Below are 55,726 nucleotides of genomic sequence, written 5' to 3'. Positions count from 1 at the left end.
TTCAATGGCCTGGAAATAGGCATTTGTCACGCCAGGAAAAGTTGGCGCTTCGTCCCATTCGCCATCGACGGCTCGAATGGTGTGGAAGGCATCATAGAGCACATACTGGTTGTTCGACATGTCCACCATGTACACCCTACCCTTTACAACGGCTTGCGGGTCGCTGGTAGGAATATAACCGGAGTAGCTTCTATGGGTGCCGAACATGCTCACATCGACGATCAGCAGATAATCATAAGTGTCAGCCCACGGCGAAAAATCCTTCTCGGCACCCTCTGGCAACGATGAAGGCTTGAGGTGCTTGACGCTGAAGCTGTCGGTGACGGCTGAAGCCTGAAGACCCTGCGCATTCAGAGTGTCGACCAGCTCTGCTTCGAGGCTCAACAAATCTTCGGCCGGAAGTGTAGGCATATGATCGATCAGTTCAGAATTGGCAATATTCGCGGCCGCCAGGCAAAGAAGACAATCGGCGCCGGAGAGATAGGCGGCCGGTTGTTGGGCCGACGTCATCGACACACCGACCCGGGGATTTTCTTTCTGCCAGAAGTTCTGGTCCAGAGCGACTGGAGGTTGCACTCGACCAGCACATCCAGTCAGCACGGCAACACAGGTAAGCACAACAAGTATGAATGAAGACTTCATGACAACACTCCTGACTAAAAAGTGAGCGCAAGATAAATGGTTGGCTTCTGCAGAGGAATAGCCAGGCAAGAATTTTGACAATTGTTTGCAGTTGAAGCATTTCGCCAGCAATCGACACAGTGCCGAAATCCGATTTCACTGATATCCTGTAGGCTCGTTATCAGTGTTCATTTCGGAGCTTTGCAAAATGCCTAGAGCAGGTGAGATTAAGAAGGGTGCGGCGGTTGAGTATGATGGCAGGGTCTACCTGATCAGGGACATCGAGCGCTCGGTGCCGCAGGGGCGCGCTGGTGGCAGTCTGTATCGCATGCGCATGTACGATGTGGTCACGAATGCCAAGCTTGACGAAACCTTCAAGGATTCGGACATGCTGAACTACGCCGATCTCACCAGACGGCCGGTCATGTTCTCCTACGCCGATGGCGATGAATTCGTATTCATGGATAACGAGGATTACACCCAGTACAGTCTCAATAGAGCACCGATTGCAGACGAGTTGATGTTCATCAGTGAAGAGACTCAGGGCCTGCAGGTGGTACTGGTCGGTGAAAAGCCTGTGACGGTGGATCTTCCGTCTACTGTCGAGCTCGAGATTACCGAAACCGACCCTTCCGTGAAGGGTGGTTCGGCCACTGCTAGAACCAAGCCCGCAACGCTCTCTACCGGCCTCGTTGTACAGGTGCCCGAACATATCTCTTCGGGCGACCGGATAGTCGTGAACGTTGAAGAGCGAAAGTTTCTTCGCCGCGCCTGATTCACTGTTCGATGAGGGCCGCTCGCAAAATAGCGTTTTCGGCCCTGCTTCGGTAGTATCAGATCATTCAGTCTTAATCTGTATCAATGTTCCTCAAACGGATTAACCTATATTCTTCATGCATTAATGTTAATGCATGGACAGGCGCTTCCGTTTGCCGGTTTCCCCAAGGGGGCTCTGACTTCCTGGCGCCCTTCATCCACGGTGTCCACGCGATCAGGCGCGGATCCTGCCTTCATGACTTGCCGGTTCTATCCGATTTTGAGGACGCCCATGAGTAAAGATTACAGCGCGCGGCTTGCGGACATCGTAAGCGATAACAAAGACCAACTTCTGGACGTCTGGCTGGCTGGCCTGTTCTCGAAACTCATGCGGCGTGACAAGGCGGGCGATGCAGAAGTGCGTCAGAAAGCTGCGCAGTTTCTGCCCCTGCTGGCCGATACACTGAAGAAATCCGAAACACTCAACATTCAGTCGCCCGAATGGGGCGATCTGCGTCAGCTGCTCGAAGAAATCTCGCAGTCGCGTGTGCGACAGGGTTTCACGCCGATTGAAACAGCCAGCTTTATCTTTTCTCTGAAAGAGCCCTTGTTCGACCACCTCAGGAAAGCGCTTGGCGATGATTCCAAGCAGCTGGCCGATTCAATAGCCGTTACCAGTACATTGTTCGACGACCTTGGTCTCTTCACAGTTGAGGTCTACCAGAAAGCTCGCGAGCAGGTGATTCTGCGGCAGCAACAGGAGCTACTTGAACTGTCCACGCCAGTCGTGCAGCTCTGGGATGGGATTCTGGCGCTGCCACTGATCGGTACGCTCGACAGCGCCCGTACTCAGGTGGTTATGGAGAGTCTGCTTGAAAAGATTGTTGAAACCGGATCTGAAATAGCGATCATTGATATCACGGGCGTACCGACGGTCGATACGCTCGTGGCCCAGCACCTCCTCAAGACGATAGCAGCGGCCCGTCTCATGGGCGCGGATTGCATAATCAGCGGAATTCGCCCTCAGATTGCACAGACCATCGTGCATCTCGGTGTCAATCTGGAGGATGTCATCACGAAGTCGACACTGGCTGATGCCTTCATTATCGCCATGAAGCGGACAGGCGCGAGTATCAACACGAGCGAATCCCGGCAGCAGAGGGCTTAGAGTCCATGGAGCGTATTCCTATTCTCAGAATGGGGCGACTGCTGTTGGTCACCATTCAGGTCGACATGCACGACCGGCTGGCGATGACGTTGCAGGACGACCTGACCGCGCGAATCGTGAAAGACCGTGCCAATGGCGTACTCATTGATATCTCGGCTTTGGATATCGTCGATTCGTTTATCGGTCGAATGATCAGCAACACGGCCGCCATGGCCAAGATTCTGGACGCCGATACCGTGCTGGTTGGCATGCAGCCTGCGGTGGCCATCACGCTGGTGGAACTCGGTCTGAATCTCACCGGCGTGAGAACAGCGCTGAACGTCGAGCGCGGCATGCAGATGCTCGACCGGAGCCACGAGTGAGGCTGGGCGGTCTGGACACTCCGCAATGACGGACATCATGCCAGTGACCGTGATGCCCGTGAAAACCGACGAGGATGTTGTCCGCCTGCGCAAGCATGTACGTGACACTATGGTCGCCATAGGCTTCAGTCTCATCGAGCAGACGAAGGTCATTACCGCTGCCAGTGAGCTGGCCAGGAACACGCTGCGCTATGGCGGTGGTGGCGAGGTCAGCATCCATCATATTGATGAGTTTGATCGCAAAGGCGTCATGCTCGTATTCAGTGACAAGGGCCCCGGTATCGAAGACATTGCACTTGCGCTGACTGATGGCTATACCAGCGGTGGTGGGCTCGGTCTGGGGCTGAGTGGCGCGAAACGTCTCGTCGATGAGTTCGAGCTTGATACCAGAGTGGGGGAGGGTACGAGCGTGAGCATTGCCAAGTGGAAGCGATATTGAATCGATTGGGTAGTCAGCGACAGCTCAGCATACAGGATTCTACCGAAGTCGGAGTGGCCAGAAGAGCGGGTGCATGTCTGGCCGCCGATCTCGATTTCAGCGAAGTTCGGGCCGGCCAACTTGCCCTCATCATCACCGAATCTGCCACCAACATTCTCAAGCACGCCGACGGCGGTGAGATTTTACTCAGAACTGTTTATAACGGCGATCGAGGCGGCGTTGAAGTCCTGGCCATCGATGCCGGGCCAGGTATTCCTGATCTCGAACGGCAAATGGTCGACGGACAGTCCAGCGCAGGCAGCTACGGTGTTGGGCTTGGTGCTATGCAAAGGTTGGCCCAGACCATCGACATCTATACGGCCCCCGGTTCCGGCTGCATTCTCTGGACGCTGATCTGGGACGATGGCATCGGGCCGGCAGAAGATGACTGGCAGCTCGGCGCCGTCTGCCTGCCAATGATTGGCGAGGAGAGCTGCGGTGACGACTGGTATGTTCGTGAGGACAGTGGTCTGCTGACAATGCTCGTAACTGACGGGCTTGGGCATGGTCCTCTGGCGGCCGACGCTTCGCGAGCTGCTTCACTGGCCATTAAGGAAGCACCACTTCGACCGCCCGGCGCCTTGATGGAAACCGTGCATACAGCATTGAAAGGCACCCGTGGTGCAGCTGCAGCCATTGCCCAGTTCGGATCGGAACAGGGTGAGATGGTGTTCGCCGGCATTGGCAATATCTCAGCTTCATTTTTCAATGACTCCAAACGCCGGCATCTGCTGTCGCACAACGGTATCGTCGGCAGCAATGTGAGGAAGATTCAGGAATTTCGCGAGCCCTGGCGTAATGGCAATCTCTGCATTGCCCACTCTGACGGTATTGGAACCCGCTGGAATCTCGATGATTACCCGGGGCTCGAACGCTGTCACCCTGCCCTGATCGCGGCAGTGATCTATCGCGACCACTCCCGTCGGCGAGATGATGTGAGTATTGTTGCCGTGCGCGAAGTGAGTGAGTTGTTATGACCCTTCGCATCATGACGATACATATTCAGCGTCAGCTCGACGTGGTCTCTGCGAGGCAGCGGGCTCGACAGATTGCAACCCTCTGTGGCTTCGGCCTGCAGGATCAAGTGCGCATTGCCACCTCCGTTTCCGAACTGGCGCGAACCGTCTATAACCAGGCCGGCAAAGGCAAGGTTCACTTCAGTATTGAAGGCTCCACGCCTCCTCAGGTCCTCACGGTAGAGATCCAGAATAGTGGACAGAGCATCGATGACGTCGATACCTATCTCGCTGGCGACGACATAAGCACTGAGGAAAAGGAGGCCGGTGTTCTCGCAGCAAAACGTCTCATGGACCGCTTCGAAGTCAATTCTGACCCGGAAAAGGGCACCGTGATCATGCTGCAGAAGTTGTTCTACCAGGATGCGCCTGTCGTCACGGCAGCCATGGTCAACGCCTTTTGTACCGAGATCTCGGCGACTCCGGCAGCCGAGGACACCATGGCTGAAGTCGTGCAGCAGAATCAGGAGCTTCTGAGCACATTGGCCGAATTGAAGGCGAGGCAGGAAGAGTTGCTGCAGTTGACCCGCGAACTGGAAGACACTAATCGTGGCGTAGTGGCTTTGTATGCCGAGCTGGACGAAAAAGCGGATCACCTCCGGCGTGCCGATGAGATGAAGTCCCGTTTTCTGTCCAATATGAGCCATGAGTTCCGTACACCGCTGAGCTCTATTCGTGCGCTGGCCAAGCTCTTGCTCGATCATGTCGATGGCGAACTTGGTGAAGAGCAGGAGAAACAGGTCAGTCTTATCCTGCAAAGTGCGCTCGGCTTGACGGAACTCGTCAATGATCTGCTGGATATTGCGAAGATAGAGGCGGGTAAGGTCGATATCAATCCGGCCGAATTCGATATCAGTGACTTGTTCAGCGCGCTCCGTGGCATGCTTCGACCACTCCTGGTGGGCGATGCTGTCAACCTGAACTTCATTGAGCCTGAGGAGCCTATCAGGATGTTCACGGATGAGGCGAAGTTATCCCAGATTCTGCGCAATTTCATATCGAACGCCCTCAAATTTACCGAGGTAGGGGATATCAATGTGCGGGCGCAGCAGCTGGATGATGGCGATGTCTCGTTCTCTGTGCAGGACTCCGGCGTGGGCATCGCCAACGAGCATCTCTCCCTCATCTTCGAAGAATTCGGTCAGATCGAGCATCGACTGCAGCGCCACCTGAAAGGCACCGGTCTCGGCCTGCCGCTCTGCCAGAACCTGGCGGTGCTGCTTGGTGGCAAGGTCAGTGTTGACAGTAAGCTCGGGCAGGGTTCGACGTTTTCGGTCACGCTGCCTCAGATGTTCAGTGACCGGCGGGGTCGACGAAGCGACACGACCTTAGAGGCATTGACACAGGATGGGAGACAGCCCGTATTGCTGGTTGAGGATAACCCAACCGTACGGCTGATCTACGACAAGTTTCTGGTAGATACGGATTATCGGCTGGTCGTCGCCAGAAGTGTGCAGGAAGCCAGAGATCTCTGGTCAGATGTCGATCCAGTGGCTGTGATACTGGACATTATGCTGCATGGTGAAACAGCCTGGCACTGGTTGGTCGAGCTGAAGAATGATCCTCGTTGCTCACAAGTGCCGGTTATCGTGGCGACTGAAGTTGATGATTACGGTAAGGGTATGGCACTGGGCGCTGGAGACTACTACGTCAAGCCGCTCTCAAAGCAACAATTGCTGTCGGCACTCCGGACGCTTGTGCATACCCAGCCGCCGGTCTCCGGTATTTCATCAGCCGATACTCACTGAAACAGGTCAGGCCTATGAACATGAGTCAGTATGCCGAGGCGCTCATTCTGAACGTCGATGACTCGGACGGGGCGCGCTACGCCAAAAGCCGTATACTCAAGCGAGCAGGCTTTTCCGTCATCGAAGCCCGTGATGGGGAAGAGGCCCTGGCGAAGGCTCGTTCAGAGAAACCAGTGCTGATTCTGCTAGACGTGAAGCTTCCCGATATCAACGGCATCGAAGTCTGTCGTCAGCTCAAGTCTGATAGCGAGACCCAGACCATACTCGTGCTGCAGACCTCAGCATCTTTCATCGGCAGTGCCGACCGGATTCGCGCCCTGGAGATCGGCGCCGACAGTTATCTTATCGAACCCATAGAACCAGAAGAACTGGTAGCCAATGTCAGGGCGCTTCTGCGCCTTGGCCACGTAGAACGTGAGCTGCGTGAAGTGGATCGGCGCAAGAACGAATTCCTTGCCACGCTGGCGCACGAGTTGCGAAACCCGCTAGGTCCGATACGTACTTCGGTGGAGCTTTTGCGCAAGCTGGATCCGGTTGTGCCCCCGATGCAGGCGAAAGCAAGAGACACCATTCAGCGGCATACAGATCATCTGGCCTTGCTGGTAGACGATCTGCTCGACGTTGCGAGAATCTCCCAAGGCAAGATCGCCTTGCGGGCAGAGCCAGTACCTGTGAAAGGCTTCGTCGTCAATGCGCTCGATACCAGTCGCGCGGCCATTACCGCAAAAGGGCACACTCTGACTGTGGATCAGCCCGAGCAGGACGTGTGGGTGCAGGGCGATCAGGTCCGTTTGTCGCAGATCCTCAGTAATCTGCTGCTGAATGCTGCCAAATATACGCCTCCCGCCGGCCATATCGAGCTCAGGGTCACCGCGACCGATAACGAGCTGATCATGATCGTCAGTGATGATGGCATTGGTATCGATGAGGCCAGCGTGGATTCGATTTTCAACCTGTTTTCGCAGAGTGATCATGTGCGTGACCAGGTGCAGGACGGCCTTGGTATCGGCTTGTCGCTGGTTCGGACCCTTGTGGATCTGCACGGTGGTTCAGTGTCGGTGCAGAGTGCAGGTAAGGGTCAAGGCAGCCGTTTCGAGGTTCGCCTGCCTCTGGCTGAAGCCGGCGCTGTGCCACTGGCAGAACCAGCTGAGAAGACGGTTGCCCAGGTCCAGCAGCGCGTGCTCATTGTCGATGACAATATCGATGCGGCAGAAGCCCTGGCTCAGCTGCTCGAACTCAGTGGCCACAAGGTGCAGACGGCCTTCAGTGGTCAGGCGGCGCTCGATGTCGTGGCACAGTTCTGTCCAGAGTTCGTATTTCTCGACATCGGGTTGCCAGACATAAGCGGTTATGACGTGGCGGCTATGCTCAATGAGCTCAGACCGGCCATGCAATTCATCATCATCGCGTTGACAGGCTATGGTCAGTCGCAGGATCGTGAGTCTGCGCTCGAGGCAGGCTGCGACCATCACCTTGTCAAACCTCTCGATTTCAGCATGCTCAGTGCCCTGGGGCTGAATCTGCAGCTCGCCAAGGCTTAGTCAGACAAGACCGGATCACTATGGACAGAGATTTCTGGCACGAGAAATGGAAGCAGAAAGAACTGGGCTTTCACAAGCGCGAGCCTAATCCGCTGCTCCTGCACCATTTCGGCAAGCTAGGGCTTGAACCGGGTAGCCGTGTGCTCCTGCCCTTATGTGGCAAGACGCGCGACATCAGCTGGCTGCTCGCGAACGGCTATAGCGTTGCAGGGTCCGAGCTGGTCCCCACTGCCATCGAGCAGCTGTTCGAAGAGCTCGAGGTGACGCCGAAAGTCACCGAAGTTGGCTCGCTCAGCCTTTACAGCGCGAAGGATATCGACATCTATGTTGGCGACATCTTCGATCTGCGCGCTGACACGCTCGGTCATGTCGACGCGATCTATGATCGTGCCGCGTTGGTGGCCTTACCGGAGGCATTGCGTGCACGGTATGCGGATCACCTGATGGCGATATGCCACAAGGCGCCGCAGTTATTGATTACTTTTGACTACGCCCAGCGCCTGATGGCAGGCCCCCCGTTTTCAGTAGATGAAGCGGAAGTCGAGCGTCATTATGGCCGGCACTACGATGTCAGGCTGGCATCGAATACGACAGTTGAAGGGGGCTTGAAGGGCTTGTACCCAGCGGATGAGCTGGTGTGGGTGCTTGCCGACCGCAGCGGCTCGTGAGCCGCTGCGGCTGGATTGGTTTTACCGCAGGTTGAGATCGAAGTTGCCCTGGATCTTCTCGCCATTATCCGCAATCATTTCGAAGCTGCCGCTCACGCGGTCCCTATCGAGCGAATCTATCGTCAGGCTGCCCTCGCTTGGATATGCCTGTGGGCCGACAGGTGGCGCTTCTTCGTCGAAGCGACTCGTGTAAATGTCGAAGAATGTACCGTCGACCAGCCCCCCGCCGATGTTATGTACGCCAGTTCTCAGTCCAGGAAATGAGCAGTGTGGCGAGGTGGGATTGTGTGCGGTGTTAGCCAAAGCTGTTCCATATGCCAGCGTTTTGCTAATCTTTATTCTTCGCAGTTCGTCCCATGCAGATTCAAACAATGGATTCCAGAACGAACGTCTGTCCGGCAGTAAACAATCAGCAATTTCCCAGCGGCGCCACAGCGCAGGCTGAACTCATTCGTAGCACTGACTGGTCCAGCCTGGCAGTCGGTCCTACAGAACAATGGCCCCAAAGCCTGCAGGCGCTCGTCAGTTACTCTCTGGCTTCGAACGACCCGGTCAATATTATCTGGGGTCCAGAGTGCACCCAGATCTATAACGATGCCTACGAAGCCATTTGTGGTGACAAGCATCCGGGTGCCCTGGGCATGGATTTTCGTGCCTGTTGGGCTTCCGGCTGGTCGGTCATTGGTCCGGCCTTCGAACAGGCTCTCGCTGGTGAGACTTCCGAGCTCGAAAACCAGAGGCTGTTTCTGCTCAGACAAGGCCGCCTGGAAGAAACATTTTTCAACCTGTCGTTCAGTCCGGTTCACGATGAGGGCGGCAAGGTCACCGGGGTGGTGCAACGAGCAACTGAAACCACCAGGGCGGTCATCGGCGAGCGGCGAACCCGGGCACTTGGCGACCTCACCAAAGCGCTGGCTCAAGCGGAATCGACAGACGACGTATTCCGGCTCAGCGTTGATACACTCGCCCGGTATGACGCCGATCTGCCATTCGTAGTGCTCTATCATCAGGACTCGGAGCAGACGGTATATCGTCTCGCCGGAAGTGCTGGTGTGGAACCGGGGCTCTGCGTCAGTCCCCCGCAACTCTCGACTGATGAACCTGGTATCTGGCCCATTGCGACACTGCTTGAACAGGCGCAGCGACAAGCGGTGAGCGATCTCAGAGCGTTGCTGGATGGCGTGGCTTGCGGCCCCTACGAAGAGGCGCCAGATCATGCTTTCGCTATACCCATCATGCGAGCCGGTGACAGCGCGCCCGCAGCGCTGCTCATGGCGGGTGCTTGTCCACGCCTGCCGCTGGACGATGCTTATGCAGAATTCTACGACCTCGTCGTCTCAGCATTGAGTGCAGCGCTCACGCGCATCTTCCAGATCGAGGTTATGCGTACGCAAGCATTGTTGCAGGCACAGATCGCTGCCGAGCGCGATCGCAATGCCCTGCTCCAGAGTCAGGCAGAATTCGCGGCCTTATTCGAGCAGGCCTCGGCCGGGATCGCTGAAACCGGATGTGATGGTCGCCTGCTGCGAGTAAACAACCAGTTCTGCAAGATACTTGGCCGCTCCAGGGAAGCGCTGATCGGCCAGCTGGCAATGGATTTTGTCCATCCTGAAGACCGTGAAGAAAACAGCCGTCGGCTGCAGGAGCTGATGAGTAGTGTGCAGGCCTTCGATATCTACAACAGATATCAAAGACCGGATGGCTCGGGCGTATGGGTCAGCAAGACCGTCACGCCGATCCGTGTGCGTGGGCGTAGCGGGGTCGAACGAATTCTGGCAGTGGTCATCGACGCCACTGAGCGCAACCAGGCTGAGGCGCAACTCGAAGCGGCGAGCCGGAACAAGGACGAGTTCCTGGCGATGCTGGCGCATGAATTGCGTTATCCACTGGCACCAATCAAGGCCGCTGCTCGCGCGATCGGGCTGGCCAATCTCGATGAGGCAACTCTGAACCGAACCAGCGCGGTCATCAGCCGCCAGGTGCGTCATATGACTGCGCTGGTGGATGATTTGCTCGATGTCTCGCGCGTCAGCCGCGGCATTGTCACCATCAGTCGTTCCCCGCAGGACATCGCCAACATTCTTGCCAATGCCATCGAACAGGTTCAGCCACTGTTCGATGCCCGTCAGCATCGTCTCATCACCGACATCGATCCGGATAGCGGCTGGGTGCTCGGTGATGAAAAGCGTCTCATACAGATTCATACCAACCTGCTGAGCAACGCGGCGAAATATACGCCAGAGCAGGGCACCATCGTGTTGCGCACCGGCGTTGATGAAGACGTGATTCGCATCAGTATCGAAGATAACGGCATTGGCATCGAGAAGGCCTTGCAGGCCGGAATGTTCGAGCTCTTCGCGCAAGCCAAGCGGACACCAGACCGGTCACAGGGCGGCCTCGGCCTCGGCCTTGCCCTCGTCAAGAACCTCGCTGAACTGCACGATGGTAGCGTAGCCTGCGTCAGCAAAGGTATCGGTCAGGGCAGCACGTTTACGGTGACCCTGCCGCGTCTGGCGCAGAGCACAGAAGAATCCGGACACTCGAAGCCTGACCCTGAAACCGCTGGCTCGAACCGTGCTCTGCGCATCCTACTTGTCGACGATAACGTCGATGCCATCGATATGCTCTCGCTACTGCTCAAGACCATTGGTCATGAGGTGACTATGCAATATACCTCGAAAGCAGCTTTGGAGGCGGCAAAGGAACAATTTCCAGACGTGGCCATACTCGATATCGGTCTTCCGGATATGGATGGCAATGCCTTGGCGCGCCGGCTGCGGGCGCAGCCTGAAACCAGGCACCTCATTTTAATAGCGCTGACGGGTTACGGGCAGGCAGAGGATCGGAAAAAGGCCATCGAAGCCGGCTTCGATCATTACCTGACGAAGCCGGTGGATTTCGACGAATTGCGAGGCTTGCTGAAAACGATAGCTTCAGCGCTGAGACTATAGCTCGCCGATGAAGCTCATCGGAATGGTCGGGCCCTGACCGATGAACATCAGAGTGCATCACTCCAATAATTCGAACAGAATATCCTGTGCACCCTCCCACAGTACCTTGGTACCAAGCGGACGCAGCTGCTCCTTGCCCTCGACGACAGTGAGAAAATGGTTACCGGCCAATTGGCCCATCTTGCTGGCGAAGCAGCAGCTGCCATAGGCGAATATGATCTCGGTCTCGCTATAGCCGCCGGGATAGAACAGCACGTCGCCGACCGAGGGGTGGCTGGTATGGTTTTCGAAATCCACGCCAAGCTTGAATTCACCTAGCGGAATCCAGCAGCCTTCACCGCTCCAGCGCACATGAATCACTTTCTGTCGGTATGGGAGCAGCTTGAGGAAGGCCTCAACGGTTTCAGGTGCATCGGGATGAGGCTCTGCAACGAAGCGATATTGGCCTGCAGTAATGGCAATTCTGGTCATGGAAGCATTCTCCAGTTTTAGATTGTGGACATTGTTGGCTGGTGGGTCACAGAACATCCAGCCATGGTGTAGGGCGACCGAATTGTGGCTTCGGCTTGGCCGGGGTCGGTCGATCGCAACGCTGATATTCACCGAAGCCCTTGCTGCCGGTAAATTCACCGTCTTGATAGACAGTGACGCCACGGCATACAGTTATCGCGGGCCATGCTCGAAGATGCCGCCCCTCATATGGGGTGTAGTCGACATTGTGATGAAGCCGATCATTACGGATCGTCATATCGATATCGGTGTTCCAGATGACGAGATCTGCATCGGCGCCGATGCAGATCGTGCCTTTCCGCGGATAGAGGCCGTAGATCTTCGCGGGTTCGGTCGAGGTCACCGATACGAACCTGTTGATGTCGATGCGACCAGTCATCACGCCCTCCGAAAACAGCAGGGGTAGGCGCGTTTCGATGCCGGGAATACCATTGGGGACATGCGTGAAGTTGCCATCGCTGCCGCCGATTTGCTTGCCCTTCGGGTCGTTGTAGCGAAACGGCGCATGATCCGACGAGAAGACCTGAAAAGTGCCATTGCTCAGGCCATCCCAGATAGCCTGCTGGCTGCTGGCATCACGCGGGGGTGGACTGCAGATACACTTTGCGCCCTCATGGCCGGGCTGATCCAGATCGGCTGCTGTCAGAAACAGATACTGTGGGCAGGTCTCGCCATAGACACTCAGGCCGCGGCTTTGTGCATCGCGAATCTGAGCCGTCGCCTCTTCGCTCGACACGTGGACGATCAGCACCGGCGTGTCGAGGAACTCGCCCAGGGAAATCGCCCGATGAGTTGCTTCGCGCTCCACCACGACTGGACGCGACAGGCCGTGAAATTTTGGCGCGCTCAGGCCCTTGGCGAGCATGCGTTCCGTCAGCCAGGCGATACAATCGGTGTTTTCGGCATGAATCATCGTCATGCCGCCCTCGCGCCGGGCTATGGACAGCACATCGAGAATCTGACGATCATCGAGTTTCAGGTCATCGTAGGTCATGTAGAGTTTCAGCGAGGTGTAACCACGCTCGATCAATTGCGGTAATTCCCGTTCCACCACATCTGGCGTCGGATCGGCCACAATCAGGTGAAAGGCATAGTCGATGCAGGCTTCGCCATCAGATACTGCGTGGTAATTGGCGACGGACTCCTCCAGCGTTGCCCCTTTCTTTTGCAGCGCGAAGGGCATCACCGTAGTCGTTCCACCGCAAGCCGCCGAGCGCGTCCCCGTAAAGAAATCATCGGCGAATACCGATCCGTCGTCAGTGGGTTGGGCCAGGTGACAATGCGCATCGACGCCACCTGGTAAGACCCATCGGCCGGCTGCATCGATCTCTTCCCTGCCGGGCGGCAGGCGCTGGGCCAGGGCCTCTATACGGCCATCGCGAATACCGATGTCCGCATCGAAAATGTCGGTGGCGGTGGCGATGTGAGCATTGCGAATGACCAGGTCGAAAGTAGCAGTGTCCATTAGAAAGTCTCCTGAAAGAGAGAGCCCCAGCCGGTGAGGCGAGCAGTGTCTGCGCCAGCCAGCCGTAGCGATTTCCACACGACGGTGGAGATGGTGTCGTAAATCGGGATACCCAGTTCTGCTTCCAGCTCGGCCAGCAGCAATGCGGCTTGCAGAATTGCCGTATCGTCAAATTGTTTGAGTGCACTGTCAGAGAGCGCGATTTCTGTTACTGGAAATCGGGCAAAGTGTGCGCTGGTTTCCGGCAAACCCGCCAATATCTCCGTAGTGACTGGCTCCAGGGTCGTGTTGGACGATGGGGTGAGCATGCCTAAGCGGATGGGATTGATCATTTTTGAGCGCCTGTGTTTTGCAAGATCGAAGACTGAAATTCGAGGCCGAGCAGCCGTTCGACTTCGGCGCCGAACTGCAGAACGCGCATATCGGTATACCGCTGACCGACGATCTGCAGCGCTATTGGCAGCCCGCGCCGACCGAATCCGCAGGGTACTGATAGCGCCGGTGTATCACAGAGATTGAACAGCGGCGTGAACGCTGCGTGGTCGCGTGGGCCTGCAGGCCGACCGCCAATCGTGGCGGGCGCCAGCTCGTCGCACGGCCACGGCTCGACAGGCACGGTAGGGCAAAGCAGCAGGTCGTAACGCTCGAAAAAAGCATTCAGCTGCGTGCGGGCGCGGTGACGACAAAAGTTCGCTTCGGCCAGTTCGCACGCTTTCACTCTTTGACCATTCTCGATCTGGGCGGCGATGACAGGATCGAACTGCGCAGGATCTTTCTGCCATTGCTCGCCGAAAAGCACCGCTAGTTCGGCGTGTTGTCGCATCAGATAAGGGAAATGAATGACGTCTTCACTCCATTGCGGAGTGGCATCGTCGATCTTCCAGCCAGCTTCGCGGAGTCGATTAATGGCAGATTGGATGGCCACGGCGACATCGTCATCGACGGCCAAACCACAGCCGAGGTTAGGCGACCAGGCCAGGCGCAGGGCCTCGTTCGGAGGCGAGCTGACCGCCCGGGAGAATGATGAGGGGACAGACATGTCCAATGGCAGCGGGTGCGACAAGGGATCACGGGGATCGTAGTCAGCAAGTGCATCCATCATCAGGGCGCAATCATGGACGTCTCGAGCGATCGTGCCGATCGAACTCATGTCGCGACAGGGCTCGTCGAAGCCCCACGGATTGGGGATCAGCCCGGATGTACATTTGAATCCGACCAAACCAGTATGGGCAGCCGGGCGCCGGGTCGAGCCGCCTGTATCAGTGCCGAGGGCTATCGGGCTGAAGCCTGCCGCAACCGAGGCCACCGCACCGCCGGATGATCCGCCCGGGGTCAGATCCGGTTGCCACGGATTGCGGGTGACGCCGTGCAGCGGATTGGACGTCACGCCCTTGCAGGCAAACTCCGAGCAATTCGTGATGCCGATGCAGATGGCGCCTGCCGCCTTCAGTCCTGCGACGCTCCAGGAGTCCTCAGGCGCGATGAAATCCTCGTAAAGCCTTGAGCCGTAGGTGGCTCGCCGCCCCTTGACCCATAAGTTGTCCTTGACGGTAAATGGCACGCCAAGCAAGGGCAAACGGCTGCCTGTCGCTGCAAGCTGATCGGCCTGCCTGGCCTGCGCCAGCGCATCGTCAGCTGCGACATCGACCATCGCCCCCAGAGATGGGTCAATAGTGGCCATCCGCTTCAACAGGCAGGCCACGAGGTCGACTGCGGACAGGGTGCCAGAGCTGATTTGGCCAGCGATATCACGAGCTCGCAAAGCATGGTAAGCACGGGGTGAGACTGGCGCGGATGAATTACTCACTTCGGCAGGTCGATGTTGATCCATTCACGCTACCTTGGCTGTAATAGAAAAAATACAAACGATTCCGCTCAATTTTGTATAAAATCTGAAGCAGAATTGCATACGATCTAACCAAACATCTATTCCTGAGGCAGCTTGAACACACCAGTCCACAAGAAAGCCCCTATAGCGAGCAGTCGCTTGAAGCCTGTCACACAGGACACGCTGGCCAATCGAGGCATGACCAGTGAGCAGTTCTATCAGAAGATTCTGCATGCGATTCTCGAACATCGACTTGCGCCTGGCACCCAGCTCGTGGAAGAGCGTCTGGTGGTGCTGTCCGGTTTGAGTCGTACGAAGATTCGACCGGTGCTCGCGCGGCTGGCTCATGAGCGACTGGTCGAGCTGATACCGAACCGAGGTGCGTTTATCGCACGACCCTCGGTAGAAGAAGCGCGGGAGGTCTTTTTCACGCGCAACCTGATCGAACCGGCGATCATCAGGCTGCTGTGCGACGATGCCGGGGGTCGCGACATCAGGGCACTGAAACGACATATCACGAAGGAGCGTAAAGCTCGCCGCGATGGCGATCGCCTCGCTATCATCCGTCTGTCCGGTGAGTTTCACGTTCTGCTCGCAGAACTGGCGGGGAATGCCATCCTGGTGCGTATGATGCGCGAACTGACGGCGCAAACCTGTCTCGTCATCACACTGTACGACGCCGCGAATACCCCCTCCTGCCCCGATCATCACCATGCCGACATCATCGAAGCCATTGAAGCCAGGGACGTGAAACTGGCGACGCAACGCCTGACCGCCCATCTTCGCGCGGTGGAAAACACGCTGCGGCTGGAGGTCGATGAGGAGGCAGCAGTCGACCTGACAGCCATTTTCGCCTGAAGCATCGATGTACCGCTGAATCATTGACGATCTGGCACCGAAAAGTTCTCGGCAAAATCAGCAAAGACTTGGGCGGCCATTGCAGCATCTTCCGCTGTCATCGTTTCGCGAGGATGATGACTGATGCCACCATTTCCACAGCGCACGAACAGCATGGCGACGGGGGCAATGTCGGCAATGATCATGGCATCATGGCCCGCCCCGGATGGCAGGCTGAGAGGGGGGCAGCCATGCCGCTGCATCGACTCCGCCAGTCGCGCCTGTAACCAGTCAGCGCAGGCCACGCTGGCTGCCTCGTAGGTTTTTATCAGGTGAGGACGAACGCCGCGGCGTGTGGTGATGCGTGTGATCTCGGTCTGAATGTCGTCTACGGCTTCAATGCGTAGCGCATCGTCACCTGCGCGAATGTCGATGGATATTACCGCCTTTCCTGGAATGACATTGCCGGCCCCATTGGGGACGTTGAACTGGCCTACGGTGCCCACCAGACCCGCTGCAGCCGTGCAGCGACGTTCGATGTAGAGGGCAATCTCGGCACCCGCCATGGCGGCGTCATGCCGTGAGCTCATCGGGACAGTGCCGGCGTGGCCGGCGAGGCCCTCCAACTCGAGGATGAAGCGGGTTGAACCGGAGATGGCGGTTACCACGCCAAGGGCCAGGTTTTCCTCAAGGAGCACCGGACCTTGCTCAATGTGAATTTCGAGATAGGCGGCAACACTGTCTGAGGGCATCGCAGCACTGGGCAGAGACTCCGGATCGAGGCCCTCGGCCGTCATCGCCTCGCGCATCGTCATGCCGTCAGAATCCTGGTTATCAAGCACGGCATAATCAAAGGTGCCGGTGATGGCACGACTACCGAGCAGTGGCGCCTTGAAGCGGACACCTTCTTCTTCGCAGAACGCCACCACTTCGACTGGAAAGGGAAAGCGCCTGCCCAGCTTGTTCCAGGCGTCGATGCAGGCGATTGGCAGCAGTATGCCGAGTGGTCCATCGTACTTCCCGCCATTACGAACCGTGTCGAAATGCGAGCCCGTCATGAGCATCGGAAGGTGTTGATCAGTGCCCTCGTAGCGTCCAATCACATTACCTGTCGCGTCGCGGCGAACCGTCATGCCGGCATCCTGCATCCAGGCCTCTATCTGGGCTGCAGCCGCGACATGGGCGGCCGTGAGATAGGTGCGAGTCATCATGCCTGCCTGCTCTGTATGCTGCGCAAGTACCTCGGCGCGCTGCATGATGTCATGCCCCAATAGGGTGTAATCGATGTCTTGATCCTGGGACCCAAGCGCATCGACATTGTCTTCAGTATTCATGGTCATGATCGCCTTCCGTTCTGAAACCAGGGTGAGTTCTATCCACGGCAGGACAAGCGAAGAGCGCGGCCAGTGCCGGGTCGATATTCTGCAATTGCGCAGGTGCTGGAGCGGCATAACTGCCTGCCCGCGGTTTCGGCAGCTTCAGGCGGACCAGCGACTCCAGCATACCGACGCCACAGGCAATACCATCGATCAGGGGCACGGGACAGTCTGCCTGAATTCTTCGATGTAGCCCGACGAGGGCTGCGCCAGCCAGGATCACAGCATCGCAACGGTCTTCGTCGACAAGCGCCTGAGCCGCGATGCGGATCGCCTCGAGCGCATTCTCTGGGTCGGCATAGAGTGCAGCCGCCGACGATCCGACCACACGCATGCCGGCGAAGCGCGGCTCGAAGCCGCAGGCAACGATGCGTTCGCGATAGACGGCAGCGTTTCGTTCACCAGGCAGAACGACACCGAAACGAGAGCCAACCATGGTCGCGACGTGACACGCCGCCTCCGTCATGCCGACTACCGGTACAGGCAGTAGCTCGCGCAACGCCTGTACCGCAGTGTCGAATGAAATTGCGACCAGTACGGCATCGAATGGCTCATCGACAGCGGCGACCGCTTCCAGCATGGCACTGGCCGCAACCACTTCTGCCGCACGACTGGCGACGACATTGGCGCCACGTTCGCACCGCGTCGCCACGATTTCGGTTTCCCCGCCAGCATGCCTTCTGGCTTCTGCGAACAGTGCCTCGGTGATGCTTTCACTGGTATTGCCATTGAGTAGAAGAATGCGCATTGGCTCTCCGCGTAGCTTCGCTAGGAAAGCTCTGTTCGCAAGGAATATGCCATCACATAATTTTGTACACAATACTGTCAGCAATTGCTGCGAGCCGTGGGCGAGCGCTTCGCAGGCGATTCGGTATAAATCATTGGCCAGATCAGAGATGAGTCCAGTTAATGCACCAATTCAGGATGTTGCCTGCCTGCTTTGCACGATTAAAGTGCAAAATAAAATTTCGTTATGCACACATAAAACTAGAGAATTGTGGACAATTTATTCGCATGAATATGCGGGTTAAGCCGTTACTGCACTGGGCTTGATGCGATTTGCGTCCAAGGCAGCGCTCCAGGCGTGTGAACTCATGGCATGACGCTTGCTCTGGCCAGAACAACGCAAGCACACAGCCACCTCGAGCACGTCAGAGGGCAAGAGCAGGGCTTGTGACAGATGCAACTCGCTCTCGTCGAGGCGCAATGTTTTCCCACTATTCATTTCTGATGATTGGAGTTCGCTATGTGTGATAGGCATGGAAACTATATGCAGAACGTCGAAGAGTTGCTGAAGTCTCGCCGCAATTTCTTGAAGGGCGCGTCCATGACTGGCGTTGCGGCATTGCTGCCCATGGGTTTCGCCGCTGCGCTAAACCCCACTGCCTCATGGGCTGCCAGCTCCACTATGATCAAGACGACGCACGGTACTGGTTTCTGTAACCTGGGGCTGTTCCTCGTTAAAGAGCGCAATCTGGCAAAGGATGATGGCGTCGAACTTGATTTCGTAGTCACACCGTCCAACGCTGATATCGCAACGCTGTTCGGCGCCGGCATCGTCGAAATGTCGATGATCCCCTATTCCAATTTCATAACGCTCTACGACGCCGGCGCGCCAGTGAAGATTGTCGCCGGAGGTGGTGTCGAAGGGTGCATGATCGTCGCTGCGGAAGGCATCAAGAGTGCCGCGGATCTGCGCGGCAAAACGCTCGGCACTTTCCAGGCCGATACACTGGAAGTGTTGCCGTTCGACTATCTGAAAAAGGCTGGCATGAGCTTCAAGGATGTCGATGTGCGTTACTTCAACACCTCGCCTGAGATGGCACAGGCCTTCATCAGCGGTGCCATCGATTCGATGTGCCACATCGAGCCATACGCCTCGCAGTCGCTCGCTTCGCGAAAGGGCGCAACGATCATTTCAGACGGAACAGATCTCTACGGATCGGAATATTCGGATTGCGTACTGGCGGTAAGAACTCCGCTGCTGGAAAAGAATCCGGGAGCTGTCAAAGCCGTCATCAAGGCCCTCTTAGTCGCACAAAGCCAGGTCGAAGCCGATCCGGAAGCAGCCCTGAAGGCCACCGTAGGCCGGTACTACAAGACGTCGATGGAAGCCGCACGGGATGCGAAGAACAAGCAGCCGGTCAAGATCGATCAGCGCGATCAGACATCTTTCATTTTAGCGCGCGGTGAGTCACTCAAGGAGCTGGGTTACGTCAAGAAGATTCCGGATGACAAGGCCATCGACTGGACGCTGCTGGAGCAGGTCATTGCGGAGAACCAGCCTTTGTACGACAGCCTCAAGCTGACATCAGCTGGCATTGCCTGATCACCAACACAGGACTGAATCCATGGCTGTTCCCGCTGTTTCCTGCCATCAGGTATCGAAAGTCTGGAACCCTGATAGCGCATCACCATTGCTGGCACTGGACGACCTGTCATTTGAAGTAGAGCGTGGCGAGTTCATCGTTCTGCTGGGGCCGTCCGGCTGTGGCAAGAGCACCTTGCTGTACATGATTGCCGGGCTCGAGTCGACGAGTTCCGGCACCATCGAGTGCGACAAGCTGCCGGTGACCGGGCCCGACTCCGATCGCGGCATGATTTTCCAGGAGGCCTCGCTCTATCCATGGCTGACCCTCTCAGACAACGTGACCTTCGGCCTCGGTCTGCGTGGCATGGGGCCGGGATTGCGGCGTGAAGCCGCCAGCAAGATCATGAAGAAGGTCGGCCTTGGCGACATGCTCGACAAGCGGCCGGATGAACTCTCCGGTGGCATGCGCCAGCGGGTCGCCGTCGCGCGGGCCCTCGCCATGCAGCCAAAGGTCCTGATGATGGACGAACCCTTTGCTGCGCTGGATGTGCAGACGCGTACCAAGATGCAGGACTTCCTGCTACAGATCTGGCGGGATAGCGGGGCGTCAATCATTCTCGTGACCCATTCCATCGATGAAGCCATTTCGCTGGCCGACCGCATCATCGTCTTCACCTCGCGTCCTGGCCGGGTGAAAAAAGATATTCGCGTCGATCTCGAACGCCCGCGCAGTCCGCGCGATCCAGCCTTCCATGCCTTGCAGGACGAACTATCCGAACTGCTGGCGGATGAAGTCGATCGGGCCTTCGCCGATCAACAGCGCAGCGAAACCGGTAGCCATACGGCGTGAGCCGTTCAACAACGGAAGCCCCCATGAAAAGCAGCGATGAAGGTTATGCCTCTCCGACGGCGACACATCCGGCCACCGGCCCCGATGTGACGCCCGTCACCAGCGCGCCAGCTCGTCCGAGAAAAATACTCGGTGGACTGTCAGGGAAAATGAAGTCGAGAGTCGAAACCGCCTGCTGGTGGCTGCTGTCAGTCGGCATTTTCGCCGGTCTCTGGGAGTTCTGCTGGTACGTCGGCTGGGCGGACCCACTGCTCATGCCACCGCCGCACATCTTTCTATCCAACCTTCCGGAGCAGTTCAAGTTCTTCGACCGCGGCAACATTGTCGGTTCCGATGACACGGGCGCCAGTGTGCTGGGTGTTCTGGCGGTCATTCTCTGGACCACTATGCGCGTGGTGGTTGGTCTGGGAATCGGTTTCGCACTCGCAGTCGCTACCGGCCTGCTGAACCGTTACAACCGCATCTTCGGCAACCTGACTCTGCCGACCATTACATTGCTGGCACCGATCTCTCCAGTGGCATGGTTGCCCATCGCCATCTTCCTGTTCGGCATCGGCAATACGCCGGCCATTTTCATGGTCTTCGTCTCGGTGTATTTCATCATCGTGCTGGCCACCCTGAATCAGATCGACAACGTGCCAGCCAACTACATACAGGTGGCCCGCATCATGGGCGCCACCAAGCGCCAGATGTATACCAGGGTGATCCTGCCGTCGATCCTGCCAGGATTGTTCATGACCTTGCGGCTGAACCTCTTTGCCGCCTGGATGGTCGTTCTCATCGCAGAGGCTGTGGGCGTTGGCAGCGGCCTGGGGCAGATCGTCATGATGGCGCGCAATACCTTCAACTCATCGCTGGTGTTCTTCAGCATGACCCTCATCGGTCTGCTCGGCTTCCTGCTGGATCAGCTACTGCGCATCGTACAGAAGCGTCTCCTGTGGTGGATCGATCAGGAAGGACGCAAGTAGGCGAGAGGCCCCTGTCATGGATTTCTCAATGTTTCTATCAAATCGAGCGAAGCTTCTATGAAAGAATCAATCTTCAAGGCGAAATGGATAGTCCGTGGCGCCATCGATCGCGACCGCGCCGATGTGCTCGAAAATGGCGCGCTGTTCCAGCGTGACGGCGTGATCGTCGATATCGGTCCGCTGGCAGAGATCGAAGCAAAATACCCTTCTGCCGAAGTGATCGGTTCTGACGATCACATCATTCTGCCAGGTTTCGTCAATGCGCATCACCACGTCGGTGTGACGCCCTTGCAATTGGGGTCACCGGATCATCCGCTCGAACTGTGGTTCGCCAGCCGTATGTCGGCACGGGATATCGACAAGTATCTCGATACGCTCTATTCAGCCTTCGAAATGATCGCCTCCGGTATCACCACGGTTCAGCATATTCATGGCTGGATGCCCGGGCCGCTCGAACAGATCAACAAAGCGGCCCTGCAGGTCGTCAATGCCTATCGTGATGTCGGTATGCGAGCCTCCTACTGTTATGCCGTTCGGGAGCAAAACCGGCTCGTCTATGAATCTGACGAAGCCTTCGTCGCCCGGCTGCCTGCCGACCTTCAGGCTTCGGTCGCAGAACACCTGAAGAAACAGGCGATTCCATTTGCTGATAATCTTGCCCTCTACGACAACCTCGTCGCGGAGAATGAAGGCCAGACTCGCACCCGCATCCAGCTTGCACCGGCCAACCTGCATTGGTGTTCCGACAATGCCCTCAGCGCACTGGAAGAGCGCTCGCTGCGGGATGATGCACCGATGCACATGCACCTGGTCGAAACCGCCTATCAGAAAGAATATGCGCGTCGCCGAACCGGCACGACTGCACTCAAGCATCTCGGCAAGCTGGGCATCCTCAGTCCCCGCCTGACCTTGGGCCATGGCGTTTGGCTCACAGAAGAAGACATCGAAATTGCCGCTCAGCATGGCGTTTGTATCTGTCACAACTGCAGTTCGAACTTCCGCTTGCGCAGCGGCGTTGCGCCGCTCAACGCCTTCGAAAAACACGGCATGACAGTCGGCATCGGTCTGGATGAGGCTGGCATCAATGAAGACCGCGACATGCTGCAGGAAATGCGTCTGGTATTGCGCGCCCATCGCGTGCCCGGCATGGATGACGTCGTGCCGACCGGCCCACAGGTGCTGCGCATGGCAACGGAACACGGCGCGATGACGACCCCATTCGGTAAGGACATCGGCCGTCTCGATCCTGGCCGGATGGCTGACTTCGTCGTCATCGATCACCGCAAGGCTCTCTGGCCTTATCAGGATGACCAGATTCCGATCCTCGATTCGATCATGCAGCGTGCCAAAACCCAGTCGGTCGACAAGACCGTCGTCGGGGGAGAAGTGATCTACGACAACGGCCGCTTTACAAGGGTCGATCGCGACCAGGTACTCAATGAGATCGCGGAGCAGCTATCGAAGCCTCGGACCGCAGAAGAAGAGCAGCGCATTCACCTTGCGAAAGCCGTCTTCCCGCACGTTAAGAAGTTCTATGAGGGTTACCTGGATGGGGAGAAGCGCGAACCGTTCTATGCCCCGTCGTCACAGGTCTGATGCGCACACTATGAAAATCAAGGTCATCAACCCAAACGTGACGCTGTCCATGACCGATAAGATCGGTGCGGCAGCGCGCATGGTCGCCGCCGCGGGCACCGACATCATTGCCGTGAGTCCCCGGAACGGCCCCGTGTCTATCGAAGGGCACTACGATGAAGCACTCAGTGTCGTCGGCATACTTGACGAGATCCGCACAGGCGAGTCCGAGGGCATCGATGCCTATGTGATTGCCTGTTTCGGTGACCCTGGGCTGCTTGCGGCGCGTGAGCTGGCAACCGGACCCGTGATTGGTATTGCCGAAGCGGCCATGCACACGGCCAGTCTTCTGGCTACCGGCTTTTCAGTGGTCACAACGCTTGAACGGTCCTGCATCATCGCTGAACACCTGACGCATACCTATGGGATGGCGAAGTTCTGCCGTGGCGTTCACGGTAGCAATGTGGCCGTGCTCGACCTTGAGGAGGCTGAATACGATAGTTACCGCATCATTCTGGATAGTTGCCGTCACGCACTCACGGCTGACCGTTCAGGGGCGATCGTTATCGGCTGCGCTGGCATGACGGACCTCTGCGCCAGACTGCAGGACGAACTCGGAGTGCCGGTAATCGATGGTGTGACTGTTGCCGTCAAATGGGCCGAAGCGTTGGTCGCCATTGGATTGAAGACCAGCAAGAAAGGCGACCTTGCGCCGCCGATCCCCAAGCCGTTTATCGGTGACCTGGCGCGCTTTGGCCACTAATCCCTGACCATGCACTGGCTCAGGATGCGGCCTCGGGTCTGAGGATCTCTGGAGCACTTCGCTGAAAGGTCTGTCGCCCCGCCTTGAAGCCCATCAGAGGCTGACCGATTTCAGCGATGACCGCCGCAGGCGTTTCCGCGTCCAGCACGATAAAATCTGCTCGACAGCCCGGCGACAGGCCATAGTCGCTCAGGCGCAGAATGCGGGCCGATTCAGTGGAAACCCAGTCCAGACATTGCAACAGCTCGGCCGTCGTGCCGAGGTGGCTGACGTTGGCAAACAGATTGGCCTGGCGAATCAACGAGAGATCACCGTAGGGCGTGAATGGATTGCCGACATTGTTCGTGGAGACCGAACAGGTGACACCACAGGCATGCAGCCTGGCCAGCGGTGCAACGCCGCGAGGAATGTCATGAGTGGCGTTCCTGCCACCGAGGAACAGATCAGTGCTTGGCAGTGCCGTGACATTCACGCCTGCTTCTGCAAGCGCCAGGGCCAGCGGGTCAAACTGCGCCGGAGGCAGTGCGGAGAGCTTGGTGACATGACCAATGGTGACACGGTTCTGCCAGCCGTAGTCGAGGGTACATTGAATAACGGTTGGTACGGTCAGTCCGTCTGGTTCGAGATCGAAATCCAGATGCAGATCCAGATCGCAGTCATAGCGCTGAGCAAGTTCGAAGAGCCGCCTTATCTGCCCGTCAGGATCAGAATCCATGTAAGGGCAACCGCCCAGCACCTTCGCCCCCTGATCCAGTGCCTGGCAAAGCAGGGTTTCTGTACCGGGATTATTGAGCAAGCCCTCCTGGGGGAATGCGCAGATTTCGAGCCCCAGAGCCCATGCGTAATCTGCCTGTAGCCGCTTGATGGCGTGGAAGCCCGTGAGGCCGATTCCAGGATCAATCTCCACATGGGTGCGCATGTAGGTCGTGCCCTGAATGATGGCCTTGTCCAGTACCAATGCGCCCCGAGCGTAGACATCCTCTTCCGTGAATGCCGCCTTGGCCTTGCTCGTCTGGCTGATGGCTTCTGCCAGTGTGCCATCGTGCAGCGTGCATCGATCCATGATGCAGGCCTTGTCGAGATGGATATGGGTTTCGATCAGGCCAGGGAGCACGAGGCGCCCGTTCATGTTTCGCTGCAACGGAGGCTCGGCACGGGCTTCGAAGTGGTTGACGAAATAGCCATCCTCGATCAGAAGATCAGTAGTGCTTTGAGGACTATCCGGCAGGCGGACGCTGCGGAGTATCAGTTGGGTCATGTTGCTTTGGCTCCGGATGAGCCTCCATACTGCAAGAAACCTTCAGAATTTGCCATGCAGCAGTCCTGTGCGGAACCCGGATCGTAAACAGCTCCACAACACGGAGGATGCGTCATGATCTTCAGACAACTCTACGAGCCTGTTTCCAGTACCTACACCTATCTCATCGGCTGTGACGACACTGGTCAGGCAGTCCTGGTCGACCCCGTCATCAATTCGCTGCAGCGCGACCTGGATGAGGTGCAGAAGCTTGGCCTGAAGTTGACTCATACCCTGGATACCCATATTCATGCTGACCACATCACCTCGGCCCTGCAGCTCAAACAGAAAGCAGGGAGCAGAATCGCTGCCCCGGCCATGGATCGCCTGCCGTGCACCGATGTGGGAATCGAAGAAGGCAAGCTCTTCGAGGTGGGGCGCCTGAGCTTCAAGCCCCTGCATACGCCTGGCCATACGGATGGACACTTTGCCTATGTTATCCAGGACAGGGTGCTGACCGGGGATGCCCTGCTGATCGATGGCTGCGGCCGCACGGATTTCCAGAACGGCGATGCAGACACCCTCTATCGCAGCGTCACGGAAAAGCTCTTCACCTTGCCCGAGGACTACCTGATTTATCCTGCGCATGACTATCAGGACCGGCGTGTGTCTACAGTCGCGCAGGAGAAAAACCGTAATCCTCGCCTCGGCCAGGGCAAGGATCTGGCGCAGTTCCGCGAGATCATGCAGAACCTGAATCTGGCTTACCCGAAGTTCATCGACTATGCGGTGCCTGGTAATCGCCAGTGTGGCGTCTGCCCTGAAGACCTGCCCGAACAGCTTGCCGCTTATTGTGAATGGATGGCCCATAGCCCGCAGGGTTAGCGATTCGAATTCCACCCTGAACCATGAGATGTTCATTCAAACAGGAGCGCTCACCATGAAGCTCATTCCCATCGAAACACCAGCTATTTCACACTTTGCCTATCTGCTATGCGACGGCAACGAAGCCGCCGTGATCGATCCACGGCGGGACGTCGAGGAGTATGTGGCAGCCGCCAGCGCGCAGGACTGCACGATACGCTATGTCGTCGAGACCCATCGGCAGGAAGACTTCGTGCTGGGGTCTGCGTATCTGGCCAGGTTGACTGGCGCTCGCATGGTCACGGGTAAGCATGAGCTCTTCGGACATGGCGATATTCGCCTGGGTGACGGGGAAAGCTTCAGCCTAGGTTCACTGCGCGTCGTCGCGCTGGAAACGCCCGGACACACGCCTGAAAGCCTCTGTTACGCAGTCTACGAAGCCGACAATGACGTGCCCTGGTGTGTCTTCACCGGCGATACGCTGTTCTTTGGTGACACCGGCAGGACAGATTTACCCGATGTCGACGACACGGCCCAAAATGCAGGGCTCATCTACGATTCGATACACCAGCAGCTCGCGGATCTCGGCGATACTACCATCGTCCTGCCAGCCCATGGGCCAGGGTCGGTGTGTGGCAGCGGGATGGCCGAGAAGCCCATGTCGACGATTGGTGCCGAGAAGCGGTACAACAAGGTGTTTACCATGAGTCGCGCCGAGTTCGTTGAATACAAGGGCAGCGAACGGCCCCCGCGGCCGCCGTATTTCCGGCATATGGAAAAGGTCAATCTGCGAGGCGGACTGCCACCGAAGTCGATTGAACACCAGCCGGACTTGCTAACGAGTGCTAAAGTGGCTGATATGCAGCATGATCATCTACTGATCGACACGCGTGAGCCGGAAGCGTTCGCCGGCGGACATGTTCCAGACAGCTACAGCGTCTGGATGGGTGGCCTGCCGGTGTTTGGCGGTTGGGTGGCCGAAGCCGACACTCCCATCGTGTTGATATGCGACCGCACCGACGATGTGGCGGTGGCGACGCAGCATCTGAATCGCATCGGCATCGACAACGTCAAGGCTGGTCTGGCCGGTGGATTCCCGAGTTGGCGGAAAGAGGCAACACCGATCAGGAGCTGCCATGTCATCACGCCGGTGGCACTCCATGAAGAGCGAGATCGGTACCTTGTGCTCGATGTTCGTGAAGACGACGAGTTCGCCTCTGGTCATATCGAGGGCGCGCAGAATATTTATGTCGGGTATCTGTCGGAGCGGCTGGACCAGCTGAAAGCCAGCAAGTCCGACCGGATTGTCGTGACTTGTGGTGTCGGGCATCGAGCAGGCGTCGCCGTCAGCATTCTGCTCAAGGCAGGGTATACGAACGTCAGCAATCTGCTTGGCGGGATGAGTGCGTGGCAGAAGTTTAAGCTGCCGGTTGTTGAGGGGTGACCGGGTTGAGCGATGACGCTCTTACTTCGATAAGTAGTTCGTCAGCAGCGGGAGTTGGTTTGTTCAGGCTCGTCAGTTCGAGTCTGACGTAACGGCCGAAGCCATTTAGGCTTACTGCTCTCATTTGCGAAGTCGCTCATCAACGTTGAATTCCAGCTCCACGGCGCTAGCAAGGATATTGGCAAACTCTCCGTGCGCAGGGTTGAGAACATAGTTGGTCTCACGGGGCACGATGACACTCGGTACTGCAAGTGCTACCGACTCAGCCTTTCGCAGCCACGCATCACCGATGGTCGTCGTTTCTTTTGGGGTGGCTTTGTTTGCCCAGTTAGGGGGCAGTTGGTCATGAGAGAGCACTTCAATAAGATCGTCGGGTAGAACAACCTGGAACGGGCGGTATGAGTCGAGCAGCGCGTAATCATCCAGGTGGACCATGATCTCAAGGATCGTCAGAGACTCGCTGGATCCGACGTACACGCAGGGTAAGCCTTTGCTGTTCCAGCGGCCTCCGGCGAGGCGGGCACCCTCGCCTGAGAAAGGGTTATTGGCGAAACGGGACTTCACGAGCCGATAACCAATTGCCATCAGGAAAATACGCCGTGTTCAAGACGGATGATGAGATCGATGACAGCCTGCGCCTCTGCAGAGGTCGAGAGCATGTCGATGGGCCGACGGTCACCCAGGCCTCTGACTGGTCGTGTCATCCACCTCACCGCCTTGCTCGTGTCGCCTTCGAACAAGGCGGTAGCCGCTGAGAGCTGTTGAGCAAAGCGGTAGACGCGATCACTCTCGTCACGGGTAAACACGCCGCTCTTCATTCGCCGGCTGAGCGTGGTCGGCGCCAACGCCAGTGCTTCGCTAATGTCGGCTTTGGTAAGTCCAGATTGTTCAGCCAATGCATCGAAGACCTTGGTGCTGAAGCCCTCGGCGATTTGTGCGAACAAAGCCTCACCTTGCTGTGGTATGCCGGTTGAGGTCCAGATATCGGCGGTTGGCATCATACGAACACCTTCGAGTCACCATTTGACATATTTATAGTATACCAAGTGGTGTTGGCTAGCTAGGACTCAAAAGGTCTCGATTTTATTCCGAGGCGAGCCAGCGTATGCAGCACCACGTAGACCCCTAGATCCCAATAGTTTGAGAACTCGCGGAGGATGTATGCTGCAGGTGATTGAGGAAGGTCTGATTGCCTGGGCAGGTACTGCCGCCTTTTCTCTACTCGCTATATCCCTGGGTTTCGGGCTGTACAAGGCGCTGGTCTTTGTTGTTGACCGATTTGCCGAACCTGATTCCGCTTCACGAATATTCCTCACCGCCACAGCAGGCCCGCTGGGCATTATTTTTTGTTTGCTGGCACTATCGGGTGTGCTGCATTCGGTGCCTCAGGATCTTCCGCTGTTGGCGTCCGTTCAGGCCGTGACGACCTTGCTGCTGATTCTGGCGATTACCTGGGCGGCGGTGGGTAGTATCTCAGCCATTGGCGAGGTCATCGTGAAGATGAATCCGGCGCTGGATGACCAGTGGAAGCGGGCACGCAAGGTTGAGACACAGACCCGATTCCTCGTTCGCTGTCTCAACGTGATCATAGTCCTCGTGGGTATCAGTGCCGCGCTGATGACCTTTGACTCAGTCAGGCAGATTGGTACCAGCCTGCTGGCCTCGGCCGGTATCGGTGGCATCATCCTCGGTTTCGCGGCTCGCCCGGTGCTGAGCAATATGCTGGCCGGCATGCAGATAGCGCTTACCCAGCCCTTCCGTATCGATGACGTGCTACACGTTCAGGGTGAGTGGTGCTGGGTGGAGGAAGTGACGTCGACCTATGTGGTGCTGCGCATCTGGGATCTGCGTCGCCTGATCGTGCCCTTGCAATGGTTTATCGAAAACCCGTTTCAGAACTGGTCGCGGTATAGCGCCGACCTGCTTGGCACAACCACCATCTGGGCTGACTATGGCATTCCGATCGACCCCTTGCGCAAGGAATTCACGCGCCTGCTCGAAGAGTCGACGAACTGGGACCGCGCAACGGCGTCGGTTCAGGTGGTGGAAGCTGGCGAGAAGGCCATCCAGATCCGCTTCCTGATGAGCGCCAGAAACTCAAATAGTCTCTGGGATCTGAGATGCGCGATGCGAGAAGGCATGATCAGCTTCATTCAGGAAAACTATCCAGAGTATCTGCCCAGGTTTCGGGCGGAGGTGGAGGACAATACAGCACAGGGGCCGGTTGAGTGATAGCAGCGTGAACAATTGGAGATAGATGTCTTGGTCCTCACTGATTGCTTCCTTGTTAAGTAGACTAGTATACTGGTCTAAATAACAAGGAGCCGGTCAATGCATGAGGAAATTGGGTCGTACGAAGCAAAGACAAAGCTTCCTGAAATTCTTCGTCGGGTCGAAGCCGGTGAAGCCTTTACGGTTACGAACAGGGGTCGAGCCATCGCTGATGTAATTCCGAGTCGTGCAGGCGACCGGCTCAGAACAGAAACAGCGATTGCCAATATCCTGAAGGCTAAAAAGCACCGGATATCAGACGTGGAGTTGGCAGAACTCAAGAATGCCGGGCGCAGGTGACAGATTTCGTTCTGGATAACTCCGTAGCGATGCGCTGGCACCTTGCGAGTGTGAAGTCCAGCGATCAGAGATATGCGGAAGATGTGCTTGTAAGCCTGACCGAATCGAATGCTCGAGTTCCCAACCTCTGGCACCTAGAGGCGGCAAATGTTCTCCTGGGCGCCGAGAAGCGTGGCGATACCTCGCTTGGTGAGGTGGAGCGATTTATTGCGCAACTCGAGAACCTGCCAATCAAGGTTGACCCGTTGACGGCAAATTACTCTTTTACCCGTGTCATGGCGTTAGCAAGAGCCTATAAGCTCAGCAGTTACGATGCTGCTTATCTGGAGCTGGCGATACGCGATGGACTGCCGATTGCAACTCTGGATAAGGACTTGATCAAAGCAGCGAAGAAGTCCGACGTGGCGCTTTATTTGAAAGCATGAGGTTATTGCCTAGCTAAACAACTCCGCCAAATCACTCTCATCAAACCCATAGCTCATCCCCCCAGCACTATCGTAAACGCTCTCAGCCAGCGCGCGCTTCCGCTCCTGCAGGCCGAGCATTTTTTCTTCGACGCTGTCTTCCACAATCAGGCGATAGACAAATACCGGCTTGTCCTGGCCGATGCGATAGGCGCGGTCGGTGGCCTGATCCTCGACGGCGGGATTCCACCATGGGTCATAATGGATCACGGTATCCGCCGCTGTCAGGTTGAGCCCGGTGCCGCCGGCCTTTAGGCTGATCAGGAACACCGGTACCTCTTCATTCTGGAAACGCTGCAGTGGGGTTGCCCGATCACGGGTGGCACCGGTGAGTTTGACGTAGTCGATCGCGGCGGTCTGGAGGGCGCTTTCGATGCGCGACAGCATGCTGGTGAACTGGGAGAAAATCAGCACACGTCGGCCTTCCTCCAGCAATTCCGGCAGCAAGGTAAGCAGCAGTTCAAGCTTGGCGCTTTCATTGATCTGCTGCGCAGCCGGTAGTTTCAGCAGAGCAGGGTCGCAGCAGATCTGCCGCAATTTCAGCAGTGCATCCAGCACCTCGATCTGGCTACGTTTCAGGCCTTTGCTCGCGACTAGCCTGCGCACCTTTTTCTCCATGGTGACCCGCACTGTCTCGTAGAGATCGCGCTGTTTCGTCTTGAACACCGCACGCTTGATCATGATGGTTTTTGGCGGAAGTTCAGTGGCGACTTCGGCCTTGGTGCGCCGCAGCATGAAAGGCGCGATTCGAGCGTGCAGTGCGCGTTGGCGGCGAGCATCGCCATGCTGCTCTATGGGTTTCCTGAAGTGGCGATTGAAGTGTGTTCGTTCGCGAAGCAGTCCGGGATTCAGGAAGTGGAACTGTGACCAGAGTTCGCCGAGATGATTTTCCAGCGGTGTGCCAGTCAGGCACAGGCGCTGTGACGCAGTGAACCGGCATAGCAACTGTGTGACCTTCGAGAGCGGATTCTTGATGTTCTGTGCCTCATCCAGAATCAACTGTGACCACTTTCGGCTCATCAACACTTCGGCATCGCGTATAACGAGCGGATAGGTGGTGATGATCAGGTCGTGCTGATCGATTGCAGAGAAATCGAGATGCCGATCTGGCCCATGCAGCACCAGCAGTCGAAGCGTGGGCGCGAATTTCGCTGCCTCGGCACGCCAGTTGGTAATCAGACTGGTCGGCACGACGAGCAGCGCTGGCCGCGACAGTCGACCCTCAGCCTGCTCAACACACAGGTGCGCGAGGGTCTGTATGGTCTTGCCAAGCCCCATGTCGTCGGCCAGGATACCGCCAGCCTCGGCCCGTCGCAGCAGCTGGAGCCAGCGCACGCCCTCGGACTGATAGCCGCGCAAGGTAGCTTTGAAGCTATCAGGCAGTTCCACCTCATCGGCCAGCGCCGGCCGGCTTAGCTGGTCAATCATCCGGCACAGTCTGACTACGCTCTCGTGGTGACGCGACTCCATCTCGAGCTCGTCCAACAGTGCCATATCCGCCTGCTGAATGCGCACGCCGCTCTCGATATCCGAGTTCTTCGGCTGGGTATCGAACAGCTCGTAGAGCGTGCTGATCAGTGTGCGAATCCGGCTGACCGGCAGATAAAGCTTGGTGCCGTCTTCGACGACCACTGGCAGCGCGCCGCCCTCAGGCAATTGTGCCAGTGACGCAGGGGTGTACTCATTCATCAGCCGCAGCAGGCAGGGGAGTAGCTCGTACTGCCGGCCATCAATCTCGATGCCTATGCCAAGAAAGAGGCTGCCATCTTCGGCCGGTGAGAGGTCGTTGAACCAGGTGACGTCCTCCTCCGGCACGACGATATTGGCGAAGGGAAAGTCGTCGTTGTAGCGAACCTCCCAGCCCTCAGTCTCCCAGCGGGGCACGACCTTCGTCATGAGCTCAATCCAAGGTTGGTCCTGATGCACCAGATCGAAAACCAGCCCATGCGCAAGGTCGTCGTCCGTGGTCGAGGCTTCGGCACTCAGGAGCGGCCTGAGTCCGACCCAGTGCAGCTCGTCCAGCCAGGCCTGTTCAGCTTCCACATTGCGCACGATGGCAAGGCACTCACCGTCGACCACCAGTGTCTGTTCAACGCGCTCGGCATCGATATCCTCGGGGAGCGTGTCCACCGTCACGTCCTCGTAGCGAAATCCTGGCAGCACGTAGCAGAACTGTTCGCTCTCGAGCAGCGCATTGACGGGCTCACCAGCATCTTTCAACAACTGCTTCTGCTGTTGTAGCAGGGTGCGTACGCGACCACTGCGATGGGCCTGATACCGGCCCTTGCCAAAGCGCAACAGCGGCTGAGGTTCGGCTTCTATGCGGCGGGTAGGGCGTTGCGATGGCTTTGCCTCCGTGGCTTTGACGGGTGTGATGTTGGCGGGCTCGGCAGTGATGGCCTCCGCCTGCTGAGCAAAGTATTCGAAGACGACTGCCGTGACATGCTTGCAGTCCCGATGCACAGGGCAACTACACAGTCCCATAACGCGGTTCTTGCCCCGCGGATTCGTTGCAGGATTGTTGACGAAGACTGTCTGCCGATATGGCTCGCGCGTGCTGCCCTGAACCAGGCCCTGAAGCTCGCCGTCGTCCTGCACATGAACATCCAGCACCTTGCCGCGTCTGAACAGGTCGCGGCCCTTGTCGAGCGTCTTTTTGTCGAAGGAGGTGAGGAAGTTGTCGATGGTGGTGTTCATGCAGGAGGTTGGGTCGGTGGGTTGGATGGCGGGGTTAGTTTACTGGGTTTGGGGGGATGTTTCAGGTGGGAAGGTGAAATGGGAAGCTAGTAACCCATGCCTTCGTCTTGAGAGAGCTGGGCTAGCTCATCAAGGGTTTTGCGGCGGGCATTTTTGTTACGCTCTTTGAAAGCGAGTATGTCTTCCAGAATCACTGTGCGATAAGCGTCAATTTTACGGTACGGGATCTCGCCTTTTTCCAATAAAGCGTCCAAATAGGCCCGGCTGACGCACAACAGCACGGCGGCTTCCTCAGTGCTTAACTCTTGTTGACGAAACATGGGGCATCCAAAGTCAGAAAAATAAGTTTCGTTTGCATACATGGTTAATCAAGCAGATGAAAAAAGCGAAATTGAAGCAACCGGCGGCGTCGTCGCTGCCGGTTGCTTCTCGTCAATCGCGGGTACAAGCCGTCCGATCGGGGATTTCTGAATACATTTCCTCCAACCACGCGTTCAGGTCTTCTTGTGTGTCGAAATCTTCATCGGTTAAGGCTTCATACTCTTCTGGCGATATCAAATTCTTGTCTATGGCCTCTCTTAGTTGCGTTCTGAACAACTCCGAGTCGTAGGCAAAGCCTTTGCCGGTGATGATTGCACGGGATATCAGTTGAGGGTCATAGCACTCAATTTGATAGAATTCTTTGATGACAGATCTCAATGGTTCTTTGATTTGGCTCATTTTGCTTCTTGCGATTTGGGATTAGGATAGAGCGTATGCAAATTGACGTTACCGACGTCATCCAGCTTATAAATTGCTAGGAAACTGCCATCGGTGAAGTCGATCGGTACATGTCCGGTCGGGTTTTTCTCGCTGCCAAGTCGAGCTACGCCACTCAGCGCATCCAGTGCTCTACCTCTAGCGAGTAAAGCCCCACCAGCACCCGTGCCTATCATCACTACTGGCGCCAGATCCCGACCACCCGCTTCAGCACCATTCTTTATCTCCAGGCGCAGGCAGGTCAATGCCGTCTGTTTTTCGGTGCATCGTTTCGGCTTGCTGCTTCAGAGCCGCTGAACCTTCTGGATCGAGCTTGCTGATCAGTGCAGCGTCACTGTGCACTTCAGAGGCCGCCAGATCGCTGGCCACTTTCAGGTTGTGTTCCAGCTGATCGCTGACTTCAATTGCGAGGCCCTTACCCAAGCCGACGATCCCGTCACCAGGATGAGTGACCGCCAGAGCGAGATGCTCCGTCCAGGCTCTGCCACCGCCCAGGTCTTCGTTCAGTGCCCCCAGCTGATCGATCGGCAGCAGCTCATTCAGAGCAGCTTTCACAGCTTGCGCATCGGCGGGTGTCCTGCCAGCTAGGGCAGACCCTAGCTAGGGTTTACCCTAGGTGCTGGAAGAGGCGGGCCCTGCTAAAGATCTGGTGCTTTGATTTGACAATTGTTGACAGTTGCACCGGCCGCACTTTGCGGGATGGATGGTATATTTGTTCCATCCTCAAACATCGGGTAAGTCATGCTGTCTACCTCACGAGTTCTGGCAATCGGGCTGCTCGTGCTCGCCGCCTCTATGGCGAGTGCACAGTCCGAAGCAATGCCATCCGAGCCTGCTTTTCATTCGTTCAATGGCTATAACTTCCGCTACTCACAGTCCCCGGACTGGGTGCATCCTGTTCGCTTTGACGACACCCCGGCCGCTGAGGGAAAAGAGGGTGCTGTCCACTATCACCTGGTGGATGAGCAAATCAGAGTGGATGACTCTGAAACCACGGCCTTCCGCCGCTACGTCAAGAGACCTTTGACTATTGGTGGTATTGAAGAAGCTTCAAAACTTGAAGTCCGTTTCAATCCAGCCTTTGAAGCGCTTGTCTTCCATAGGGCTGGTGTATGGCGAAAGGGGGTCTTCGAATCGCGATTCGATGCAAAGGCAGTGCGAATATTAAATGCAGAGCGGGACTACGAGAGCGATATTCTGACCGGTCAGGTCACCGCACTGCTCTATCTCAAGGACGTTCGTTCTGGGGATGACATCGAGATCGCCTATTCGATCGTGGGGCGGAATCCGACGCTGGGCGACCGCTTCGCCCACTGGTTTGCGCTGAACTGGACGCAACCCGTGGCCCGGCGGACGATCCGCATTCTTATGCCTCACCAGCGTCCGCTCAAACTTCAAAACTACAATCATGATCTTGCCCCGATCACGAGCAGGCTCGGCAGCGACACTGTGTTCGAGTGGGATGTGCGCAATGGTCCCGTCATGGTCGACGATGGTGACTATCCCGCCGAGTACGATGCACAGCGTGCAGTGAGTGTTTCAGAATACGACGACTGGCAATCCGTAGCAGACTGGGCGCAGCCGCTGTATCCGATCGAAACAGTAACTTCCGCGGAGTACGCGGCCCTGGTGGCGGAGCTGAAACAGTTGCCCAGACCTGCCGCGCTCATGCGGGCGCTGGGCTTCGTCCAAAATGAGATCCGCTACGTTTCGTTGTCCTTCGGAAGTAATGCCTTCAGACCACATCGGCCGGATGATGTGCTCGAGGCCCGCTATGGTGACTGTAAGGACAAGACCCTGTTACTGCTGCACCTGTTACAGGCCATCGGTATCGAGGCTCATCCAGCGCTGGTGTCTACTACCCGCCAGGCAGGTATCGCCACGATCGCACCAATGCCCGATATCTTCGATCACATCATCGTTCGCGCAGTAGTGGAGGGGAAGACCTACTGGTTGGACGGCACCCGCCGTTTTCAAGGCACGAGCCTGGACACTGTGGGCATGGCTGATTTCGGATATGCACTGGTGCTGGCATCACAGCAGAGTGGCGGGGGGCTAAAGGCCATCGAGATCAGCTCTAACTATGAGCCGAAGCAGCACGTTATCGAGCGCATTGTCGTAAGCGCATACGACGAGCCCGCACGCTACGAAGTTGATACCGTGTACGAGGGCAGTTTCGCGGAGTCCGAGCGAAGTGCGCTGGCCGAGTCTGGTCGAAGCAAGCTTGAGCAGCAGTACCTCACCTATCAGAAGGATATCTACAAAGGGCTCACATTAGCAGAGCCGCTGGCCGTGGAAGACGATGTGGCTGAAAACCGCATCGTGATCAAGGAGCGTTATGAGATTGCCGACTTTCTAACGCTGGAGGAGGGCTGGCTGAGCTATGGAGTCAGCCCCTACGGCATCGACACGGTTCTGCAGATGCCAGAGAAAAAGCAGCGAACTGGACCGGCGTACATCGGCAGCCCTGGGATGTATAGGAGCACGGTCAGCGTGCAGATGCCCCACGCCTTTATTTCTGGTGACGATGTCACTTTTCAGAAAGTACTGGGGCCAATCAGTTACGACTATTCGCAGTCCGACGATGGCCGGACGGTCACCGCCGAGCAAACACTGCACGTCAGGAACCACGCCCTCCCTGCTGAGGCCATGCCGGAGCTGAGCGCGCTGCATGAGTCGATCGCAGACCGTCAATGGGTCAGTAGCGTGCATCCAGAGAACACGCCGACCGTGGCGTTTCTGCGCAAGGTTATCATGAAAATACAGGAGCTCTAGGGTATGGCCATCAGCAAGCAGCAATTTCGTCTTTTGATTGTGGCGGAGATCCTGTTAGGGGTGGCTGCGACTGTCTTTACCTTTTACTGGCAAAGTCCTGTGGTGGAGAAAGTGCAGGCCTTTGCAGATTCACTTGAAGGGCTGCTTTCTCCAGATTGGTATGTGGCACTCATGGGGACTGCCATATTGCTCTTGATCGTTTATGTCGTGGCGCTGATCGGACTCATATTGTTCAGGAATTGGGCCCGATGGCTTTATGTCATCGACATGGTGGTGGCTTTTCCGGTGATCTTTTATATCGTGCCGGTGGCCGTCGAAGGGCCACTGGAAACCATGCTTCTCACTATGGGAGAAATGTTGTCCGGCGCGATCATCGCCCTGATGTTTTTCTCGCCCGTCTCCAAATTCTTCCAGCGGGAAGCCAGCACCAATTATCAGTGATTATCACTGCGAGTGATAAATTATCAGGTGTGGTGATAAAGCGGGATAAAGTGACGGAGCCGCTGTCGTGAACCTCGAGAGGTTGAAGCGTTGCGATGCGTCTCACTACTGCATTGACAGTATTTTCAACGTCTCTCATAGTGACGAGACATGGAAAGAACTGCCTGCCAATACGCCCTTGTACGTTTCATGCCGTATGTGAATACCGGCGAGTTCGTCAACGCTGGTGTGCTCTTGTGGGCGCCGCGAAGTCGTTATCTCGGCTATAAGCTGCTACAGGACAAGTCACGTCGGATTACAGAGTTTTTCGAGTATCTTGATCCAAGCATCTTTTGTGAGTCGATGAGGGTTCAAGCCAACGAGTTCGCGCGGGTGAAGCGCTTAGTATCTGAAGATCTTTCGTACGATCCGCGGACAAAATCCGAAGTCGACTGGCGTGATGACGTGTTCCAGGAATTGATCCGCCCGAGAGAGACCATTATTTGCTACAGTGAGCAGCGCATGGTGTTGTCTGAGAATCCGCAGGGCACGCTCGAGCGACTTTACGAATACTATGTGGGTAGAAAGATCGAGGCCAAATCAAATTTTATTTGAGCAATAGAAGCTAGTTATCCTTCCTGCAAGTGGATTGGGGTGCCCGGTCGGCGTCATAGCCCCGGTGAGTCTCATCGGGGCTTTTCGCTTTCAAGGGAAGGGCGTTTTGCCTCCCCGACGGATGAACTTTTTCTTCCTACGGCTATTTCTGCCAGCTAATTCTTTCCATACTAAACGTAGCCTTTAGTATGGCGCCGGAATTTTTCCATACTAAAGGCACACGAACATATACAGCCTGATTGGCTATCGCTTCAGCCCTGCCGAACTACCGAGAAATCCTCGGTAGTTGGATTGACGTACAAGCGTCACCAGATCGTATCGACGAGGCTGGATTGACGCAGGTTCATGTCGGCTGTAACGAGTTGTGCGTTGTGTATAATGGATGTGGCAGCAATGATCCGATCGGCTGGGTCGTTATTTATTTCCTGTCCAAAGCTGGTGGAGAGCTCTGCGATTTCCGGGGAGATCGTCACGACAGCAAGATTTCGTGAGGCGAGATACAGGTCGATGAAGTTAGCGGCAGTGCATTCCACCTTGATGCGGTCACGCTGGATGAGCATCGCGATCTCCCATATTGAGATATCGCAGATGATCAGCGCGTTATGTTCATCCGCTTTGGCGATTGCAGCACTAGCCTCGCCAGTGAGCTTGCTGCGATCAAGTGCATCCCAAATGATCGCGCAGGTGTCAAGCAGGATCACTGTAAGGCATCCCACTCAGCGTCCAACGGAGTGGTGACATCATTGATCCTGGCGGTCTCAGCAAGCTCTCTCAAGCGTTGCTGTGCCATCGATTTTCTGTCCACAGGTGCAGCGATGGTGGCCAATACTCTGCCTTTGGTAGTGACGGTGATCTGCTCACCCTGACTCGCTTTTTCAAGGTAATTGAGTAGGTTGGCTCTTAACTCGCTGATATTGACAGTCAACATGTGGGGCGCTCTCCGATTTGTACAGTTGAATTGTACAAGAGTTGGTTCGAAGCGGCAACGATAGAGCCGCTAGACAAAAGCCTCCTCCTTCGTCGACCTGGCATAGAGCTTGTTCATTAGCTTGAACAGCACACTGACGCTGTGAGGTCTCTCTTCCGATGCGATCAAAAATTGATCATTCTTCTGGCGTTTCCGATCACCCCACTGCTAAAATCGCGCCCTTACTCAATAGCAAGGATGCTAAGAATGATACGAATAGCCGTAATACTGTTGTCTCTCCTCATCAGCGCGTCAGTGCTCGCCGCAGAACCTGAGTTCAATGCGTCCACTGACGACAGCTACATGAAATCGCTGTCTGCAATTGGCAAAATAGCTTCCAAGGCAGATGGTCAGCGATTGCAGAAAATATTGATCGCTTACGGGATGGGTGAATTCGTCGCCACTGATGGCCCTGTTTATACTTATAACGGAAAACATTCGGAAGAACTCTTCCAGAAGGCTTACCTGTACTCGCTGAGCCAGTTGAACGGCCTGACAATGCAGGAAATTTTCGCCAAGTACGAAGCTGATAAAAAGGCTGCGAAATAGAGTCTTCGTTCCGAGATGGCCTGAGGCGCTGACACGCTGTCAAACGCCTCCCCCCGCTTCACAGGCATTCATTGAATTCCAGAGGCACAATCCTGGCTTCGGTTTTCCGCCCATATGATCGTGTTCGCGTGTGCGAATCAATCGCTCTATACTGACCAAATGTCGTCGAATTGTGCATTGGAGCTTGATGAAAGCAATAAGCGGAACATCCTTTAAAGCGCGACTGGCGGTCGTCATTCTTTCCCTGATCGCGCAGACCGTCCAAGCAGAGTCTTCGACTGTTGATGCCAGCCCTAACTTGATATTAGGCGGTCCCGTCTTTCCAACAGGTTGGATGTATCTGGATAATGGTTCTGTTGGAGGGCAGCGACCCGAATTCTTCGACAAAGTCGCGCGTCATGCTGGATTCAGTTGGCAGGGGCAGCTGTTTCCTGCCAAACGATTGATGTCAAATCTTCTCCAAGGACACGTGGAAATCACCATGCTTGTCCAGAATCCATTGTTGGACCAACCGAATCTCATTCTCTCCGGTGAGGAAGCCATCTATACAGAGAACCTGAACATCTATGGTAAGAGTGGCTCGGCACCGGTGCGATATCGAAGCGATCTGATGGGCAAGAAAATCGTAGTTATGCGTGGCTATGGATATGGTGGTTTCAAGAGATGGCTTGATGACCCAGATAACCGCGTCCAACAATTCGAAGTCGACAGCTTCCAACAGGCGATATCCGTATTGATTGAACGCCAACAAGACTATGCGTTGCTCTACGATCTCAACCTTGAAGCAGGGTTGAAGGCGCTCAGCAAGGATGGAGACCATGCAGCTTCTAAGCAAGCAAAGCAGTTTACCGTCACCAAGTGGGCGAAGGTGCCCGTTTATTTTCACTTGAGCAAGCGTGCCTTGCCCGATGCGCAGGCAGTGCTGGACAAATTGATGAACAGTGTTCATGAGCTACAGGATGAGGGGGTTCTACCGCTGGTGGAGCTTCAGGAAATGCCGGGCGATCAGGGCACTTTGAATTAGAAACATCAGTGCCCAGGTATGAGTGAGTGCGCCGCTAAACGAAACCATCCTCCTTCGCTGACCGGGCGTACTGCTTGTTCATTAGCTTGAACAGCACGCTCGGGAAGAAGCGTTTGATCCAGAGCCCGTGCATTTCCACGCCGCTCCCCACGCCGATCTCTGGCTTGCCCTTACTCAGACCCTTGACGATGACGCGGGCGCATTCGTCGGGGTCCATCCCTGCCGCGATGTTGCTGTCAGTCTTGCCGAAGGCAGAGCCGTCGCCGGTCATGGCATTTTCAGAAAGCTCTGTGCGAATAAATCCGGGCAGGATCGTGCTGACCTGGATATTGTGCTGATCAACCTCCGTGCGGAGCGCATCGAAAAATCCGACCACGGCATGCTTCGCAGCGCAATACCCGGTGCGGAAGGGGGCGCCGATCTTGCCGGCGACGGAGGCCGTGATAACGAGGTGACCACCGCCCTGGGCGATCATCTGCGGCAGGACCGCCTTGGTGAGGGCGATCTGACCAAACACGTCGACTTCGAAGATCTTGCGGTAGGTCGCCATATCCGTATTCAGGCAGCTCGAACGCTGGGAGATACCGGCATTGTTGATCAGCATGTCAATTCTGCCGGCGGCCGCAACGGCGTCGGTGACGCACTTCGGCAACGAGGCTTCATCGGTCACATCCATCGGCAGCACGATGCTGGCGCCACGACCACTAGAAACAGTGTCGCAAGCTGCCTTCACTTCAGCGAGCGCATCAGCCCGTCGAGCCGAGAGAATCACCGTCGCACCTTGCCGCGCAAACTCGAGCGCCAGTGATTTGCCTATGCCGGAGGAGGCACCGGTAATCCATATGACTTTGTCGTTATACATGCTGATTGTTCCAGGCAGCTGATTATCGCGTCAGTCTGGCAGGTTAGCTGGGAACTGAATACTGTTGAGTGCTAGTGCATCAACTGCGCGAGTGGGTGTCCAACAGCCAGACTCGTCGGCCAAACATAGCCTAATGCGACCTGACCCACTCTTCGAGTACGCTGTCGATTCGTCCTTGCCAGCCTTTGCCTGTAGAACGAAAGTGCGCCAGGACTTCCGGCGACAGGCGAATAGTGATGCGCTCTTTAGTTGGCGATTTTTGCGCCCCTCGTACCCCGAGTACTGTCTTCATTCCATCAGGCAGCACTTCATGGGCCGGTCGGAAGTGTTTCATATCTTCTGCCGTAATTTCGCGGACTTCGCCGTCCTCATCAATAAGTGGTTTTCTGGGTTTCATACTGTGCCACCTCTCGTTTGTTAGCTTTGCGGAAACTGATAACCCTGACGCCGCCGTCAATAAGTGTGAAGCAGAGTACGTGAACGCGGCCGGCTAAATTGCCCAGTGCCACATACCTGACTTCTTGATAGTCCTTCCTGTCGTCCACTGCAATGACAGCGTTATCGAAGTCGAACTCAGAAGCACGATCAAAGCTGAGCTCCCGTTCTGCGATATTTCTCCTGTTTTTTGCAGGGTCATAGCTTATCTTCAAAGCTTTATTGTACATACAAAAAACTGGCCGAGCAATCAAGCAAGCGTTTCTTGCCATCAACGGCAGTTATCCGGAATTTCCGGATAACTGAACGCTCCTCCAGCTCATCTGACCTGAAGATATTCTGTAGGTGCTCATTGACTGTGCGCACATCGACACCGGCTAGCTCAGCCATCGGCTTCTGCATGAGCCAGATCGCTTCGTCTTCGTAGCGGGCTTCGATCGTTTGGTCACCGGATGGGACGGTGAAGATTGCAAACTCAGCGGTGCTGTTGCGGATTAGGTGCTTGTTCAAAGCTGCCTCCCTGCAGGCTCTTATATCAGTTAGCGCTCGAGGCCGGATGATAGCACAAGAAACTGTATGTATGTACAGTTAAGGATGGCAGCACTTTGCGGTCCCCGCCATCTGCGGATTTGCGCAAGCGGCTAATCAACTTCGCACTGCTAGACGCTCTGGTATACCGCAGTATCCAAATTCAGATACGGTATCCATATAAAGACACCCGAGTATACCGAGACCCTTAGCCCCGACAGCATGGAGCGTTAATATTGAATATCTTCTATTGCCATGGCTTTGCCAGCGCGTTCGATCCCGACAAGCCAAAGATCCAGCGCCTCAGCGAGCTCGGTCCGGTTCACGGGGTTGACTTCGACTTCACCCAGCCGGCAGAGACAGTGGTTGAGCGATGCATGGCAGCCCTGCTCGAACACGATATAGATCTCGTGGTTGGCACCTCCCTGGGCGGGTGGCTGGCCAATGCGGCCGGATCGCGCGCTGGCCTGCCGTTTGTCGCGATCAATCCATCCATTGATCCAGCAAAAACGTTGATGCGTCACGTCGGCAAGGGTGTGGATCATCAGGGTAAGCCTTACGAGCTGGAAGCGTCCGCAGTGCTCAGCTATTCGCCGTTTCGCCTTGCAGGCTGTGGACTGATTCTTCTGGATGAAGGCGATGACGTGCTCGATTCAGCTCAGACAGCGTCTCTTTGCAAGCCGCGTTTTGAAGTCGTTTCGTTCCCTGGCGGCAGTCACCGCTTCGATCACATGGAAGCCTCGCTGCCGTTGATAGACACATTTTTTCACAGAGCCAGCCTGGTCTATGGGCTGGACGACGACTGATACGAACGAGGAAAACATATGTACGACATCATCGGCGACATCCATGGCTATGCATCAGAGCTGAAAGCGCTCCTCGCAAAGATGGATTACCAGAACATCGACGGCGTCTGGCAGCACCCTGAGCGCAAGGTTATTTTCCTGGGCGACTTTGTAGACCGTGGGCCCGAACAGGTCGAAACCGTCCAGATCGCCAAAGCCATGGTCGAGCGTGGCCATGCGCTAGCCGTGATGGGGAATCACGAATACAACGCCGTTGCGTGGGCGACGCCAGATCCCGATAACGACGGGTGGTATCTGCGAGAACATACCGATAAGAATCTTGATCAGCACAAGGAGTTTCTCGATCAGCTCGAGGAGGGCAGCGCACTACACCAGGCCTTTATCGAGTGGTTCAAGACCCTGCCGCTATTCCTCGACATGCCAGATTTTCGGGTGGTTCATGCGTGCTGGCACCCTGACTATCTCGAAGCGATCTTGCCCTATCTGGATGATCAGAACTGCTTGCTGCCCGAGTCCTGGGCGGCGACCGCGCGGGAGAACTCACAGCCTTTCGAGGCATTGGAAACCCTGTTGAAAGGTCTCGAAATCCCGCTGCCCAATGGACTCGAATTCCACGACAAGGGTGGTCATCCCCGTACCAATATGCGGACTCGATGGTGGGATACCGAAGGCATCACGTACCGTGATCTGGCGATGGTGCCCCCAGAGGTCATCGAAAGGATTCCGCACGAACCGATTCCTGAAGACATTCTGCCTGGGTATGACGCGAAGAAGCCGGTGTTCGTTGGTCACTACTGGATGAATGGTGAGCCCGCGCCCCTGACAGATCACATCGCCTGTCTGGATTACAGCGTGGCTAAAGGGCCAGGCGGAAAGCTATGCGCTTATCGTTTTGATGGCGGGCAGACGCTTAACCAGACCAACTTCGTCTGGGTGAGCGTGTAACGCCGAATTTAGCTCAAACTATTTCAGCCGCTGAATGCCTCAGCCAATAGTGCGCACCATCATCTCTGAAGCGCTGCTGCTGGAGAACATCCCGACTATTGATATGCAGGCCAGGGCTGCGTAGAGGGCGAGATCAAAAGTGGTAGCAAAGGATTGCTTGGTCATTCGTACTGTGGTCCGGAAGATGGCTTGAAAGTGCGCGCAGGGTACTGCCGGAGTGGTTAGCAAACAACCACTGTGGACGCATCTTCATGGAGTTTCTGTTTGCAAGTTTCGGTGACAGAATGTGTCCGCTGCGCGGATCAGAATTCAGGGCGATGAAGATGGGCGGCAGTGCCTGCCAAATGCTCACGCAGGTGTCGAGCAGGCTGGCTTGCGGCTCTGGAGATATAAGCAGCCTAGCAAGAGAAGAATCCAGTTGAGATCGATTGCACCACCTCCGCCGGTTCTTTTAGCGCCAATACCGCCAGGATCCACGATAGTGCCGTTGATAAGCTCGTCCGCGTCGTTCGGTCCACCATCTTCAATAGTGAGTTGCACACACCAATGGCCTGCGGTGAGGCCGCTCGTATAATCGTCTGCCCCGGGGGCAGGACAGACACCTTGCTCGCCTGCGGCTGAAGCGAGGTGGTTATACGCATCCTCAACAAAAGTTTGCCACTCATTACCGATTAACTTCCTGTAAACCGGTCTTTGCGGGATAGCAGAGCGCTGCGGCAGAACCAGTTCGACACTATCGCCTCGAACAGGAATTCCAGAAATGATCATGTCAAAGTAGCCGCCCGTGTTGAGGATAGTATCCCGCGAACCGGTTATTTCGTCAGAGGATAAGAGCGTCCCGTCAGCACCGTTGAGAAGCGCACGTGTTCCAAGACTGAGCTTCAGACCGGGCTCTGTTTCCATGAGAAAAAGCCCGCCATCGCCAATATTTTCGCTGAGCACGTTCGGTAGGGAACTCTCGTCCAGATAGTCTGGCACGCCATCCTGATCCAGATCGCTCATCCCTTCACTCGCATCATCTATGCCATCACCATCGGTGTCTTCGCTACCGCTTAGCAAGGGGTAGCTGTCAAGCACTCTGAAAGCGAAGCTATCCGTGGCAGCGTATGCGGGTGCACCGTCATCGGTGACCGAAACCTTGATGCTGTAGACGCCCGGCTCGAGAGTAGAGGGATCAAGTAGCTGTAATGGACCGCTGTCGCTGGTCGCGACTGCTGCACGTGGGTAAGAAAAGGCGAAGGTATGACTATCTGCCGGATTAGCGTCGCTGACCTCCGCCCGAAGGACAATTTCGCCGCCGTAGCGCTGAACCAGTTTGACCTGACGGTCGTTCTGGGTCAGCGTTAGTGATAGCTCAGGCCGAACATTACCTTCGACTATTGTTAGCTGGTGCGTTCTCTTTGGGCCGAAATTACCTTCGCCCGTAAGGCTCACCAGCAGCGTTTCCGAACCCTCGGTCAGCTCGTCCTGAAACAGGCGGACAGCAACCGCCTTTCGCAACTCGCCTTCTTCAAAGAAGACTGAGCCTGTCCGAAGGTCAGAGTCGGTGTCACCCGCTGTACCCTCAACCGTATAGCTCACCTCAAGCGGATAAACAGGCGCAGGCCCATTGAGCAGAAACTCGACTTCTGCAGTCCCGCCCTCTGCTCGAGCCTGGTCCTTGCCCAGCGAAATCAAAGGCACGACCTCGATCTCTTGGGTAGTACTGGCCGCGTTGCCTGCCATGTCTGAGCTGGTCCATGTGAGCAAGTGTCGGCCAGGTCGCAAAAACCTCGTATTGCCGGTTGCAGTCGCTGACAGCGGCCCATCAAGCGCGTCAGCCACCTGAGGCGGCGTCAAAGTCGGTGCAGGCGTGAGTAGCCCGACGGCATTAATACGAATCGTATCTAAAGTGCTAAAGTGCGGAGGCTGGTCATCTCGAGTGGGGTCATTTCCGGCAAGTGCCTCGTCGATGTTGCTCAAGCCATCGCCGTCGAGATCTCCCGACGCATCTCCAGCATTTCGCTTATCGAAGCCGTACCGGTCCTCGAACGCATTCGGGAGTCCATCGCCGTCCATGTCCTCATCAAGCGAGTCCTCGATACCATCACCGTCAAGATCGGCAATGGCTAGCAGTAAATGCAGTGTCGATTCCTTCTGAATGTTGTAATCGCCAAGCGTGCGACCATCTTCAAGCTCTTTGCCCGCGAATATGAGTCGCTGTGCGTCCGGCGGCACGCCTTCTTTTTCCTGAATCTTGGACTTGACGTTCTCTACAGTATCGTTGCTCTCTACCTCAAGTGTGATGGTCTTGCCAACCAGGGTCTTGACGAAGATCTGCATGGCAAACGCGCTCTGAACGCTGCTCACCATCAACACTACAAATACAATCCACCGCATGCCGCACCCTGTTCTCATCGAAAATGAGCGAACCTGCCGCTAAACAGGGCGAGCTCTCCTGAAGCTTAAGCTTAGCTTGCAGTGGTAAAAGGTCTACCGGCGGGCCTGACGCGGTTGCGGGGATACTAGCGAGGATCTGCGCTGGTGACTCAGGGTGGCTCCCAGATCTGCGTTCACTCCGCGGATGATCGATACTTCACTCTTTGTCGCCACTTACCGTATTCCCTCGCATAAAAGACAACCTAGGATTCAACCAACTTCAGCACCATCTCGGGCGGCCGCCCGACAACTGCTTTCTCGCCAGTATCGAGAATGGGCNAAAGACAACCTAGGATTCAACCAACTTCAGCACCATCTCGGGCGGCCGCCCGACAACTGCTTTCTCGCCAGTATCGAGAATGGGCCGCTCCATCAGGCGAGGGTGGCTCGACATCGCCTCGATCAGCACGTCATTGGAAATATCCGGAATACCAAGACCAAGTTCTGTGTACTCAGCCTCACCTTTGCGTAGAAGGTCGCGTGGTGTGCATCCAAGTCGGTCGATCAGCGCCTTCAGTTGTTCCGGCGTGAGCGGCTCGTCCAGATAGCGAACCACGTTCACATCGATGCCTCGCTCCTCGAGCAGACTCAGTGCCTGACGACTCTTGGAGCAGCGTGGGTTGTGGTAGAGGGTGAGGGCAACGGGCATAGTTATTCTCGCTAATTTGAGGAGGGGCATAGTATACACCGCAGCCGCCTTCACACCGGATTGGTTGAGCTGCTCGGTCATGAACTCGGCATGCACCTGGGCGACGCAGAAGGCGAAGGTGCGGCGCTGGTGGGGCACATGCTTACGACGCTGAGGCCGATGTCGCTCGCTTAGCCACCAGCAACAGTCGCGTCTGGCGCACTTATTACAGAATTGTTACTATTCCAGCGATCGACGCAGTGGCCGGTCTGAAACATGCTGATCAAGGTCTGTCAGAGCAGGCAATCGACTTTTTGCCAATTTCCTCTTTTACGCCAAAGCCACGGAAGCAGCATTGGATCACTGCGGGTCTCCAGCCCAATTAAGGCTTCCCAATTAATGAAGATCGAATTTGACGCCTCCGCTATCGGACGCATACTGGGCGTAATTGCGCTCCTCCTCATTCTCGCCAGCCTCGGTGGGCAGCTTTCAAAGTACCTGCTAGGGCACGACCATCTCAAAGGCTTCGTCCCGCTCTTTTCTGTTGATGGAGAACGGAACGTGCCGACGTTCTTCTCAGTTTTACTCTTGCTGTTGAACAGCAGTCTGCTCGCAGTTATCGCTTCACTGAACATGCGGCAGAAAGCACCGCATTCTTCAAAGTGGGTAATCTTGTCTCTCGGCTTCCTGTTCATGGCGTTCGATGAAGGCTTCAGTATGCACGAAAAATTGATCACCCCTTTCAGGTCGCTGATGGGTGATCAGGAACTCGGCATCTTCTATTTCGCCTGGGTCATTCCCGCAATCGCTCTAGTACTCATTCTCGGTTTGTTCTTTCTCAAGTTCCTGATGTATCTCCATGTGAGAACCAGGTTGAGATTCGTAATAGCGGGAGCCGCTTACCTTGGAGGCGCGATTGGCGTCGAACTCATTGGTGGAGGCTACGCCGAGCTGTACGGCTACAGCAGCCTTACCTACAGCATGATTGTGACAGCGGAGGAAGGCCTGGAACTGACTGGCCTGATTCTTTTCATTCGGGCACTCGTCAACTACCTTGCAGAGCACTACAGAGAGTTGCGAGTCGCCTTTAGCGGCTAAGAAAACTTCCTTCGGAAGAAGTGCCTCAATTCGTTGCAAAGCGAATGCAGTTGATTGCCTCAAACGATCAAGCTGCTATTGAGGCTACGGATCGCCCCCTCATGCCGCTGGTACCTCTCCGAAGTACGGAAACGGCGCAACCTTCCCGCCAGCATGCCGCACCCTGGTCTTATGGAAAATGAGCGAACCTGCCGCTGAACAGGGCGAGGTCTACTTTATCGAGCACTCACGAAACAACGGCCAATCAACGCTGACAGTATTCCCCTGGAGCCCCCATGTCTGACACGTCAGTACGCTATCTCATGATGCTGAGAATGATCCCGCGATATCCGAAATTCATCACCACAACCGACCTGGTGAAGAAGTTGGAGGCACGCGACTTCTCAGTCAACCTGAGATCGATTCAGCGGGATCTCGACAAGCTCTCGACATACTTTCCCTTGCAGGTGGACGAGCGTACTTCGCCCTACAAATGGTCCTTTGATCGCGAAGCGGTGATCGATGTCGTCCCTGCACTGGATCTACCAGCCGCTCTGACATTCGAGCTGGCAAAAGCCTACCTGACGCCCATATTGCCGCCAAAAACCCTGTCTCATCTGAAACCTCATTTTGATGAAGCCCATCGAACGCTGCTCGGCGAGCAGAGTCTTCTAAGCCGCTGGCCTGATAGAGTCCGTGTAATCAATCGCGGGCTGGGCAGTCAACGTCCAGCCGTCGACGCTGATGTGATGGAGGCTGTCACGGAAGCACTACTGCGTGGCTATCAATGCGAGCTCACCTACCAGGCGCGAAAGTGGCCTGAACCAGAGAACATTGTCGTTCATCCGCTGGGACTGATATTCCGGGACCCAAATGTTTACCTCATAGCAACAATCGAGGGCAGGGAAGGACTGCGGCAACTGGCGCTTCACCGGGCAAGCAGCGGCGAGGTGTTGGAAAAGACTGTGAGTCGACCGGAAGGGTTCGATCTTGATCAGTACATCAAATCCGGTGCGATGGGTGTTCTGCTCTCTGATGTCCCGGTGAATTTGAGACTGTGGTGTGACCGACCAGCACTGAATCATCTACTGGAAGCGCCTATAGGCGCGGATCAAGTCATCACCGATCTGGATGATGAAGGTTTTGAACTCACCGTTACGCTTGGCGATAGCGAGGATCTGCGCTGGTGGCTGACCTCTCAAGCCGCCTACTGCGACATCCTCGAGCCTCAGTGGCTTTATGACGAGATCGAGCAGACTCTGGAAACAGGGCTGTTGCGGGCTCGCAAAAGGGGCTGTTGAGAGGGCGACACTATCTGTCGCCTTCACGTCTTACGCTAGTTCGACACTTAACAGAGGCGAATACGGTATGTCACTTTCTCAAATGTCGATTGGAGCCATGGGGCTGATCATGCTCTGGGCGTTTATCAGTGGCGAGTACTGGATCATTCCGTTCGCGCTGGTCGGCGTCGAAGTGGCGACCGGATTTGGCGGTTCGATCATGAGTTACTTTGTCGAATAACCTGGACTACATTGAAGGCTAGCATCATGCGCAATCGAAACGATTCCCTGAATATTCGTGATCAACTCAGTAAAGCTGTTCACCAGCCGGGCACGCGTGCTCAGCAAATCGACCGTGCTTTGACTGTCGTTCTGAAAGCGGCACTTTGGATCGGCTATGGCTCTGCGCTTGCGTGCTGGTTCGTGGCGGTCAATGCAATCATTCTGTTTTCGCAGATGTTGAACGCTAAATAGCTGGCGTGGCGAGTACGAACTGAGACCTGGCGGTCAGACATTTGGAGAAAAGTTGGATGCCATTTAGAGAGCACCATTCACTTGAACTACGGACGCTTTTCCAGGCTAAACCTTATCAAGGTGCTGATCCAGCCAAGGCCGCTATCGTCTTTCTCAGTTCTGACGCCAACTACGCCCCTGAAATATCAGAGCCCCCATTCTTCAACTACATTCTCGAGTATCACAAGGATGGCGCAGCCTTTTGGATGAAATATGGCAAGCACCATCCATTTCTTTTGGATCAGTATCCCTTCAAAAAGACGCAAGGTGGAAGACGCTTCCACAAAACCTTTAGCAAGATTGGTCTGGATAGTCGTTATGCGGAGCAGGTAAGTTTCATTGAGCTACTGGATATACCGACCATCGGAAATAAATCGAAGGACAGGAAGCTTTTCGATAGCTACGCGAATCTGGAACATTTGAAATGGATTGATCAGTTATATCTGAAACCCGCTAATCGGTTGATTTTCGTTTCCCGGGGCGTGCTGCGCGATATGGTCCGTCTTCGTCGGAATACGGAGCTGTTCCAATGGCTACCAAAATCGCTGCCCAGGGATAAATTTGAAACATCAGCAAATGGCAACAAGGTCCAGGAGATTTATCACTTCTCATCGAGCCATATACACCGGCAGATAAATCTCATCAAGAATATGATTGACGCCTGGCTCGCAAAGTCAGTCCACGAATGGGAGAAGGATTATACAGGTACGGCGATAGACGCTGCCCGCTGTAGTCAAAAGGCAGTTGCTAGACGTCTAACGAGCCATTCAGCGAAAGAGGTTGTCCAGGACATGAACGTTAAGCTAGGCAGCGAAGAGATCGATCCAAGGACAGTTCGGCCCGACCCGAGCAACGCCAACTGGACGACGCCAAGGACCTATGGCGTCTACGCAGTAACTCGTGACGGCGCCGCCGATATCAGATTTGGCAATCATCCAGTTCGCCAACGAGAGTTGGAGCGTGAGTTTGGGGCCGCAACCTTGATTGCGTTATACAACGACAGAGAGTTGGCAAAAGCGCGGGCTAAAGCTGAGAGAAAGACTCACCACGCATAACCCGATCAGTGCGTTTCTGCCTATGGCTACGGTTAGTCCAGCCCGGCGACAACTCACTCAAGATTCAACCAGCGCCAGCACCATCTCGGGCGGCCGCCCGACAACTGCTTTCTCGCCATTGTCGAGAATGGGACGCTCCATCAGGCGAGGGTGGCTCGACATCGCCTCGATCAGGACGTCATCGGAAATATCCAGACTATCAAGACCGAGTTCTTTGTACTCAGCCTCACCTTTGCGTAGAAGGTCTCGTGGGGTGCAGCCGAGGCGATCGATCAGCGCCTTCAGTTGGGTCGGGGTGAGCGGCTCGTCTATGTAACGAACCACCTGGACATCGAGACTACGTTCCTCTAGCAGGCTAAGTGCCTGACGACTCTTGGAGCAGCGTGGGTTGTGGTAGAGGGTAAGGGAAGTGGGCATAGGGAACCTCGATAGTTTGAGGGGAGCAGTCTACCGGAAAAATGCGAGCGATTCGTCCGCTGCTGATAGGCCACCAGGAAGTCGGCGTTCGGTGAACAGATAGCCTTCACACCGGACTGTTTGAGCTGCTCGGTCATGAACTCGGCATCAGCCTTGGAGACGCGGAAGGCGAGGGTGCGGCGCTGGTGGGGCACACATCACACAAACCCTGGGCAGCTTCAAGCCTTAGTGATTCTTCTGATGTGTTACATAGTCATCCAGCAACTGGCGGATCAGTTTCTGATACTGCATGTGATGCTTTGCTGCGGCTTGCTTAAAAAAGGCAACGCTTTCAGAACTGAGCGAAATCGTGATCTTGGTGCTTTCGTTCCTCAGCGCAAGCTCGTCTGGAGATGGAAGAAAATCGGCAACGATGCGAAAATCGCCAATTGGCTCATCACTGTACTGAATTTTCTTTGTCATAAATCCTCTTGCCTTTGCGCCAATACCCGGCGCCGAAAATACGAATTTTTCCTGATCGGTAAGTAAATCTTACTGTCAGAATACCTACGCCATCCTTGTCTTCACCGAAGCAAAAATACCGTTTTTCCGTAGCACTGTGCGCCGTATCTTCGGCAATAATCCGATGTCGATCCATGAATGCGTGTTGGGCCTCAAAAAATGAAACACCATGCTTTTCGACATTCTCGTCGTTCTTCGTGTCATCCCATTCGAAATTGGTTTTGCTCATTTTCAAAAGATAGCATTGGTATGGCTAAATAGCCATACCGCTGGCTCTTGCAGAGACGCTGATGGCAATAGTCACGCCAGCCCTTCTGGTGTGTGGTAATCGATAACGAAACGAGGTCTACTTTATCGAGCGCTCACGAAACAGCAGCCAATCAAAGAGGAAGACTCACTGCACATAACCCGGAGGAGCGCATGTAGTCATCCTGGGAGACGGAGAGTCTGCCTAGTGGGGCTTCATAGTTATCGCCGAATATCGTGATTTACGATAATTATCGTACGGCACGATAATTAACGATACATGCCCGTAAAGACCGTTGCGTGCCGTTTCTCGAGCACCTTCTTGAAGGGCGCTATCCGACGTTCTTGACTCAACCAGCCTCTGAATGAAACAGGTCGATGTATTCGCGGTAAACGAAGCGGCGATTACGCTTTTGTCCCGTCATCTCTTCGAGCACGCCGTTAGCCACAAACTGATTGACCAGTGTGTTGGCGGACTGGTAGGTCGTCTGAATAAGGTTCTGCACTTCTACTGTAGAGACGATAGGGTGTTGAAAGAGATGCTCCAGCACTTTTTGCCCATTGCCAGCCGCACGTCCGAAGCCATCTGTAATGAGCTGACGGTGACGCTCTCTCAGTAGGAGGATTCGCCGAGCAGTATCCGTAGCCTGTTGACTGACCTCGAATACCCCTCGAAGAAAAAACTCGAGCCATTGCTCCCAGGCACCATCGTCGCGAATGGCCTGTAAATGATCGTAATAAGCCTGGCGGTGTCGCTTGAAGTAGTGAGAGAGGTAAAGCACTGGCTTCAGGAGCACTTCCTGTTCGCAAAGCAGGAATGTGATGAGGAGGCGCCCGACGCGGCCATTGCCATCCAGAAAAGGGTGAATGGTTTCGAACTGTGCGTGAGCGATTCCGATCTTGATCAGGAGCGGCAGTGGTACATCGCTATGCAGGAAGATTTCAAGTTCGCCGAGTAGACGATCTACCTCATGGGGGGGCGGCGGAACAAACGAGGCTTCACTCAGGGTGCAGCCGGAAGGCCCTATCCAATTCTGAGTGGTCCGTGGGTCCCCGGGGGTGAGGTACTGTCCTCTCACGCCGGTCAGCAATTTCTCATGAATCTCACGAATCAGGCGGACGGAAACCGGAAGAGAGGTCAACCGCTCCAGCCCGTGATTCATTGCTGCGACATAATTGAAGACTTCATCAACGTCATCAGGGCGTTCGGTCGAGAACACCTTCGCTTCCGCCGCCAACACATCCTGTAATGAACTCTGGGTGCCTTCGATCTGACTTGAAAGAACTGCTTCCTTCTTCACGTACATGGCGACGAACAGGTCTGGGTGAGGCAAAGTAAGAATTGAACCGTCGAGCCTTCCCAAGGCTCGATCAGCCTGAGATAACAGCGTATGCAGACTTCCGTCCAGGCTGATCGGCGGATCTGGCGGGAGTGTAGCAGGCATAAAAGCGCTATAGCCGCTGAACTGCCGGACATACCTACCAGCTCGTTCAGAAGGTTTAATCGATTCCATACATCGTCCAGCCTTTAGTATGCGTCCATTTTCGCCCCATACTAAAGGCAGCCTTTAGTATGGGGAAGATTTTTCTCTATATTAAAGGCACGCCAACATATAGCTTTCACTGGCTAGCGCTTCAGCCCAAAAACCACACTCATCGGCTCCGCCCCCTCATGCCGCTGATACCTCACCTCACCGAAGTACTGAAACCCCGCAGCCTTCCCTCCAGATAACTTATTCTCCCGAACGAACAAATGAACCCCAATCCCCAGACGCTCGTGATTAATGATCTCCTGGCCCTTCTTGCTATGCGGTGCAGTAGTGTTCTGGCTTTGCCAGTGGAAGGTGCCGTCGGGGGCCCAGAAGTCGTGGTATTTATGTTCCTGCGCCTTACCCTGTTTATTTAGTGTCACCAGGAGAATATGAGCACGTTGTTCGTTCAGCACGACATGGCCTGAGTGCCAGTTGCCTGGATTGAACTCGACGCCGAACAGCGCGGGAATTTCCTCACGCTGAAACTGCTGACCCACCGCCATCTGCAGAGGAGCAAGCACCTGCTTGAGCCGTGCAAAAGTCCGCAGCTGCGAACTCAGCTCATCGTCTACCAGAATATCGTCATAATCAGGATTGGCTGCACGAAGCACGTATTGGCCGTTGGCGTCCTTGAGGATCTTGCGCAGCAGGTATTGATTATCGCCAGCATCGTCCTGTTTTTCGATGGCCATGGTGTCGCCGGTGATTGAGCCGGCTCGCTCTGGGCTGATGGCCTCCAGGAGCAGGTAGTCGCCATCGTGGACGGGGTGCTTGCCGCCGTTCATTGAGTTGCCGGAGGCTCTGGCGATGAAGTGGCGGGCCGGGTCCAGTTGGGCGTAGGCTTCGCCCAGGTGACGATATTCGGCTGCGTCGCTGCTGGCGGTTCTGAAATGGCCGCAGGCGATTTTCAGGTTAGGGAAGTAGGGCAGTTCGATACCAGGCGCTACGGTAGGCGCACCGGCTGCCAAAGCAGGATGAGGAATGATCTCAGCTCCGCCTTCAGTGCCACGCGTCGCCAGGCGAGCTTGGTAGTCGGCCAGCTTGTAGTCGATCAGCTCCTGCACCCACGCTGCGAGTAGGTCCTGCTCACTCGGCTTCACATCGGCTACAGCACGAAAGTGACCATCACGAACTTCAAACAGCGCACCCGCAGCACTTTTACCACTCTCGCCAATCCAGGCCGCGACAGGATTGCGGCGCCAGTAGCTCAGCCACGCCGCCTCCGCATACTTCGAACGATGCTCCTCTGGCAGATCCACCAGCAACGCCCGACGACGCTGCAGCACATCCCACGAGCGCCGACCAAGCGCAGATAAAGACGGGCTTGTTGTCCAGCCATCGAGCTCAAGAAAAGCCTCCAGGAGGATCATCTTGTAGCACTTGGTCATCCTGGTGGTTTCGATCTCTGCCAGCAGACGCCGATGCTGACTCAGCACCTCTTCCGGTGACGCAGAAGCCGCCACATCCGCCTCAGGCAAATTCTGGTTGTCGGCAACCATAGAGAACCAGTCGCCATAGATATCGCGGACCTTTTTTAGGTTAGCCCCGGAGCGATAAAACTCTGCCAGCGTAGGGCGCCGACCAAGGGTCTCTCGAAGCGCCAGATAGTCTCTCTGCGGACCATCACTATCCAGGCTCTTCAAGAAGTCGATCAGCTTCAGGTCGTAATTGACGAAGCAGCCCGCTGGCAGTTCTAGCGCTTGCTTCTGCGACTTATCAGCAAACTCAGCCAGGCCACGATAGTTCATCGTCTGGCCGATCAAAGCCTGCGGCTTGTGCAGAAAGCTATGGTGGTTACCAATGAAGTCCAGCACCACCACATGCGTCTTCTCCGGCTCTGCCTTGCGAAGGCCACGACCGAACTGCTGCAGAAACAGAATCTTCGACTTGGTGGGGCGCAGCATCATGATGGTGTCGATGGCCGGTAGATCCACACCCTCGTTGAAGAGATCGACGGAGAACATGACCTGCAGCTGATTGCTCTCGAGGTCTTCAAGCACTTTGCCACGAGACAGCGCAGAACCTGTATACACCGCAGCAGCCCTCACGCCGGACTTGTTGAACTGCTCGGCCATGAACTCGGCGTGAGCCTTGGAGACGCAGAAGGCGAGGGTGCGGCGCTGGCCCTCTGAGCGCCAGACTCGCAGCGCATGACGAGCACGGCCGAGCGTAGCCAGCTTCACGGAGAGCAGGTGGGGGTCGAACTTGCCAGAGCGCCAGGGGATCTCTGTGTAGTCGACGCTCTCGTCATAAATGCCGTGGTAGCGAAAAGGCGCGAGCAGGTTCTCGTGAATGCCGCGAAACA

The 55,726-nt window shown here is 55.8% G+C and carries 62 protein-coding genes (1 of these 62 cut by a window edge); 32 read left to right on the top strand and 30 right to left on the bottom strand.

Annotated elements, in window-relative coordinates:
* A protein-coding gene (locus ABD735_RS05000; RefSeq protein WP_344803945.1) for a hypothetical protein crosses the window boundary here: on the bottom strand, positions 1–642 show its 5' portion. 99 nt of this gene lie to the left of the window's left edge; the window shows 642 of its 741 coding nt (coding positions 1–642); the start codon lies at positions 640–642; its stop codon lies off the left edge, out of view.
* A 187-nt stretch (positions 643–829) separates the two neighbouring features.
* Here ABD735_RS05000 and efpL point away from each other — a divergent pair, with 187 nt between their 5' ends.
* The 8 genes from efpL to tmpT all read left to right on the top strand — a co-directional run bounded on the left by efpL (position 830) and on the right by tmpT (position 8,358).
* Entirely contained in the window at positions 830–1,396 is a 567-nt protein-coding gene (gene efpL / locus ABD735_RS04995; RefSeq protein WP_344803943.1) for an elongation factor P-like protein EfpL, read from the top strand.
* A gap of 273 nt (positions 1,397–1,669) precedes the next feature.
* A complete protein-coding gene (locus ABD735_RS04990; protein WP_344803941.1) occupies positions 1,670–2,545 on the top strand; it encodes an STAS domain-containing protein in 876 nt (291 codons plus the stop codon).
* A gap of 5 nt (positions 2,546–2,550) precedes the next feature.
* A complete protein-coding gene (locus ABD735_RS04985; protein ID WP_344803939.1) occupies positions 2,551–2,907 on the top strand; it encodes an STAS domain-containing protein in 357 nt (118 codons plus the stop codon).
* 25 nt (positions 2,908–2,932) lie between these two features.
* Positions 2,933–3,346, top strand: coding sequence for an ATP-binding protein (locus ABD735_RS04980; protein ID WP_344803937.1), 414 nt, complete (start codon positions 2,933–2,935; stop codon positions 3,344–3,346).
* Complete coding sequence (locus tag ABD735_RS04975) at positions 3,343–4,362, top strand: ATP-binding protein (protein WP_344803935.1); 1,020 nt, start codon at positions 3,343–3,345, stop codon at positions 4,360–4,362. The genes ABD735_RS04980 and ABD735_RS04975 overlap by 4 nt, the downstream gene beginning before the upstream one ends.
* Positions 4,359–6,149 carry an ATP-binding response regulator gene (locus ABD735_RS04970; RefSeq protein ID WP_344803933.1) on the top strand — a complete coding sequence of 597 codons (1,791 nt, stop codon included), beginning with the start codon at positions 4,359–4,361 and terminating at the stop codon, positions 6,147–6,149. The genes ABD735_RS04975 and ABD735_RS04970 overlap by 4 nt, the downstream gene beginning before the upstream one ends.
* Positions 6,150–6,163: 14 nt before the next feature.
* Complete coding sequence (locus ABD735_RS04965) at positions 6,164–7,690, top strand: response regulator (protein ID WP_344803931.1); 1,527 nt, start codon at positions 6,164–6,166, stop codon at positions 7,688–7,690.
* 20 nt (positions 7,691–7,710) lie between these two features.
* Positions 7,711–8,358 (top strand): thiopurine S-methyltransferase, encoded by a 648-nt coding sequence (gene tmpT, locus ABD735_RS04960; RefSeq protein ID WP_344803929.1) that lies wholly within the window; start codon positions 7,711–7,713, stop codon positions 8,356–8,358.
* A gap of 21 nt (positions 8,359–8,379) precedes the next feature.
* On the opposite strand, the gene ABD735_RS04955 is transcribed toward tmpT, so the two are convergent.
* Positions 8,380–8,661: a hypothetical protein gene (locus ABD735_RS04955; protein WP_344803927.1), complete on the bottom strand. Its 282-nt coding sequence runs from the start codon at positions 8,659–8,661 to the stop codon at positions 8,380–8,382.
* Between the two features lie 53 nt (positions 8,662–8,714).
* Here ABD735_RS04955 and ABD735_RS04950 point away from each other — a divergent pair, with 53 nt between their 5' ends.
* A complete protein-coding gene (locus tag ABD735_RS04950; protein ID WP_344803925.1) occupies positions 8,715–11,309 on the top strand; it encodes an ATP-binding protein in 2,595 nt (864 codons plus the stop codon).
* 57 nt (positions 11,310–11,366) lie between these two features.
* Here ABD735_RS04950 and ABD735_RS04945 read toward each other — a convergent pair whose 3' ends face one another.
* From ABD735_RS04945 to ABD735_RS04930, 4 genes are read right to left on the bottom strand one after another with little or no spacing between them, the layout of a single operon-like run.
* Entirely contained in the window at positions 11,367–11,780 is a 414-nt protein-coding gene (locus ABD735_RS04945) for a DUF3830 family protein (RefSeq protein WP_344803923.1), read from the bottom strand.
* Between the two features lie 46 nt (positions 11,781–11,826).
* The gene (hydA, locus tag ABD735_RS04940; protein WP_344803921.1) at positions 11,827–13,284 is read right to left on the bottom strand and encodes a dihydropyrimidinase; all 1,458 of its coding nucleotides are present in this window, start codon (positions 13,282–13,284) and stop codon (positions 11,827–11,829) included.
* Positions 13,284–13,616 carry a hypothetical protein gene (locus ABD735_RS04935; protein ID WP_344803919.1) on the bottom strand — a complete coding sequence of 111 codons (333 nt, stop codon included), beginning with the start codon at positions 13,614–13,616 and terminating at the stop codon, positions 13,284–13,286. The genes hydA and ABD735_RS04935 overlap by 1 nt, the downstream gene beginning before the upstream one ends.
* Positions 13,613–15,115, bottom strand: coding sequence for an amidase (locus ABD735_RS04930; RefSeq protein ID WP_344803917.1), 1,503 nt, complete (start codon positions 15,113–15,115; stop codon positions 13,613–13,615). Before ABD735_RS04930 ends, ABD735_RS04935 begins: the two co-directional genes overlap by 4 nt.
* A gap of 111 nt (positions 15,116–15,226) precedes the next feature.
* On the opposite strand from ABD735_RS04930, the gene ABD735_RS04925 reads away from it, so the two are divergent.
* Positions 15,227–15,970 carry a GntR family transcriptional regulator gene (locus ABD735_RS04925; RefSeq protein ID WP_344803915.1) on the top strand — a complete coding sequence of 248 codons (744 nt, stop codon included), beginning with the start codon at positions 15,227–15,229 and terminating at the stop codon, positions 15,968–15,970.
* 20 nt (positions 15,971–15,990) lie between these two features.
* Here the strand turns inward: ABD735_RS04925 and ABD735_RS04920 are convergent, their stop codons facing one another.
* Entirely contained in the window at positions 15,991–17,289 is a 1,299-nt protein-coding gene (locus tag ABD735_RS04920) for an allantoate amidohydrolase (protein ID WP_344803913.1), read from the bottom strand.
* Positions 17,273–18,073 (bottom strand): aspartate/glutamate racemase family protein, encoded by an 801-nt coding sequence (locus tag ABD735_RS04915; RefSeq protein WP_344803911.1) that lies wholly within the window; start codon positions 18,071–18,073, stop codon positions 17,273–17,275. The genes ABD735_RS04920 and ABD735_RS04915 overlap by 17 nt, the downstream gene beginning before the upstream one ends.
* Positions 18,074–18,595: 522 nt before the next feature.
* Here ABD735_RS04915 and ABD735_RS04910 point away from each other — a divergent pair.
* From ABD735_RS04910 to ABD735_RS04890, 5 genes are read left to right on the top strand one after another with little or no spacing between them, the layout of a single operon-like run.
* Positions 18,596–19,654 carry an ABC transporter substrate-binding protein gene (locus ABD735_RS04910; RefSeq protein ID WP_344803909.1) on the top strand — a complete coding sequence of 353 codons (1,059 nt, stop codon included), beginning with the start codon at positions 18,596–18,598 and terminating at the stop codon, positions 19,652–19,654.
* Positions 19,655–19,676: 22 nt separating this feature from the next.
* Positions 19,677–20,486 (top strand): ABC transporter ATP-binding protein, encoded by an 810-nt coding sequence (locus tag ABD735_RS04905; protein WP_344803907.1) that lies wholly within the window; start codon positions 19,677–19,679, stop codon positions 20,484–20,486.
* Positions 20,487–20,509: 23 nt separating this feature from the next.
* A complete protein-coding gene (locus tag ABD735_RS04900; protein WP_344803905.1) occupies positions 20,510–21,454 on the top strand; it encodes an ABC transporter permease in 945 nt (314 codons plus the stop codon).
* A 57-nt stretch (positions 21,455–21,511) separates the two neighbouring features.
* Positions 21,512–23,050, top strand: a complete 1,539-nt coding sequence (locus tag ABD735_RS04895) for an amidohydrolase family protein (RefSeq protein ID WP_344803903.1) — start codon at positions 21,512–21,514, stop codon at positions 23,048–23,050.
* A 10-nt stretch (positions 23,051–23,060) separates the two neighbouring features.
* The gene (locus ABD735_RS04890) at positions 23,061–23,792 is read left to right on the top strand and encodes an aspartate/glutamate racemase family protein (protein WP_344803901.1); all 732 of its coding nucleotides are present in this window, start codon (positions 23,061–23,063) and stop codon (positions 23,790–23,792) included.
* Between the two features lie 19 nt (positions 23,793–23,811).
* On the opposite strand, the gene ABD735_RS04885 is transcribed toward ABD735_RS04890, so the two are convergent.
* Positions 23,812–25,050, bottom strand: coding sequence for an amidohydrolase family protein (locus ABD735_RS04885; RefSeq protein ID WP_344803899.1), 1,239 nt, complete (start codon positions 25,048–25,050; stop codon positions 23,812–23,814).
* 114 nt (positions 25,051–25,164) lie between these two features.
* Here ABD735_RS04885 and ABD735_RS04880 point away from each other — a divergent pair, with 114 nt between their 5' ends.
* Together ABD735_RS04880 and ABD735_RS04875 are read left to right on the top strand one after the other, a co-directional pair.
* On the top strand, positions 25,165–25,914 hold the full coding sequence (locus tag ABD735_RS04880; RefSeq protein WP_344803897.1) for an MBL fold metallo-hydrolase: 750 nt from the start codon (positions 25,165–25,167) through the stop codon (positions 25,912–25,914).
* A gap of 55 nt (positions 25,915–25,969) precedes the next feature.
* Positions 25,970–27,337 carry a rhodanese-like domain-containing protein gene (locus tag ABD735_RS04875; protein ID WP_344803895.1) on the top strand — a complete coding sequence of 456 codons (1,368 nt, stop codon included), beginning with the start codon at positions 25,970–25,972 and terminating at the stop codon, positions 27,335–27,337.
* A 120-nt stretch (positions 27,338–27,457) separates the two neighbouring features.
* Here the strand turns inward: ABD735_RS04875 and ABD735_RS04870 are convergent, their stop codons facing one another.
* Together ABD735_RS04870 and parS are read right to left on the bottom strand one after the other, a co-directional pair.
* Positions 27,458–27,901 (bottom strand): RES family NAD+ phosphorylase, encoded by a 444-nt coding sequence (locus tag ABD735_RS04870; RefSeq protein WP_344803893.1) that lies wholly within the window; start codon positions 27,899–27,901, stop codon positions 27,458–27,460.
* Positions 27,902–27,921: 20 nt separating this feature from the next.
* Positions 27,922–28,338, bottom strand: a complete 417-nt coding sequence (parS, locus tag ABD735_RS04865) for a type II RES/Xre toxin-antitoxin system antitoxin (protein WP_344803891.1) — start codon at positions 28,336–28,338, stop codon at positions 27,922–27,924.
* 160 nt (positions 28,339–28,498) lie between these two features.
* Between parS and ABD735_RS04860 the strand changes: the two genes are divergently transcribed.
* The 3 genes from ABD735_RS04860 to ABD735_RS04850 all read left to right on the top strand — a co-directional run bounded on the left by ABD735_RS04860 (position 28,499) and on the right by ABD735_RS04850 (position 30,333).
* A complete protein-coding gene (locus ABD735_RS04860; protein WP_344803889.1) occupies positions 28,499–29,569 on the top strand; it encodes a mechanosensitive ion channel family protein in 1,071 nt (356 codons plus the stop codon).
* 99 nt (positions 29,570–29,668) lie between these two features.
* A complete protein-coding gene (locus ABD735_RS04855; protein WP_344803888.1) occupies positions 29,669–29,908 on the top strand; it encodes a type II toxin-antitoxin system Phd/YefM family antitoxin in 240 nt (79 codons plus the stop codon).
* Entirely contained in the window at positions 29,905–30,333 is a 429-nt protein-coding gene (locus ABD735_RS04850; protein ID WP_344803886.1) for a type II toxin-antitoxin system VapC family toxin, read from the top strand. The genes ABD735_RS04855 and ABD735_RS04850 overlap by 4 nt, the downstream gene beginning before the upstream one ends.
* A 9-nt stretch (positions 30,334–30,342) precedes the next feature.
* Here the strand turns inward: ABD735_RS04850 and ABD735_RS04845 are convergent, their stop codons facing one another.
* The 5 genes from ABD735_RS04845 to ABD735_RS04825 all read right to left on the bottom strand — a co-directional run bounded on the left by ABD735_RS04845 (position 30,343) and on the right by ABD735_RS04825 (position 34,383).
* Positions 30,343–33,069, bottom strand: a complete 2,727-nt coding sequence (locus ABD735_RS04845; protein WP_344803884.1) for an SNF2-related protein — start codon at positions 33,067–33,069, stop codon at positions 30,343–30,345.
* Between the two features lie 86 nt (positions 33,070–33,155).
* Positions 33,156–33,389: a helix-turn-helix domain-containing protein gene (locus ABD735_RS04840; RefSeq protein ID WP_344803882.1), complete on the bottom strand. Its 234-nt coding sequence runs from the start codon at positions 33,387–33,389 to the stop codon at positions 33,156–33,158.
* A gap of 112 nt (positions 33,390–33,501) precedes the next feature.
* Positions 33,502–33,789: a hypothetical protein gene (locus tag ABD735_RS04835; protein WP_344803880.1), complete on the bottom strand. Its 288-nt coding sequence runs from the start codon at positions 33,787–33,789 to the stop codon at positions 33,502–33,504.
* The gene (locus ABD735_RS04830; protein ID WP_344803878.1) at positions 33,786–34,007 is read right to left on the bottom strand and encodes a hypothetical protein; all 222 of its coding nucleotides are present in this window, start codon (positions 34,005–34,007) and stop codon (positions 33,786–33,788) included. The genes ABD735_RS04835 and ABD735_RS04830 overlap by 4 nt, the downstream gene beginning before the upstream one ends.
* Before the next feature lie 28 nt (positions 34,008–34,035).
* The gene (locus ABD735_RS04825; RefSeq protein WP_344803876.1) at positions 34,036–34,383 is read right to left on the bottom strand and encodes a hypothetical protein; all 348 of its coding nucleotides are present in this window, start codon (positions 34,381–34,383) and stop codon (positions 34,036–34,038) included.
* Positions 34,384–34,569: 186 nt separating this feature from the next.
* Between ABD735_RS04825 and ABD735_RS04820 the strand changes: the two genes are divergently transcribed.
* The 3 genes from ABD735_RS04820 (at position 34,570) to ABD735_RS04810 (ending at position 37,638) form a co-directional block, all read left to right on the top strand.
* A complete protein-coding gene (locus tag ABD735_RS04820; RefSeq protein WP_344803874.1) occupies positions 34,570–36,603 on the top strand; it encodes a DUF3857 domain-containing protein in 2,034 nt (677 codons plus the stop codon).
* Between the two features lie 3 nt (positions 36,604–36,606).
* On the top strand, positions 36,607–37,044 hold the full coding sequence (locus ABD735_RS04815; protein ID WP_344803872.1) for a hypothetical protein: 438 nt from the start codon (positions 36,607–36,609) through the stop codon (positions 37,042–37,044).
* A 150-nt stretch (positions 37,045–37,194) separates the two neighbouring features.
* Positions 37,195–37,638, top strand: coding sequence for a DUF3037 domain-containing protein (locus ABD735_RS04810; RefSeq protein ID WP_344803870.1), 444 nt, complete (start codon positions 37,195–37,197; stop codon positions 37,636–37,638).
* A gap of 305 nt (positions 37,639–37,943) precedes the next feature.
* Here ABD735_RS04810 and ABD735_RS04805 read toward each other — a convergent pair whose 3' ends face one another.
* Both ABD735_RS04805 and ABD735_RS04800 read right to left on the bottom strand, forming a co-directional pair.
* Positions 37,944–38,339, bottom strand: coding sequence for a type II toxin-antitoxin system VapC family toxin (locus ABD735_RS04805; protein ID WP_344803868.1), 396 nt, complete (start codon positions 38,337–38,339; stop codon positions 37,944–37,946).
* On the bottom strand, positions 38,336–38,566 hold the full coding sequence (locus ABD735_RS04800; RefSeq protein WP_344803866.1) for a type II toxin-antitoxin system Phd/YefM family antitoxin: 231 nt from the start codon (positions 38,564–38,566) through the stop codon (positions 38,336–38,338). Before ABD735_RS04800 ends, ABD735_RS04805 begins: the two co-directional genes overlap by 4 nt.
* 246 nt (positions 38,567–38,812) lie before the next feature.
* On the opposite strand from ABD735_RS04800, the gene ABD735_RS04795 reads away from it, so the two are divergent.
* Both ABD735_RS04795 and ABD735_RS04790 read left to right on the top strand, forming a co-directional pair.
* On the top strand, positions 38,813–39,154 hold the full coding sequence (locus ABD735_RS04795; protein ID WP_344803864.1) for a hypothetical protein: 342 nt from the start codon (positions 38,813–38,815) through the stop codon (positions 39,152–39,154).
* A gap of 187 nt (positions 39,155–39,341) precedes the next feature.
* Complete coding sequence (locus ABD735_RS04790) at positions 39,342–40,178, top strand: type 2 periplasmic-binding domain-containing protein (RefSeq protein WP_344803862.1); 837 nt, start codon at positions 39,342–39,344, stop codon at positions 40,176–40,178.
* Positions 40,179–40,212: 34 nt separating this feature from the next.
* On the opposite strand, the gene ABD735_RS04785 is transcribed toward ABD735_RS04790, so the two are convergent.
* The 4 genes from ABD735_RS04785 to ABD735_RS04770 all read right to left on the bottom strand — a co-directional run bounded on the left by ABD735_RS04785 (position 40,213) and on the right by ABD735_RS04770 (position 41,985).
* Entirely contained in the window at positions 40,213–41,040 is an 828-nt protein-coding gene (locus ABD735_RS04785) for an SDR family oxidoreductase (protein WP_344803860.1), read from the bottom strand.
* A gap of 130 nt (positions 41,041–41,170) precedes the next feature.
* The gene (locus ABD735_RS04780; RefSeq protein ID WP_344803858.1) at positions 41,171–41,437 is read right to left on the bottom strand and encodes a BrnA antitoxin family protein; all 267 of its coding nucleotides are present in this window, start codon (positions 41,435–41,437) and stop codon (positions 41,171–41,173) included.
* Positions 41,412–41,705, bottom strand: coding sequence for a BrnT family toxin (locus ABD735_RS04775; RefSeq protein ID WP_344803856.1), 294 nt, complete (start codon positions 41,703–41,705; stop codon positions 41,412–41,414). The genes ABD735_RS04780 and ABD735_RS04775 overlap by 26 nt, the downstream gene beginning before the upstream one ends.
* Positions 41,695–41,985, bottom strand: coding sequence for a virulence RhuM family protein (locus ABD735_RS04770; protein ID WP_344803854.1), 291 nt, complete (start codon positions 41,983–41,985; stop codon positions 41,695–41,697). Before ABD735_RS04770 ends, ABD735_RS04775 begins: the two co-directional genes overlap by 11 nt.
* A 254-nt stretch (positions 41,986–42,239) precedes the next feature.
* On the opposite strand from ABD735_RS04770, the gene ABD735_RS04765 reads away from it, so the two are divergent.
* A complete protein-coding gene (locus tag ABD735_RS04765) occupies positions 42,240–42,809 on the top strand; it encodes a YqiA/YcfP family alpha/beta fold hydrolase (RefSeq protein WP_344803852.1) in 570 nt (189 codons plus the stop codon).
* Positions 42,810–42,827: 18 nt separating this feature from the next.
* A complete protein-coding gene (locus ABD735_RS04760) occupies positions 42,828–43,754 on the top strand; it encodes a metallophosphoesterase (RefSeq protein ID WP_344803850.1) in 927 nt (308 codons plus the stop codon).
* Between the two features lie 39 nt (positions 43,755–43,793).
* Here ABD735_RS04760 and ABD735_RS04755 read toward each other — a convergent pair whose 3' ends face one another.
* The 3 genes from ABD735_RS04755 to arsC (ABD735_RS04745) all read right to left on the bottom strand — a co-directional run bounded on the left by ABD735_RS04755 (position 43,794) and on the right by arsC (ABD735_RS04745) (position 46,959).
* A complete protein-coding gene (locus ABD735_RS04755; protein ID WP_344803848.1) occupies positions 43,794–43,919 on the bottom strand; it encodes a hypothetical protein in 126 nt (41 codons plus the stop codon).
* 183 nt (positions 43,920–44,102) lie between these two features.
* Complete coding sequence (locus ABD735_RS04750) at positions 44,103–46,133, bottom strand: ubiquitin-like protein (protein ID WP_344803846.1); 2,031 nt, start codon at positions 46,131–46,133, stop codon at positions 44,103–44,105.
* Positions 46,134–46,461: 328 nt separating this feature from the next.
* Complete coding sequence (arsC, locus tag ABD735_RS04745) at positions 46,462–46,959, bottom strand: arsenate reductase (glutaredoxin) (protein WP_344803844.1); 498 nt, start codon at positions 46,957–46,959, stop codon at positions 46,462–46,464.
* 240 nt (positions 46,960–47,199) lie between these two features.
* Here arsC (ABD735_RS04745) and ABD735_RS04740 point away from each other — a divergent pair, with 240 nt between their 5' ends.
* From ABD735_RS04740 to ABD735_RS04720, 5 genes are all read left to right on the top strand, one after another.
* Positions 47,200–47,898, top strand: coding sequence for a hypothetical protein (locus tag ABD735_RS04740; protein WP_344803842.1), 699 nt, complete (start codon positions 47,200–47,202; stop codon positions 47,896–47,898).
* Between the two features lie 275 nt (positions 47,899–48,173).
* Positions 48,174–49,178 (top strand): helix-turn-helix transcriptional regulator, encoded by a 1,005-nt coding sequence (locus ABD735_RS04735; protein WP_344803840.1) that lies wholly within the window; start codon positions 48,174–48,176, stop codon positions 49,176–49,178.
* 67 nt (positions 49,179–49,245) lie between these two features.
* On the top strand, positions 49,246–49,398 hold the full coding sequence (locus ABD735_RS04730) for a hypothetical protein (protein ID WP_344803838.1): 153 nt from the start codon (positions 49,246–49,248) through the stop codon (positions 49,396–49,398).
* A 26-nt stretch (positions 49,399–49,424) separates the two neighbouring features.
* Positions 49,425–49,631, top strand: coding sequence for a hypothetical protein (locus ABD735_RS04725; protein ID WP_344803837.1), 207 nt, complete (start codon positions 49,425–49,427; stop codon positions 49,629–49,631).
* 56 nt (positions 49,632–49,687) lie between these two features.
* Positions 49,688–50,725 carry a hypothetical protein gene (locus ABD735_RS04720; RefSeq protein ID WP_344803835.1) on the top strand — a complete coding sequence of 346 codons (1,038 nt, stop codon included), beginning with the start codon at positions 49,688–49,690 and terminating at the stop codon, positions 50,723–50,725.
* 57 nt (positions 50,726–50,782) lie between these two features.
* Here the strand turns inward: ABD735_RS04720 and arsC (ABD735_RS04715) are convergent, their stop codons facing one another.
* From arsC (ABD735_RS04715) to ABD735_RS04695, 5 genes are all read right to left on the bottom strand, one after another.
* Positions 50,783–51,142 carry an arsenate reductase (glutaredoxin) gene (gene arsC / locus ABD735_RS04715; RefSeq protein WP_344803833.1) on the bottom strand — a complete coding sequence of 120 codons (360 nt, stop codon included), beginning with the start codon at positions 51,140–51,142 and terminating at the stop codon, positions 50,783–50,785.
* Positions 51,143–51,367: 225 nt separating this feature from the next.
* On the bottom strand, positions 51,368–51,604 hold the full coding sequence (locus ABD735_RS04710; protein ID WP_344803831.1) for a hypothetical protein: 237 nt from the start codon (positions 51,602–51,604) through the stop codon (positions 51,368–51,370).
* Positions 51,579–51,872, bottom strand: a complete 294-nt coding sequence (locus ABD735_RS04705; protein ID WP_344803829.1) for a BrnT family toxin — start codon at positions 51,870–51,872, stop codon at positions 51,579–51,581. The genes ABD735_RS04710 and ABD735_RS04705 overlap by 26 nt, the downstream gene beginning before the upstream one ends.
* 367 nt (positions 51,873–52,239) lie before the next feature.
* Entirely contained in the window at positions 52,240–53,334 is a 1,095-nt protein-coding gene (locus ABD735_RS04700; protein ID WP_344803827.1) for a Fic family protein, read from the bottom strand.
* 182 nt (positions 53,335–53,516) lie between these two features.
* Positions 53,517–55,726 (bottom strand): DUF3427 domain-containing protein (locus ABD735_RS04695; RefSeq protein WP_344803825.1); only part of this gene is annotated, 2,210 nt, incomplete at its 5' end.

This window comes from Allohahella marinimesophila, assembly GCF_039538005.1.
GTDB lineage: Bacteria > Pseudomonadota > Gammaproteobacteria > Pseudomonadales > Oleiphilaceae > Allohahella > Allohahella marinimesophila.
The sequence above is the reverse complement of the archived record's forward strand: the minus strand, read 5'-3'. Positions and strand labels throughout refer to the sequence as shown.

Coding starts and splice junctions, on each gene's coding strand:
- efpL (WP_344803943.1), top strand. CDS start 830: ATGCCTAGAGCAGGTGAGATTAAGAAGGGTGCGGCGGTTGAGTATGAT.
- ABD735_RS04990 (WP_344803941.1), top strand. CDS start 1,670: ATGAGTAAAGATTACAGCGCGCGGCTTGCGGACATCGTAAGCGATAAC.
- ABD735_RS04985 (WP_344803939.1), top strand. CDS start 2,551: ATGGAGCGTATTCCTATTCTCAGAATGGGGCGACTGCTGTTGGTCACC.
- ABD735_RS04980 (WP_344803937.1), top strand. CDS start 2,933: ATGACGGACATCATGCCAGTGACCGTGATGCCCGTGAAAACCGACGAG.
- ABD735_RS04970 (WP_344803933.1), top strand. CDS start 4,359: ATGACCCTTCGCATCATGACGATACATATTCAGCGTCAGCTCGACGTG.
- ABD735_RS04965 (WP_344803931.1), top strand. CDS start 6,164: ATGAACATGAGTCAGTATGCCGAGGCGCTCATTCTGAACGTCGATGAC.
- tmpT (WP_344803929.1), top strand. CDS start 7,711: ATGGACAGAGATTTCTGGCACGAGAAATGGAAGCAGAAAGAACTGGGC.
- ABD735_RS04950 (WP_344803925.1), top strand. CDS start 8,715: ATGCAGATTCAAACAATGGATTCCAGAACGAACGTCTGTCCGGCAGTA.
- ABD735_RS04945 (WP_344803923.1), bottom strand. CDS start 11,780: ATGACCAGAATTGCCATTACTGCAGGCCAATATCGCTTCGTTGCAGAG.
- hydA (WP_344803921.1), bottom strand. CDS start 13,284: ATGGACACTGCTACTTTCGACCTGGTCATTCGCAATGCTCACATCGCC.
- ABD735_RS04935 (WP_344803919.1), bottom strand. CDS start 13,616: ATGATCAATCCCATCCGCTTAGGCATGCTCACCCCATCGTCCAACACG.
- ABD735_RS04930 (WP_344803917.1), bottom strand. CDS start 15,115: ATGGATCAACATCGACCTGCCGAAGTGAGTAATTCATCCGCGCCAGTC.
- ABD735_RS04920 (WP_344803913.1), bottom strand. CDS start 17,289: ATGACCATGAATACTGAAGACAATGTCGATGCGCTTGGGTCCCAGGAT.
- ABD735_RS04915 (WP_344803911.1), bottom strand. CDS start 18,073: ATGCGCATTCTTCTACTCAATGGCAATACCAGTGAAAGCATCACCGAG.
- ABD735_RS04910 (WP_344803909.1), top strand. CDS start 18,596: ATGCAGAACGTCGAAGAGTTGCTGAAGTCTCGCCGCAATTTCTTGAAG.
- ABD735_RS04905 (WP_344803907.1), top strand. CDS start 19,677: ATGGCTGTTCCCGCTGTTTCCTGCCATCAGGTATCGAAAGTCTGGAAC.
- ABD735_RS04900 (WP_344803905.1), top strand. CDS start 20,510: ATGAAAAGCAGCGATGAAGGTTATGCCTCTCCGACGGCGACACATCCG.
- ABD735_RS04895 (WP_344803903.1), top strand. CDS start 21,512: ATGAAAGAATCAATCTTCAAGGCGAAATGGATAGTCCGTGGCGCCATC.
- ABD735_RS04890 (WP_344803901.1), top strand. CDS start 23,061: ATGAAAATCAAGGTCATCAACCCAAACGTGACGCTGTCCATGACCGAT.
- ABD735_RS04885 (WP_344803899.1), bottom strand. CDS start 25,050: ATGACCCAACTGATACTCCGCAGCGTCCGCCTGCCGGATAGTCCTCAA.
- ABD735_RS04880 (WP_344803897.1), top strand. CDS start 25,165: ATGATCTTCAGACAACTCTACGAGCCTGTTTCCAGTACCTACACCTAT.
- ABD735_RS04875 (WP_344803895.1), top strand. CDS start 25,970: ATGAAGCTCATTCCCATCGAAACACCAGCTATTTCACACTTTGCCTAT.
- parS (WP_344803891.1), bottom strand. CDS start 28,338: ATGATGCCAACCGCCGATATCTGGACCTCAACCGGCATACCACAGCAA.
- ABD735_RS04860 (WP_344803889.1), top strand. CDS start 28,499: ATGCTGCAGGTGATTGAGGAAGGTCTGATTGCCTGGGCAGGTACTGCC.
- ABD735_RS04855 (WP_344803888.1), top strand. CDS start 29,669: ATGCATGAGGAAATTGGGTCGTACGAAGCAAAGACAAAGCTTCCTGAA.
- ABD735_RS04845 (WP_344803884.1), bottom strand. CDS start 33,069: ATGAACACCACCATCGACAACTTCCTCACCTCCTTCGACAAAAAGACG.
- ABD735_RS04840 (WP_344803882.1), bottom strand. CDS start 33,389: ATGTTTCGTCAACAAGAGTTAAGCACTGAGGAAGCCGCCGTGCTGTTG.
- ABD735_RS04835 (WP_344803880.1), bottom strand. CDS start 33,789: ATGAGCCAAATCAAAGAACCATTGAGATCTGTCATCAAAGAATTCTAT.
- ABD735_RS04820 (WP_344803874.1), top strand. CDS start 34,570: ATGCTGTCTACCTCACGAGTTCTGGCAATCGGGCTGCTCGTGCTCGCC.
- ABD735_RS04815 (WP_344803872.1), top strand. CDS start 36,607: ATGGCCATCAGCAAGCAGCAATTTCGTCTTTTGATTGTGGCGGAGATC.
- ABD735_RS04810 (WP_344803870.1), top strand. CDS start 37,195: ATGGAAAGAACTGCCTGCCAATACGCCCTTGTACGTTTCATGCCGTAT.
- ABD735_RS04800 (WP_344803866.1), bottom strand. CDS start 38,566: ATGTTGACTGTCAATATCAGCGAGTTAAGAGCCAACCTACTCAATTAC.
- ABD735_RS04795 (WP_344803864.1), top strand. CDS start 38,813: ATGATACGAATAGCCGTAATACTGTTGTCTCTCCTCATCAGCGCGTCA.
- ABD735_RS04790 (WP_344803862.1), top strand. CDS start 39,342: ATGAAAGCAATAAGCGGAACATCCTTTAAAGCGCGACTGGCGGTCGTC.
- ABD735_RS04785 (WP_344803860.1), bottom strand. CDS start 41,040: ATGTATAACGACAAAGTCATATGGATTACCGGTGCCTCCTCCGGCATA.
- ABD735_RS04780 (WP_344803858.1), bottom strand. CDS start 41,437: ATGAAACCCAGAAAACCACTTATTGATGAGGACGGCGAAGTCCGCGAA.
- ABD735_RS04775 (WP_344803856.1), bottom strand. CDS start 41,705: ATGTACAATAAAGCTTTGAAGATAAGCTATGACCCTGCAAAAAACAGG.
- ABD735_RS04760 (WP_344803850.1), top strand. CDS start 42,828: ATGTACGACATCATCGGCGACATCCATGGCTATGCATCAGAGCTGAAA.
- ABD735_RS04755 (WP_344803848.1), bottom strand. CDS start 43,919: ATGACCAAGCAATCCTTTGCTACCACTTTTGATCTCGCCCTCTACGCA.
- ABD735_RS04750 (WP_344803846.1), bottom strand. CDS start 46,133: ATGCGGTGGATTGTATTTGTAGTGTTGATGGTGAGCAGCGTTCAGAGC.
- ABD735_RS04740 (WP_344803842.1), top strand. CDS start 47,200: ATGAAGATCGAATTTGACGCCTCCGCTATCGGACGCATACTGGGCGTA.
- ABD735_RS04735 (WP_344803840.1), top strand. CDS start 48,174: ATGTCTGACACGTCAGTACGCTATCTCATGATGCTGAGAATGATCCCG.
- ABD735_RS04730 (WP_344803838.1), top strand. CDS start 49,246: ATGTCACTTTCTCAAATGTCGATTGGAGCCATGGGGCTGATCATGCTC.
- ABD735_RS04725 (WP_344803837.1), top strand. CDS start 49,425: ATGCGCAATCGAAACGATTCCCTGAATATTCGTGATCAACTCAGTAAA.
- ABD735_RS04720 (WP_344803835.1), top strand. CDS start 49,688: ATGCCATTTAGAGAGCACCATTCACTTGAACTACGGACGCTTTTCCAG.
- arsC (WP_344803833.1), bottom strand. CDS start 51,142: ATGCCCACTTCCCTTACCCTCTACCACAACCCACGCTGCTCCAAGAGT.
- ABD735_RS04710 (WP_344803831.1), bottom strand. CDS start 51,604: ATGACAAAGAAAATTCAGTACAGTGATGAGCCAATTGGCGATTTTCGC.
- ABD735_RS04705 (WP_344803829.1), bottom strand. CDS start 51,872: ATGAGCAAAACCAATTTCGAATGGGATGACACGAAGAACGACGAGAAT.
- ABD735_RS04700 (WP_344803827.1), bottom strand. CDS start 53,334: ATGCCTGCTACACTCCCGCCAGATCCGCCGATCAGCCTGGACGGAAGT.